At 53.6% G+C, this 57,671-nt stretch carries 45 protein-coding genes, 2 pseudogenes and 1 riboswitch (1 of these 48 running past the window's edge); of the genes and pseudogenes, 18 read left to right on the top strand and 29 right to left on the bottom strand.

Annotated elements, in window-relative coordinates; all coding sequences use genetic code 11:
- The 3 genes in view from oxlT to ABF757_RS01555 are tightly spaced (each overlapping or abutting the next) and all read left to right on the top strand, a layout consistent with a single transcriptional unit that may run on beyond the window.
- Positions 1 to 728 carry the 3' portion of an oxalate/formate MFS antiporter gene (oxlT, locus tag ABF757_RS01565; protein WP_415480652.1) on the top strand. Its footprint begins 496 nt before the window's first position, so only the last 728 of its 1,224 coding nucleotides appear in the window; the start codon falls outside the window, past its left edge; its stop codon occupies positions 726 to 728.
- Positions 721 to 1,677 (top strand): bile acid:sodium symporter family protein, encoded by a 957-nt coding sequence (locus tag ABF757_RS01560; RefSeq protein WP_415480651.1) that lies wholly within the window; start codon positions 721 to 723, stop codon positions 1,675 to 1,677. Before oxlT ends, ABF757_RS01560 begins: the two co-directional genes overlap by 8 nt.
- Positions 1,677 to 3,269, top strand: coding sequence for a gamma-glutamyltransferase family protein (locus ABF757_RS01555; RefSeq protein ID WP_415480650.1), 1,593 nt, complete (start codon positions 1,677 to 1,679; stop codon positions 3,267 to 3,269). Before ABF757_RS01560 ends, ABF757_RS01555 begins: the two co-directional genes overlap by 1 nt.
- A gap of 250 nt (positions 3,270 to 3,519) precedes the next feature.
- On the opposite strand, the pseudogene ABF757_RS01550 reads toward ABF757_RS01555, so the two are convergent.
- Positions 3,520 to 4,328: pseudogene (locus tag ABF757_RS01550) on the bottom strand (IS5 family transposase).
- A gap of 73 nt (positions 4,329 to 4,401) precedes the next feature.
- Complete coding sequence (locus tag ABF757_RS01545) at positions 4,402 to 5,166, bottom strand: class I SAM-dependent methyltransferase (RefSeq protein WP_415480649.1); 765 nt, start codon at positions 5,164 to 5,166, stop codon at positions 4,402 to 4,404.
- Positions 5,167 to 5,254: 88 nt separating this feature from the next.
- On the opposite strand from ABF757_RS01545, the gene ABF757_RS01540 reads away from it, so the two are divergent.
- From ABF757_RS01540 to ABF757_RS01525, 4 genes are all read left to right on the top strand, one after another.
- Positions 5,255 to 6,064 (top strand): helix-turn-helix transcriptional regulator, encoded by an 810-nt coding sequence (locus tag ABF757_RS01540; RefSeq protein WP_415480648.1) that lies wholly within the window; start codon positions 5,255 to 5,257, stop codon positions 6,062 to 6,064.
- An 89-nt stretch (positions 6,065 to 6,153) separates the two neighbouring features.
- Positions 6,154 to 6,300: a phosphoribosyl-AMP cyclohydrolase gene (locus ABF757_RS01535; RefSeq protein WP_415480647.1), complete on the top strand. Its 147-nt coding sequence runs from the start codon at positions 6,154 to 6,156 to the stop codon at positions 6,298 to 6,300.
- A complete protein-coding gene (locus tag ABF757_RS01530; RefSeq protein WP_415480646.1) occupies positions 6,257 to 6,544 on the top strand; it encodes a phosphoribosyl-AMP cyclohydrolase in 288 nt (95 codons plus the stop codon). The genes ABF757_RS01535 and ABF757_RS01530 overlap by 44 nt, the downstream gene beginning before the upstream one ends.
- On the top strand, positions 6,519 to 6,656 hold the full coding sequence (locus ABF757_RS01525; RefSeq protein ID WP_415480645.1) for a GTP-binding protein: 138 nt from the start codon (positions 6,519 to 6,521) through the stop codon (positions 6,654 to 6,656). Before ABF757_RS01530 ends, ABF757_RS01525 begins: the two co-directional genes overlap by 26 nt.
- A gap of 76 nt (positions 6,657 to 6,732) precedes the next feature.
- On the opposite strand, the gene ABF757_RS01520 is transcribed toward ABF757_RS01525, so the two are convergent.
- Genes ABF757_RS01520 through ABF757_RS01510 form a run of 3 tightly spaced genes read right to left on the bottom strand, consistent with a single transcriptional unit; the run spans position 6,733 to position 10,440 of the window.
- A complete protein-coding gene (locus tag ABF757_RS01520) occupies positions 6,733 to 8,001 on the bottom strand; it encodes a cytosine deaminase (RefSeq protein ID WP_415480644.1) in 1,269 nt (422 codons plus the stop codon).
- 17 nt (positions 8,002 to 8,018) lie between these two features.
- Entirely contained in the window at positions 8,019 to 9,362 is a 1,344-nt protein-coding gene (locus ABF757_RS01515) for a purine-cytosine permease family protein (RefSeq protein WP_415480643.1), read from the bottom strand.
- A 43-nt stretch (positions 9,363 to 9,405) separates the two neighbouring features.
- On the bottom strand, positions 9,406 to 10,440 hold the full coding sequence (locus ABF757_RS01510; protein ID WP_415480642.1) for an isopenicillin N synthase family dioxygenase: 1,035 nt from the start codon (positions 10,438 to 10,440) through the stop codon (positions 9,406 to 9,408).
- Positions 10,441 to 10,668: 228 nt separating this feature from the next.
- On the opposite strand from ABF757_RS01510, the gene ABF757_RS01505 reads away from it, so the two are divergent.
- The 4 genes from ABF757_RS01505 to ABF757_RS01490 all read left to right on the top strand — a co-directional run bounded on the left by ABF757_RS01505 (position 10,669) and on the right by ABF757_RS01490 (position 15,371).
- A complete protein-coding gene (locus tag ABF757_RS01505) occupies positions 10,669 to 12,003 on the top strand; it encodes an NAD(P)-dependent oxidoreductase (protein WP_415480641.1) in 1,335 nt (444 codons plus the stop codon).
- A gap of 6 nt (positions 12,004 to 12,009) precedes the next feature.
- The gene (preA, locus tag ABF757_RS01500) at positions 12,010 to 13,299 is read left to right on the top strand and encodes an NAD-dependent dihydropyrimidine dehydrogenase subunit PreA (RefSeq protein ID WP_415480640.1); all 1,290 of its coding nucleotides are present in this window, start codon (positions 12,010 to 12,012) and stop codon (positions 13,297 to 13,299) included.
- A gap of 14 nt (positions 13,300 to 13,313) precedes the next feature.
- Positions 13,314 to 14,609: a M20 family metallo-hydrolase gene (locus tag ABF757_RS01495; RefSeq protein ID WP_415480638.1), complete on the top strand. Its 1,296-nt coding sequence runs from the start codon at positions 13,314 to 13,316 to the stop codon at positions 14,607 to 14,609.
- 111 nt (positions 14,610 to 14,720) lie between these two features.
- Positions 14,721 to 15,371, top strand: a complete 651-nt coding sequence (locus tag ABF757_RS01490; RefSeq protein ID WP_415480637.1) for a TetR/AcrR family transcriptional regulator — start codon at positions 14,721 to 14,723, stop codon at positions 15,369 to 15,371.
- Here ABF757_RS01490 and ABF757_RS01485 read toward each other — a convergent pair.
- On the bottom strand, positions 15,334 to 16,770 hold the full coding sequence (locus ABF757_RS01485) for an NCS1 family nucleobase:cation symporter-1 (protein WP_415480636.1): 1,437 nt from the start codon (positions 16,768 to 16,770) through the stop codon (positions 15,334 to 15,336). The genes ABF757_RS01490 and ABF757_RS01485 overlap by 38 nt on opposite strands.
- Positions 16,771 to 16,910: 140 nt before the next feature.
- On the opposite strand from ABF757_RS01485, the gene hydA reads away from it, so the two are divergent.
- Positions 16,911 to 18,305 (top strand): dihydropyrimidinase, encoded by a 1,395-nt coding sequence (gene hydA / locus ABF757_RS01480; RefSeq protein ID WP_415480635.1) that lies wholly within the window; start codon positions 16,911 to 16,913, stop codon positions 18,303 to 18,305.
- Positions 18,306 to 18,457: 152 nt separating this feature from the next.
- On the opposite strand, the pseudogene ABF757_RS01475 reads toward hydA, so the two are convergent.
- Positions 18,458 to 18,945: pseudogene (locus ABF757_RS01475) on the bottom strand (transposase); the annotation flags it as partial.
- 271 nt (positions 18,946 to 19,216) lie between these two features.
- On the opposite strand from ABF757_RS01475, the gene ABF757_RS01470 reads away from it, so the two are divergent.
- A complete protein-coding gene (locus tag ABF757_RS01470; protein WP_415480634.1) occupies positions 19,217 to 20,416 on the top strand; it encodes an ion channel in 1,200 nt (399 codons plus the stop codon).
- Positions 20,417 to 20,579: 163 nt separating this feature from the next.
- On the opposite strand, the gene ABF757_RS01465 is transcribed toward ABF757_RS01470, so the two are convergent.
- The 8 genes from ABF757_RS01465 to urtA form a co-directional block, all read right to left on the bottom strand.
- Positions 20,580 to 21,005, bottom strand: coding sequence for a hypothetical protein (locus tag ABF757_RS01465; RefSeq protein ID WP_415480633.1), 426 nt, complete (start codon positions 21,003 to 21,005; stop codon positions 20,580 to 20,582).
- 48 nt (positions 21,006 to 21,053) lie between these two features.
- Positions 21,054 to 21,377, bottom strand: a complete 324-nt coding sequence (locus tag ABF757_RS01460) for an FmdB family zinc ribbon protein (RefSeq protein WP_415480632.1) — start codon at positions 21,375 to 21,377, stop codon at positions 21,054 to 21,056.
- An 11-nt stretch (positions 21,378 to 21,388) separates the two neighbouring features.
- Positions 21,389 to 22,618: a formamidase gene (gene fmdA, locus ABF757_RS01455; protein ID WP_415480631.1), complete on the bottom strand. Its 1,230-nt coding sequence runs from the start codon at positions 22,616 to 22,618 to the stop codon at positions 21,389 to 21,391.
- Positions 22,619 to 22,642: 24 nt separating this feature from the next.
- Positions 22,643 to 23,332 (bottom strand): urea ABC transporter ATP-binding subunit UrtE, encoded by a 690-nt coding sequence (gene urtE, locus ABF757_RS01450; protein ID WP_415480630.1) that lies wholly within the window; start codon positions 23,330 to 23,332, stop codon positions 22,643 to 22,645.
- A 13-nt stretch (positions 23,333 to 23,345) separates the two neighbouring features.
- Positions 23,346 to 24,092, bottom strand: a complete 747-nt coding sequence (gene urtD / locus ABF757_RS01445) for an urea ABC transporter ATP-binding protein UrtD (protein WP_415480629.1) — start codon at positions 24,090 to 24,092, stop codon at positions 23,346 to 23,348.
- On the bottom strand, positions 24,079 to 25,209 hold the full coding sequence (gene urtC, locus ABF757_RS01440; RefSeq protein ID WP_415480628.1) for an urea ABC transporter permease subunit UrtC: 1,131 nt from the start codon (positions 25,207 to 25,209) through the stop codon (positions 24,079 to 24,081). The genes urtD and urtC overlap by 14 nt, the downstream gene beginning before the upstream one ends.
- 9 nt (positions 25,210 to 25,218) lie before the next feature.
- Entirely contained in the window at positions 25,219 to 26,145 is a 927-nt protein-coding gene (urtB, locus tag ABF757_RS01435) for an urea ABC transporter permease subunit UrtB (RefSeq protein WP_415480626.1), read from the bottom strand.
- 68 nt (positions 26,146 to 26,213) lie between these two features.
- Positions 26,214 to 27,476 (bottom strand): urea ABC transporter substrate-binding protein, encoded by a 1,263-nt coding sequence (gene urtA / locus ABF757_RS01430; protein ID WP_415480625.1) that lies wholly within the window; start codon positions 27,474 to 27,476, stop codon positions 26,214 to 26,216.
- A 195-nt stretch (positions 27,477 to 27,671) separates the two neighbouring features.
- Here urtA and ABF757_RS01425 point away from each other — a divergent pair, with 195 nt between their 5' ends.
- Positions 27,672 to 31,103: a hybrid sensor histidine kinase/response regulator gene (locus ABF757_RS01425; RefSeq protein WP_415480624.1), complete on the top strand. Its 3,432-nt coding sequence runs from the start codon at positions 27,672 to 27,674 to the stop codon at positions 31,101 to 31,103.
- Positions 31,100 to 32,011 (top strand): response regulator, encoded by a 912-nt coding sequence (locus ABF757_RS01420; protein ID WP_415480622.1) that lies wholly within the window; start codon positions 31,100 to 31,102, stop codon positions 32,009 to 32,011. Before ABF757_RS01425 ends, ABF757_RS01420 begins: the two co-directional genes overlap by 4 nt.
- Before the next feature lie 53 nt (positions 32,012 to 32,064).
- Here the strand turns inward: ABF757_RS01420 and ABF757_RS01415 are convergent, their stop codons facing one another.
- The 5 genes from ABF757_RS01415 to ABF757_RS01395 all read right to left on the bottom strand — a co-directional run bounded on the left by ABF757_RS01415 (position 32,065) and on the right by ABF757_RS01395 (position 40,147).
- On the bottom strand, positions 32,065 to 33,267 hold the full coding sequence (locus tag ABF757_RS01415) for a porin (RefSeq protein ID WP_415480621.1): 1,203 nt from the start codon (positions 33,265 to 33,267) through the stop codon (positions 32,065 to 32,067).
- Between the two features lie 371 nt (positions 33,268 to 33,638).
- Positions 33,639 to 34,118, bottom strand: a complete 480-nt coding sequence (locus ABF757_RS01410; RefSeq protein WP_415480620.1) for a YaiI/YqxD family protein — start codon at positions 34,116 to 34,118, stop codon at positions 33,639 to 33,641.
- Positions 34,119 to 34,255: 137 nt separating this feature from the next.
- The gene (locus ABF757_RS01405; RefSeq protein WP_415480619.1) at positions 34,256 to 36,469 is read right to left on the bottom strand and encodes a TonB-dependent siderophore receptor; all 2,214 of its coding nucleotides are present in this window, start codon (positions 36,467 to 36,469) and stop codon (positions 34,256 to 34,258) included.
- Positions 36,470 to 36,739: 270 nt separating this feature from the next.
- Complete coding sequence (locus ABF757_RS01400; protein ID WP_415480618.1) at positions 36,740 to 37,534, bottom strand: AraC family transcriptional regulator; 795 nt, start codon at positions 37,532 to 37,534, stop codon at positions 36,740 to 36,742.
- A 192-nt stretch (positions 37,535 to 37,726) separates the two neighbouring features.
- The gene (locus tag ABF757_RS01395; RefSeq protein ID WP_415480617.1) at positions 37,727 to 40,147 is read right to left on the bottom strand and encodes a membrane-bound PQQ-dependent dehydrogenase, glucose/quinate/shikimate family; all 2,421 of its coding nucleotides are present in this window, start codon (positions 40,145 to 40,147) and stop codon (positions 37,727 to 37,729) included.
- A gap of 839 nt (positions 40,148 to 40,986) precedes the next feature.
- Here ABF757_RS01395 and ABF757_RS01390 point away from each other — a divergent pair.
- Together ABF757_RS01390 and ABF757_RS01385 are read left to right on the top strand one after the other, a co-directional pair.
- Entirely contained in the window at positions 40,987 to 43,776 is a 2,790-nt protein-coding gene (locus ABF757_RS01390; protein WP_415480616.1) for a bifunctional aconitate hydratase 2/2-methylisocitrate dehydratase, read from the top strand.
- A gap of 443 nt (positions 43,777 to 44,219) precedes the next feature.
- Positions 44,220 to 44,558, top strand: coding sequence for a YegP family protein (locus ABF757_RS01385; protein ID WP_025859747.1), 339 nt, complete (start codon positions 44,220 to 44,222; stop codon positions 44,556 to 44,558).
- Positions 44,559 to 44,626: 68 nt separating this feature from the next.
- On the opposite strand, the gene ABF757_RS01380 is transcribed toward ABF757_RS01385, so the two are convergent.
- The 4 genes from ABF757_RS01380 to ABF757_RS01365 all read right to left on the bottom strand — a co-directional run bounded on the left by ABF757_RS01380 (position 44,627) and on the right by ABF757_RS01365 (position 50,491).
- On the bottom strand, positions 44,627 to 45,439 hold the full coding sequence (locus tag ABF757_RS01380; protein ID WP_415480615.1) for a mechanosensitive ion channel family protein: 813 nt from the start codon (positions 45,437 to 45,439) through the stop codon (positions 44,627 to 44,629).
- A gap of 243 nt (positions 45,440 to 45,682) precedes the next feature.
- On the bottom strand, positions 45,683 to 46,225 hold the full coding sequence (gene sodC, locus ABF757_RS01375) for a superoxide dismutase[Cu-Zn] (RefSeq protein ID WP_415480614.1): 543 nt from the start codon (positions 46,223 to 46,225) through the stop codon (positions 45,683 to 45,685).
- A 432-nt stretch (positions 46,226 to 46,657) separates the two neighbouring features.
- Positions 46,658 to 48,097: a PepSY domain-containing protein gene (locus ABF757_RS01370; protein WP_415480613.1), complete on the bottom strand. Its 1,440-nt coding sequence runs from the start codon at positions 48,095 to 48,097 to the stop codon at positions 46,658 to 46,660.
- Between the two features lie 90 nt (positions 48,098 to 48,187).
- Entirely contained in the window at positions 48,188 to 50,491 is a 2,304-nt protein-coding gene (locus ABF757_RS01365) for a TonB-dependent receptor (RefSeq protein ID WP_415480612.1), read from the bottom strand.
- A gap of 38 nt (positions 50,492 to 50,529) precedes the next feature.
- Positions 50,530 to 50,737: riboswitch (cobalamin riboswitch) on the bottom strand.
- Positions 50,738 to 51,501: 764 nt separating this feature from the next.
- On the opposite strand from ABF757_RS01365, the gene ABF757_RS01360 reads away from it, so the two are divergent.
- Complete coding sequence (locus ABF757_RS01360) at positions 51,502 to 52,374, top strand: arginase family protein (protein WP_415480611.1); 873 nt, start codon at positions 51,502 to 51,504, stop codon at positions 52,372 to 52,374.
- Between the two features lie 46 nt (positions 52,375 to 52,420).
- Here ABF757_RS01360 and ABF757_RS01355 read toward each other — a convergent pair whose 3' ends face one another.
- The 5 genes from ABF757_RS01355 to ABF757_RS01335 form a co-directional block, all read right to left on the bottom strand.
- Complete coding sequence (locus ABF757_RS01355; protein WP_415480610.1) at positions 52,421 to 53,311, bottom strand: LysR family transcriptional regulator; 891 nt, start codon at positions 53,309 to 53,311, stop codon at positions 52,421 to 52,423.
- A 40-nt stretch (positions 53,312 to 53,351) separates the two neighbouring features.
- Positions 53,352 to 53,567 carry a hypervirulence associated TUDOR domain-containing protein gene (locus ABF757_RS01350; protein WP_415480609.1) on the bottom strand — a complete coding sequence of 72 codons (216 nt, stop codon included), beginning with the start codon at positions 53,565 to 53,567 and terminating at the stop codon, positions 53,352 to 53,354.
- Positions 53,568 to 53,629: 62 nt separating this feature from the next.
- Positions 53,630 to 54,295: an HPP family protein gene (locus ABF757_RS01345; protein ID WP_415480608.1), complete on the bottom strand. Its 666-nt coding sequence runs from the start codon at positions 54,293 to 54,295 to the stop codon at positions 53,630 to 53,632.
- 220 nt (positions 54,296 to 54,515) lie between these two features.
- On the bottom strand, positions 54,516 to 55,496 hold the full coding sequence (locus ABF757_RS01340; RefSeq protein ID WP_415480660.1) for an aldo/keto reductase: 981 nt from the start codon (positions 55,494 to 55,496) through the stop codon (positions 54,516 to 54,518).
- A 304-nt stretch (positions 55,497 to 55,800) separates the two neighbouring features.
- Positions 55,801 to 57,534, bottom strand: coding sequence for a GGDEF domain-containing protein (locus ABF757_RS01335; RefSeq protein WP_415480607.1), 1,734 nt, complete (start codon positions 57,532 to 57,534; stop codon positions 55,801 to 55,803).
- Positions 57,535 to 57,671: the final 137 nt, after the last annotated feature.

Raw genomic sequence — 57,671 nt, 5'->3', positions numbered from 1 at the left:
TGTTTGGCCTTGTCATGATTGCAGCCGGTCTTATAGCGGCTTTTTTTCTCAAGACACCACAGGTGGAGGCAGCGCAGGCCGAGCAGGGTACAGACAGCGCGGGCTATAAAACCTCATTTGTTGTTAAAACACCATTGTTCTGGTTAATGTTTTTTATGATGGCCACCATGGCTACTTCCGGCCTTATGGTTACCTCCCAGCTTGCACAGATTGCATCAGATTTTGGCGTGGCGCATCTGAGTATTCTGGGAATGGCGGCTCTTCCGCTGGCCATGACATTGGATCGTATTGCCAATGGCGTTACACGGCCTTTGTTCGGCTGGATTTCCGACCGGTTGGGGCGTGAGCAGACCATGGCTTTTGCCTTCACGCTGGAAGCCATTGCCCTGACCTGCTGGCTGGCATTGGCCAACCACCCGGTTGCCTTTGTGCTTCTGTCTGGCGTGGTGTTTCTCGGATGGGGTGAAATTTTTTCGCTTTTCCCTGCAACTCTGACAGACACATTTGGCACCCGTGATGCCTCACGTAATTACGGCCTGCTGTATATGGCCCAGGGCGTGGGTGCCATATTTGGTGGTCCGCTGGCCGCATGGCTGCACCAGAGCAGCGGTAACTGGCACCCGGTTTTTGCTCTGGCTATCGGCGGAGATCTGCTCACTGCTTTGCTGGCATTTGTCGTGCTGCGGCCCATGCGCCGTCGTTTTATGCAGAGCAGCCCCCATGCGTAAACTGGACCCTTTTTTAACTGCGCTTATCGGCGCGGTCGTGCTGGCAACCTTTCTGCCCTGCCACGGCTTTGCCACCACTGTTTTGGAATATGTGACTGATGCCTGCATCATGGTCATGTTCTTTATGCAGGGGCTCAAGCTGGAACGGCGCGCCATATTGGACAATATGCGCAACTGGCAGTTACAGGGGCTGGTGCTGGCCTGCACATTTACCCTGTTTCCCGCACTCGGTTTAGGCTTGCACGCTTTGGCGCCGGACCTTATGGAAAATAACCTGTGGCTGGGTGTGCTGTTTCTGTGCTGCTTGCCCTCCACAGTGCAGTCCTCAATTGCGTTGACATCCCTCGCTAATGGTAATGTTGCTGCATCAATCTGCGCAGCAACTCTTTCTAACATTGCAGGTATTTTTATAACGCCGGTTCTTGTTTCGTTTGTTCTGCACACGCATGGGGTTTGGTCCGCGCATGCCATTGTTGGTATTGCTGTGCAGCTTCTATTGCCTTTTGTAGCAGGGCAGCTCCTACAGCCTTTTCTGTACAAATGGGCCCATCGCAACAAAAAAATCATTTCTATTACAGATCGCTCTTCCATCATTCTTGTTGTTTACACTGCTTTTAGTCATGCTGTTGTGGAGGGAATATGGCTGCAACTCTCAGCGCGCAATATTGCCACTCTGATTGCCGTTGATACGGGGCTGCTTCTGGCGGTAATAGTAATAACTCTTCTTACAGGGAAACTATTCGGTTTTTCTTCAAAGGATGAAGTGTCCCTTATTCTCTGCGGATCTAAAAAATCACTCGCTTCAGGCGTGCCTATGGCCAATGTGCTGTTCCCAGCCTCTGCCGCTGGCTTTGTTATTCTGCCGCTCATTCTTTATCACCAGATACAGCTTTTTCTCTGCACACTTCTTGCCCGCCATTACCACAATAAACACCTTACGGACGTCTGATGCTCCATACATTCCATTCAACACGCGGTATGGTGACATCACCGCATCATCTGGCAAGTCAAGCAGGGCTTGATATTCTCAAAAAAGGCGGCACAGCCTTGGACGCTGTTGTGGCCACTGCCGCGACACTTTCTGCCGTTTACCCCCATATGACAGGTCTGGGGGGAGATTCCTTCTGGCTTATTTCCTACCCGGATGGACGTACCTGCGTTATAGACGCATGCGGCGCGGCGGCGGCGGACGCGTCTCTTCAGCTCTATCGCAGTGCTGGTCATGCCAGCATACCTTGGAGGGGTGGGCTGGCCGCTAACAGCATGGCCGGAGCCGTTTCTGGTTGGCAGGAAGCCCTGCACCAAAGTGCCAGACTTCAACCCAATTTGCCATTGCAAGACCTTCTGGCTGAGGCCATCCATTACGCGGAACGCGGTTATGCTGTATCAGATAGTGAGGCAACACTCTTACACGAAAAACAGGCGGAATTGTCAGAAAACCAAGATTTTATAGGGGCTTACACCAATGCTGACAGGCTGTTCACCCTTGGAGATATCCGCCGTAACCCCGCACTGGGTTGTACCTTAAGGTATCTGGCCGAGCACGGCCTGAACAGTTTTTATACCGGCCCCATGGTCAATACCTTGTGTGCAGATCTTGCCAAAGTGGGCAGCCCTCTGAACCAGCAGGATTTTTTACGTCATACGGCAACCCTGACAACACCATTACACACCACCATACGGGGCTGCACGCTCTACAACACCCCGCCACCCACACAGGGCGTTGCATCACTCGCCATTCTCAAGATTTTTGATCTGCTGAATGCTGTGGAACCCGAAAGCTTTGCTCATATTCATGGTCTGGTGGAAGCCACAAAAAAAGCTTTCCTGTTTCGCAACGCCCATGTTGGTGATCCTGCTTATATGAAGGTCTGCGCACAGTCTTTCCTTAATGACACGGCCCAGATCAGTGGCCTTGCGCAGGATATCGACATGCACAAGGCTATGCCATGGCCAGCCCCCTCGCAGCAGGGAGATACAACATGGATGGGAGCTATTGATTCGTCTGGTGTGGCGGTCAGCATGATTCAGAGTCTGTATTTTGAATTCGGCTCGGGCGTCTTTTTGCCAGAATCGGGAATACTATGGCAAAATAGAGGCTCATGTTTCAAGCTTTCGGATTCTGGTTGGAATGCTCTTCGGCCCGGCCGCAAGCCATTCCATACGCTCAATCCTGCGCTCGCGCGCTTTGATGATGGACGCACCATGGTATACGGCACCATGGGGGGAGAAGGGCAGCCACAAACTCAGGCCGCTATTTTCTCGCGCTATGCCCGTTATGGTGTCCCCCTGCAACAGGCTGTTACAGCCCCGCGCTGGCTTCTGGGTCGCACATGGGGGATGGAAAGTGTCTCCCTTAAAATGGAGAGCTCTTTCTCTCCAACCCTTGTGCAGGAGCTGCAAAATGCAGGTCATGAGGTAGAGATGGTTGCACCATTTTCTTCCATGATGGGGCATGCAGGGGCTCTGGTCAGGCATGGTAATGGCATGATCGAAGGTGCTTTTGATCCACGGAGCGATGGCTCTGTTGCTGCTTTTTAACGAGCAGGCACGGGGCTCGGCCCCATATAGATGGGCCCTTATGCCTCTCACCAACATAGTGCTACTGGCGGCTGCTCCCTGACCAGTTGGGGTGTCAGAGCCAGATCATGTACCCGTATGGTATACTTTGGTCTCCACGGTCGGCCAATCCCTTGATCCTTGCAGCCTCGGCTGTGGTCGGTCCCGGTTGTGCCGGCTCTGTTGCACAATTCACTCTATCGGCGTGACTGCACCGTTATAGAGTATTCCGTTACTGAACCGCATGTGTGAGTGGGGTTCCGAACGCTGTGAATCGGTTGAGGATAGCAACACGGATATGAACTTCGGTGACCTGGCGGTTGAAATCGCGTGCTGTCAGACGTTGGCCCAGCAGTTTGATGCAGTGCATCTTCGTCTCGACGCGGCTTCGTCGATGATAACCGCTCCACCGTCTCCAGAGAGCCCGTCCAAGATGTCTACAGGCCCGTAGAGCTTCGTTTCGGGCGATGGCTCCTGCTGATGTGGGACACCATGGCTTTGCGTTTTTTCGAGGAGGTATGACAGCCTGGGCGCCGCGGCCGGCAATGGTTTTTCATGGGATCTCCTCGTGTCAAATGCGCCATCAGCCGTGACGCTGGCGACGTCCTCCTCATCGGGGATCTGCTCCAGAAGCACCGGCAGAACCGGAGCATCGCCGACATCATTTTTCATGATCTCAACAGCCCTGATTTCCAGTGAGCCTTCGTCAACAGCAATATGAAGTTTGTGCGAGATCCTGTGCTCTGATGCCTCGTGTTTGCGGGTGTGCCATTCACCTTCTCCCTCAACCTTGATCCCGGTGCTGTCGATCAGAAGATGGAGCAGGCCGTTCGAGCTGCGATAGGGGATATCGACCGGCAGGGATTTCTGCCGGCGGTTCAGCGTCCTGAAATCCGGCTGATGCCCACGGCGCGCCGTCGGAAGGTCTTCCCAATTCATCGACGGGTCAAACCATACCGTTAGAGAACCACGCGCCTTCAGTGCTGCGTTGTAGGAGGGCCAGTTCGTCGTTCGGTAGCGCGTGGATTTCGGCTTGCTCATGCCAATCAGCTAACAAACTGGATTCAAACAGGGAATCCTTGGTCGGTATTTGCGCAATAAAGCCGCTCCTCGCTCATGTTTTGCTCCATGTCACGATTGAGATAGGGAAATAGAAATGGATCCCGTTTGAATCTTGCCATGCTCCCATGCCCAGACGATCCTGACCGCCTGCGATATCCTCTGCAAACATTGCTTGAAGAGCAGTCCAGTCCTCTGGAGCGACCTGATCCTCTAGATGAGACTCAAGGCGATATTGATGTATCATAGCAGGCGACAGCCCCGCTTTATTTCCGAGGGACAGTAACTGGTCCAGTGTCAGCGCACTTGTATGTGAGGGATCGCGGAGTGTTTCTGCCCGATCATATCCTGCCTGACATTCGGGTGCCGGGGTTGCATCAATCACAATAAGCCGGCCATCGGGGCGACAGACGCGTACCATTTCTGCCAGAACTTTTGCTGGGTCCTGCATGTGGTGAAAACTGTAGCGTGTCACAACCCGGTCGAAATTGTCCGCTGGAAATGGTAAATGCAGAGCATTGCCAATATGATACGCCACTGTCACGCCCATGTTGTCTGCACGCAGACGGGCCTGTTCGATCATGGCGGGTGTCAGGTCGATGCCCGTGACGTGTGCACCAATACGGGCCAGTTCACAGGCGACAATTCCCGGGCCGCAAGCAACATCAAGTACTTTCATGTCTTTACTTACTGCGCAGGCAGCAAGTGTTTGTGCCATACTTTCATTTTCCGCGTGGATGGCCAGCTCAGAAAATGGTTTTGCCCAGCGTGTAAACTGGGCAACGATCTGAGCATCATGTGGTGTGTGTGAGGCAGACATCTTTATTCCTTTCCTTGTCCATTCAGGGTAAGGAAAGGGCAGGTGGCCGTCTAACGCCATGCGGCCATAAATAAGCGAATATCGGCCAATGAAAAATCTCACAGCCAGAGAAACACAAACTATTCTTGTCGAGAACAGGCTGGATGGTCCGGGGAAGCCCGGCTTTGCATATCGCAACCCGTCTTCCGCCATATTTTACGACTGGCATGCCCATCCGTGCCACCAGATTACCTATGCAAGACGTGGCACGACACAGATTGAAGGTCCAGACGGTCATCATCTGCTGCCCACAGCACATGCTATATGGATTCCGGCAGAAACACGCCACCGGACCATGATCCGTGATCTGGATGGCGTTTCCGTCTTTTTTGATCCTGCATATTTTCCGCATGCTAGCCCGGACCATATCCAGACATTTCCTATAACGACAATGTTGCAGGAGATGCTGCTTTACACCCTGCGCTGGCAATCAGGATCAGCGGAGCAAGGCCCGATTGCTCAGAGTTTTTTCCATACTCTAGGCTTGCTCTGCATGGAGCAGATGCAGGTGAAAACAGCCCGGCTTTTCACTCTGCCGCGAGCCACGCATCCGTCTATCATGCGCGCTATGCAAGCGGCCCTTGTCAGCCCCGGTCAGGCAAATCTGCCTCTGATGCTGCATCATGCAGGAATGTCAGAACGCAGCTTTCGTCGCCATTTTAATGAGGAAACCGGCATGACATGGCAGGACTGGATCACACAGGCTCGTCTCTTTCACGCTGCGACCCTACTAGCCGAAGGGCAACGTGTAACAGATGTCGCGGCCAGTGTCGGCTACACATCTCTTAGTGCATTTGCAAAAGCTTTTACCGGCCTGATGGGCATGTCACCGGCTCGCTTTCGGGGCTTGCAAGCGTAAATAGGAGCGGCTGTTTCAGTCAGGTTCCTGTGCTAAATTCTCTATTTCAGCCATATCTCGACGTTTGGGACGATGTCCCGCTGGTGGGCATGATGAATCTCGAGGTTGTTGCCCACAGGCTTGAAAACCACGAGACCCATTACTGGACCCGGAGCCGCCAGTGCCTGTGGCGCAAGGGCGCTACGAGCGGGTTTGCCTATCGGCAACGAGCAGCATGCGGTCTGGCTGCTCGTTAGCACGGCTGGTTCCGGGGCGAACTACCATGTGGGGTATCGTAGCTGTTTTTACGGGTGTGTCGATTTCTCTGCTGATGAAGGCATTCCGGCGTCACCGGATGAGCTCGTCTTTTACGAGACGCACAAGACCTTCGATCCGGTTGCTGCCTATGGCGATACCCGAACCCAACGCGGTTCTGAAGGAAAAACGACCATCGGCATGAGCGAGGTCAATATCGATGCCAATCTGGTATACGGGGGATAGTAACCTGTCGTGTACTGGTGAAAAACTAGTTGGAATGACCAATGGCTGTATCTGCTATACAGTGCGAGATGCCCTGCGGCAGGAAGTGCGGCGGCTCGTCTTACAGGAGTGAAACGGAATGTGCTGGCATGATTCCAGCACATTCCTGAAACTTCGGAGGCAGGTTTACTCTATACTCAGTTGTTCCATTATACATCCGAAAGATCGAACAGCTTTTCTTCCGTAAGGTAGAGATGGCTCAGGCGGGGCTCTGTGCGAGAGAGTATGCGGCCATGACGCAGGACGTACAGACGGGCAGGGCGCAGACGGATTGCATCTATAGCTGAGCGCGCTTGCAAAACTACAAGGTTAGCTGGGTTTCCGGGGGCGAGGCCGTAGTCTGGCAGGTTAAGAATGCGGGCGGCGGTCTGCGTGACACCGTTGAAACAGTCATGCAGGCCCTGTTCATCCGTCATCTGGCCGACATGGACAGCCATGGAAGCGACTTCGAGCATATCGTGGCTGCCCAGACGGTACCATGGGTCCATGACGCAATCATGACCCAGAGCGACGGGAACGCCTGCGCGGAGCAGTTCGGGCAGACGGGTCATGCCGCGGCGCTTGGGGTAGGTGTCGTAGCGGCCCTGCAGGGTAATGTTGATCAGTGGATTAGCCACGGCTCCCATGCCTGCTTCGGCAATCAGGCTTATCAGCTTGTCGGCATAGGCATTGTCCATGGAGTGCATGGAGGTTAAGTGCGAGGCCGTAACACGACCCTGTAGCCTGAAGCGCACAGTGGCAGCCGCCAGAGTTTCGACATGGCGGGAAGATGGGTCATCGGTTTCGTCGCAATGCATGTCAACGGGTAGGCCCCTGTCCGCGGCAAGGCGCATCAGCTCGTCGATTGATGCTGCTCCATCCTGCATCGTGCGCTCGTAATGCGGAATACCCCCAACAAGGTCAACACCCATGTCCAGTGCGCGCACGAGCAACTCGCGCGCGTTGGGCATGCGTAAAAAGCCATCTTGCGGAAAGGCAACAAGCTGGATGGTCATCCAGGGTTTCATATCTTCGCGCAGGCGTAGTAGCGCGCGTACTGCGGTCAGATTTGGGTCGCTGATATCGACATGGCTGCGGATAGCCAGCGTGCCTTGTGTGATAGCCATTTCGCACAGTTTTCGTGCGCGCTGGTAAATATTCTCTTCTGTCAGGAGTGTTTTCGTTTCCTTCCAAATTTGTATGCCTTCCAGCAGGGTGCCGCTGGCGTTGTGTCGCACCAGACCTGAGGTGAGGGTAGAATCAAGGTGGAAATGGCTATCCACGAAAGGCGGGCAGACAAGGTGTCCGTCCAGATCAAGCACCTGTGCGGCATCGCCGGTAAAGCCCTTACCAACGGAAACGAATTTTCCATCATGAATGGCAATGTCCGCTGGTGTGCTGTCAGGCAGGGTGGCGTTGCGCAGCAGGAGGTCAATCATGGCTGTATCCTGTTGTTTCAGTTCTGCCGGGCAGCAGCACGGCGGCGGAGTATGCAGATCTGCAGGCCCCCGGCGAGGAAGAAGCCGACAAGATAACCGATGTCAGCCCCCTTCAGCATGGTAGCGATTGGGCCAGTGTAAAGAGGTGTGGAGGAAAATAGCGAGATTGTCAGTGTGGTTACGGCCACAAATACCGTTGCGCTGCTTGTCCAGCCTGGGAGCGCGTTGCTGCGCTCGGCCTTGATGTTGGCCGGGCGGCAGTACCAGTCTGCCAGCACAATGCCGCACCATGGCGCGATCCAGTAAAGGGCGAGCAGCAGGTAGTTTTCATACAGGGAGACAAAACGCCCTTCGCCCATGACAGCCAGCACATAGCCCAGACCCGCTGTTACTACAGCGCTAAGCATGCGATTGACATGAATGCCTGCGGAAATAAGCGCATAGGCGGCGGTGTTATCATTGGCTGCGTTGATGGCGACGGAAGAAAAAGCGACAGCCGCCAGTGCCAGCGGGGCGAGTGGGCCAGACCATGCCTGCAAGGCGTGAATCAGGGCATCGGGCGAGGGGTCCTGAATAGCAGCCCCGGTCAGCAGGCCGAACATTTCCATAATGAAAGAGGACAGGAACGTGCCGAGGAATGTCAGCCAGAAGATACGTTTTGCCGGCGTGGCGGGTGGGACATAGCGCGTATAGTCGGACGCATAGGCCGCCCACGCCATGTTGAAGCTACTGACAGCGCCCAGCCCGACCATAATATCTGCGAAAGCGGCGCTGCTGGTGGCCCCTGTGCCGGAAGGGGTAGCAGAATGTGTGACCGCGATCACCCCTACAATGGCGAACGCTCCCATGAGAACCCAGCCGAGATATTTCTCGATAGTCTGCACAAAATCATGCCCGCCCATGCTGGCCAGCAACTGGATAAAGGCAAGAACCCCAAGGGCAAGCCAGAAAGGAGCGGGGATGCCCACCATCCTGAGCAGGAGGATGAAAGCCAGTGCGGATGGCACGTTGTTGACCGCATCCCACCCGACGCAGTTGGCCCAGTTAATGAAGGCGGGCAGCCTTTTGCCTGTTTTGCCAAATGAAAAGCGAGAGGCTTCCATTTGTGGCAGGCCTGTTTTCGGTCCCATGACGGCGCAGAGCGCCACTGGAAGGGACCCCATGATATTGCCTAGTAGCAGCACCATAATACCCGTCCAGCCCGTCAGGCCGAGACTGACGACCAGAATACCGATCACCCATGCCGAAGGAGCGAGGTTAGGGGCAAAATGGCTCCAGAAAACCCGATCTGCTTTCATGGTCTGCAAATCGGGGGAAACGCTTTGAAGAACGGCCGCGCTGCTTGTTGCTTCGACTTTCATGCCAAGGAGTTCCTTCGGGGAAAGGGCGCTGGATGGGGGCGTATCAGTCTTCGTTCTGTCGGTAGCTATAGGTTTCATCAAAACGCGAAAGAATATATGCGCCTGCGCCTATGGCGGGAAACAGAGGGGGATGTGCCTCGTCAACACAGGAAGCCAGAGGGCTGATGAGGGTATCGTAATCCGGTCCGAAGAAAAGCGGCATGGAGTAACGCTCTTTTCCGGACTGGTTGATAACGCGGTGCAAGGTGGAGCAGAACAGGTTGTTGGTCCAGCGGGCCATCATATCGCCGACATTAATCACGAAGGTGTCGGGAATGGGGGGAGCTGCGATCCATTCCTTGTTGGCATTGAGCACCTGAAGGGCAGATTCTCCGTTCTGGTGGAGAATGGTAAAGCACTCGTAATCAGAATGTGCACCGATTCCAATCTGCTTTTCATCAATAGCACCAGCCTGCGGCGGGTAGCGTAGGATACGCATATGTGCCAGCGGTTTGTGTATGAACTGCTCGAAATGGTTTTCTTCCAGATCAAGGGCGAGAGCAAAAGTACGGAAAATAACATGCCCCAGCCTGATCAGGGCGGCATGGCAGGTCATGACCGTATTTCTGAAATCTTTGGGCTCGTCAGGCCAGAGATTTGGGCCGTAGAGAGATTTTCCGGCCAGCACGTCAGGGTCACTGGCGGGAATGTCGCAGGATAGGTCAAAGGCTTCGTGTAGATCGCCTAGTGATTCCGGGTTTGTGTTTTCTTCCAGTAGCGGGCCGTAGCCGCGATGGTTGGCCGAGTTGCGGATATGGATACGGTTTTTTTCCGCAAGGGGTAGGGCAAAAAACTGGCGGCTGCGTTCATAGCAGTCTGACAGGGTTTGCTGGGGCACACCATGGTTGCGGACATAGAAAAAGCCTACTTCGGTGCAGGCCTTTCTGACAGCGCGGCCGACAGCGTGGCGTTTTTGAGGGTCAGGCAGAAACATGTCGGCCAAGTCAATGACAGGAATCTGCTCAAAGGCGACCTGTTTGACGTCCAGCCCTGCCTTGCCGACGGGGCGCAGGCCATTGCCGGTTTTTACCATAACCATCCGGGGTTGTTCCTCCTGGTGGGATTGAGGCGTCCTGTGCCGCTCCGTGCAGGCAGCATACTGTTGCATATTTCGGATTCGCAATATTTTTCTGACCATCCAGACAAATTCTGTGGGTTGGTCTCACGTTTGCGTATGAAAGCTGACTATATGGTCAGAAAAATATTGCGCATGTCGGTTTGATGGTCATACCATTGCGAAATCAAAATATCATGAGGTGCCGACAACATGCTGCAACAGGATATTGCCAGTGGTAGGCTTGATCATGAAGAACTGCAGAGCAATTTCGCTCAGGCTTCTCCACCCCTTGCGCCGATGCAGGCCGTTGTGGAGTCGGAACGGTGTTTTTATTGCCATGATGCGCCCTGTATTCAGGCATGCCCGACATCCATTGATATTCCGCGCTTCATAAACGCGATTGGTAATGGCAATCCGGGTGGGGCTGCCCGTATTATTCTGGAGGCCAATATTCTGGGGGGCTCCTGCGCGCGCGTTTGTCCAACGGAAATCCTGTGTGAACAGAAATGCGTGCATAACCTGCTGGAAAATGGCCGACCGGTGCGGATTGGCGCGTTGCAGGAATATGCTACGGACTGGCAGATGGCTCAGGGCAGTCAGCCTTTTACCCGTGCCGAGCCGACAGGTCGACGGGTGGCGGTTGTAGGGGCTGGGCCAGCCGGGCTGGCCTGCGCGCACCGGCTGGCTTTGCATGGGCATGATGTGAGCATATTTGACAGCCACGGGCACCCCGGTGGACTCAACCAGTACGGGGTAGCCGCCTATAAGATGGCCGATGATTTTGCAGCACGCGAGGTTGCGTTTCTGCTGTCGATCGGTGGCATTGTCTTCGAGGGCGGAAAAAGTCTCGGCATTGATTTTACGTTGGATACGCTGCGTCAGGATTATGATGCAGTGTTTCTGGCGTTTGGTCTGGGCAAGAGCCGTTCAGTTGGAATTGAGGGGGAAGATCTACCCGGCGTAATGGATGCGCTTGCGTTTATTGAGCAGATCCGCACGCAAGTGTTGTCGGATATTCCCGTAGGACGGCGCGTGATCGTGATCGGCGGTGGTAACACTGCGGTCGATGCAGCGGTGCAGGCACGCAGGCTGGGGGCGGATAATGTTACATTGGCTTACCGCCGGGGGCCGGAACAGATGTCCGCCACGCTGGCCGAGCGCGAATGGGCACAGACCAATGGCGTGAGCGTGCGTTTCTGGTCGTCTCCGGTAAAGATCATGCACGAAGATGGTGTTCTGAGCGGTGTGGCATTTGATCACGCACCGCTGGGGCAGCATGATCAGGCTCCACGACGAGAGGTTATTCCGGCCGATATGGTGCTGACTGCCGTAGGGCAACTCATGGACCCCGGCATGGTCTCTGCGATGCCTGTAACCATGCGTAACGGACGTATTGTTGTGGATGATCAATACAGAACAAGCCTGCCGGGTGTTTATGCAGGAGGGGACTGTACGGAGGGTATGGACCTGACCGTGGCTGCGGTGCGCGATGGCCGTGATGCGGCACAGGCCATTCATGCCGCCTTTGGTCAGGATCAGGAGTAGAAAAACATGGCTGATCTGAAAACTGAATTTGCAGGTATCCGTTCTCCCAATCCGTTCTGGCTGGCTTCCGCGCCACCAACGGACAAAGCCTATAACGTCAAGCGGGCGTTTGAGGCAGGGTGGGGCGGCGTTGTATGGAAAACCCTGGGAGAGGACCCACCGGTGGTCAATGTCAGTTCCCGTTATGGTGGGCTGCACCATCATGGCCGGAAAATGATCGGGTTTAACAATATCGAACTGATTTCAGATCGGCCACTTGCGGTCAACATCGCCGAGATCAAGGCAGTCAAAGCCGCATATCCTGACAGGGCGGTGGTGGTCAGCCTTATGGTACCGTGCGAGGAACAAAGCTGGCGCGCCATACTGCCTATTGTGGAAGAAACCGGGGCCGATGGCATCGAGCTGAACTTTGGCTGTCCTCACGGCATGTCAGAACGCAATATGGGGTCGGCGGTAGGGCAGGTGCCCGAGTATGTGGAAATGGTGACGCGCTGGTGCAAGCAGTTTACCCGCATGCCGGTTATTGTGAAGCTCACTCCTAATGTAACGGATATTCTCATGCCTGCGCGCGCCGCCTTACGTGGCGGGGCGGATGCCGTTTCCCTTATCAACACGGTGCAGTCCATTATTGGGGTCGATCTAGACCAGATGGCGCCTATGCCGGTTGTGGATGGTATGGGCACGCATGGTGGCTATTGTGGCCCGGCCGTCAAGCCTATTGCCTTGCGTATGGTGGGGGAAATCGCGCGGGACCCCGGGCTGGCCCACCTACCTATTTCTGGCATGGGTGGTATTGAAACATGGCGCGACGCAGCGGAATTTCTGGCTATGGGGGCCTCTGCCCTGCAGGTCTGCACGGCGGCCATGCATTACGGCTTTCGTATCGTGCAAGACATGATAGACGGTTTGTCCGCGTGGATGGATGAAAAGGGCTATCAGGATATCCGTGCACTGAGCGGGCGGGCGGTGCGCAATTATGTGCCATGGAACACGCTTAACCTGAAGTTCAGAACCATAGCACATATCGATCAGGAACGCTGCGTGGGCTGCGGACTGTGCCATATCGCCTGCGAGGACACCTCACATCAGGCTATTGCTGTTGGTGGCGTGTCCGGTGCGCGCCGGTACGATGTCATTGAGAGTGAATGCGTTGGGTGCAATCTGTGTGCTCATGTCTGCCCTGTTGCGGAGTGCATCACCATGCAGCCGCAACCAGTCGATGGGCATGTGACATGGCGTGAATACGAACACAGTGCAGAGCGCCTGGCAGGCTGCTCAGTAGCTCACGGCGTATGAGGGGAGAGGTGAACATGACACAACAGGACAGGACCGTGCAGGGGGCGGCCCCCCGTGGGCAGGGTGATAATTTGCGGGTGGACGGTGCCGCCCTGTGGCGCGATCTGATGGACAGTGCGCGTTTTGGAGCCACCCCCAAGGGCGGGATACGTCGTCTGGCTCTGACGGAAGAGGACAGGCAGGTCAGGGAGTGGTTTGTCAGTGCTTGCGAGGCGCTGGGCTGCGCGGTTTCATATGACTCCATGGGCAATATTTTTGCCCGTAGGCCGGGGCAGGATAATACCCTGCCGCCGCTTGCCATGGGCAGCCATCTTGATACGCAACCCACAGGGGGACGTTTCGATGGTATTCTGGGCGTGCTGGGTGGGCTTGCGGTGCTGCGCTCCCTACACATGGCCGGGCATGTAACCCACCACCCGGTGGAGCTTGTCTGCTGGACGAACGAGGAAGGCTCCCGGTTCTCACCCCCCATGATGTGTTCGGGCGTGTTCGCTGGGGTTTTTACCGAGCACGAGGTTCTGGAAAAGCAGGATCGTGCTGGCCAGCGCTTTGGCGATGCCCTGCAGGCCATTGGCTACAAAGGGGCGGAGCCGTGTGGCCAACACCCTTTGACAGCGTATTTTGAACTTCATATCGAGCAAGGCCCCATTCTGGAAGCGGAAGGCCATACCATCGGGATTGTGCGCGGTATTCAGGGCGCGCGGTGGTACGAGGTTACGCTCAGGGGCAGGGAGGCGCATGCGGGCTCCACGCCCATGCCTATGAGGCACGATGCTCTTGTGGCTGCGGCAGGCATGGTTCTGGCTGTCAGACATGTGGCGATGCAGCATGCGCCTTTGGCAGTTGGTACGGTCGGCCTTGTTGAGAACCGCCCGAATAGCAGTAACGTTGTGCCGGGAGAGGTCTTTTTCACGATCGATATCCGTCACCCTGAAGATGCAGTCGTGGTCGACATGGAAAAAGCCTTGATGGGTGATCTGGAGCGCCTAGCGGCGGAAAACGGGGTGCTGCTGGACGTGAAGCGTATATGGGATGCACCCGCCGTACCTTTCGATCCAGCCTGCATAGAAATTGTGGCGCGCGCGGCGGACCAGCTTGGTTATTCTGCTCGTGAGATAGTGTCTGGCCCCGGCCATGATGCGGGTTACATCGCTCGTGTAGCGCCAACCGCCATGATTTTCGTGCCCTGCAAGGACGGCTTGAGCCATAATGAAGAAGAAAGCATTCTTGAGGAGGATGCCGAAAAAGGTGCCAATGTGCTGTTATCAGCCCTGTTGGCGGCGGATGCTCATTTCAGTCGTGGTGCCTGATTACGCCTGAGTGGCGGGAATAAAACATACCGGCTGGTCTTTTGCGTGTGGGTGGCTGTGCTATAGCCGTAAAGGTGGTGCAACCTCCATGTGAAAGACTGCCCCGGCGATATGACCAAACAGAAAAAACCATCAGAAGAACCGGGTGTTCCGCGGCGCAATAATTCAAAACAGATATTGGATGCAGCGGAAAAGGTATTTTCTGTCCATGGGCTATCTGGTACGCGGATAGAAGATATCGCCCGTGCCTGTGGGCTGCCTAAGGCGAATGTCCTTTATTATTTCAGCACCAAGGAAAAACTTTATAAGGCAACGCTGGAGCGTGTGCTTGGGCACTGGCTCGCCAATGCCGAATTGCACCTCTCGGCGGAACAGGACCCTGCAGAGGGGTTGAGACAGTACGTGCTCTCAAAAATGGCATTTTCGCAAAAGCACCCTGCTGCATCGCGCCTGTTCATGCATGAATTACTCGCAGGGGGGCGGCATGTGCGGGGGTTCCTTAAAACAACCATGCGCGAGCATGTTGCCAACCGTGTCACAGTTTTTAAGATATGGCAGGAAAAAGGTCTGATCCAGATTGCCGATCCGGTGCATTTCCTGTTTTTGCTCTGGGCGATGACACAGTCTTATGCTGATATGCAGGTTCAGTACGCTACCTTGCTCGGGCGTCCGCGTCTGACGCAGGCTGATTTTGAAACCGGCACAGAGGCGATATTGCAACTGGTCAATGCCGCCTGCCTGCAAAAGCGGGATGGGAACTGAGCAGCAGATAGAGCAGGACAGACACGCCTAGGCCTGTGAGTTCGGACAGGCTGGCCAGAACTGGCCATACAGGAGCGAAGATCAGCATAATACTTACGGCTGTTCCACCGGCCAGTGCTATGAGCGCGCGTGGGTTGATGCCGTGGGAATACCAGTAAATATCCTGAGGGCGGGCGCTGTAGAGAGCCTGTATGTCGACCTGCTTATTGCGGATGATGTGATAATCCGCAATGACAATCCCGGCGAGCGGGCAAATGAACGCCCCCAGTATGTCCAGTGTCAGGTGAATAAGTTCGGGGCGCGCATAAAGGTTCCACGGCGTAATACCTATGGCGGCTGTGGCGGCCAGCAGGCCCCCTTTGCGCCAGGATAGTGCTTGTGGGGCAAGGCTGGAAAAATCAAAAGCGGCAGAGACGAAATTGGCGGTAATGTTGATGCCAGCCGTAGCAATGACGAATGTTATAATGCCGATAACAGAAGCAGTCGTGTTGTCGAGGCGTGCAATGGTCTCGACCGGGTCTGTCAGTAACTGCCCGAAAACCGGGAGTGTCAGGCTGATACTGCTCAGGCTGAGTAGGGAAAAGGCAAGGAAATTCAGCGGAAGCCCAAGGAAATTGCCTTTTCGTACAGCATCGGGGCTGGAAGTGTAGCGTGCAAAATCACCAAAATTGAGAACGATCGGCGAAAAATACGCCACGACCATTGTGACGATATCCAGCATGCCACCAAGAGATGAAGCAGTTTTTGTAACCGGTAAGCGTGCAGGAAAATGCCAGCTAGTTCGGGACAAAAGCCATAGGACCAGAACAATCATCATTCCATAAATTGCAGGACCAGCCCAGTCTATGAAACGGCGTACGGCGTTCATGCCGTTCCAGAATATGGTGATCTGTAGCCCCCAGACAGCAAGAAATGCCACCCAGCCTATCAGTGACAGCCCGGCAAAACCGTGCAGACTGGCATTGGCAAGTGGGCTGAAAGCGGGATGGAGGGCTATGACCAGAATGACGAGCGCGTTTGAGGCAAGCCATGTCTGGATACCGTACCAGCCAATGGCGATGCAGCCCCTGATCATGGCGGGTATGGCAGCGCCATAAACCCCAAATGCCATTCGGGCCACGACGGGAAAAGGTGCGCCCGAGACCATACTGGGGCCAGCAATGAGGTTGCAGCCTAATTGAACGATGATAATGGCCACCATCATGGCGGCCAGAATATGTGTAACCGGCAGGCCGATCATAAGAAAACTGCCGATTGTGACATAACCTGCAACACTGTGGATGTTTGACATCCACAAAAACAGATAGTCTTTCCAGCCCCATGTCCGCCGGACCGAGGGTGATAGGTCGTCATTTGTCAGGGCTGGGTCATTCTGATCCGCAGTTGTGCTGTCAAACATTGTCCTTGTCCCATCGATTCCTGCTGACAAAGAGTATTGACCATTTAGTCAGATAAACAATACGATATCGATATAAAATAAAGGATACAACAGGATCAGGCAGCCGTTTGAGCTGTAGGTGCAGGGAAGAGGGGGCGCATATGTTACATATTCGCGGTGGAACGGTTGTGACAGCGGAACGCAGCATGCGGGCTGATGTTCTGTGTGGAGCCGATGGGCGGATAGATTATGTGGGCGACCCGTTGGATACACCAGCAGGGTATGCGGTCCTTGATGCCGGAGGGCTGCTGGTCATGCCCGGAGGCATAGACCCGCATACCCATATGGAAATGCCTTTCATGGGAACCGTTGCCAGCGACGACTTTTTTACGGGCACGGCGGCAGGGCTTGCGGGCGGCACCACCAGTATTCTGGATTTTGTCATACCAGATAGAGGGGAATCGCTTCTGGCTGCGTGGCGGTCATGGCGGGAGAAAGCGGCCAAGGCCTGTGCTGATTATGGGTTTCATGTCGCGATCACACACTGGAGCGAACAGGTTGGCGAGGAAATGCGCATTCTGGTCGAGGAGTGTGGTGTCAGTTCGTTCAAGCATTTCATGGCCTATAAAAATGCCTTGATGGTGGAGGATGAAGACTTCTTGCGCTCTCTTAAGCGTGCGGCCGAGCTGGGGGCATTGTGCACCGTCCACGCTGAAAATGGCGATGCCGTTGCCTATATGCAGCAGCAACTCCGGGATCAGGGGCGTATGGGGCCAGATGCGCATCCCTTGTCGCGGCCTGCTGAGGTAGAGGGCGAGGCAACGGGCCGAGCCATCATGCTGGCGGAACTCGTTGGTGCGCCCATTTATGTCGTGCATGTTTCTACCCGGCAGGCAACCGAGGCTATCGCTCAGGCCCGCCTGCGGGGGCAGACGGTTTATGGTGAGGTTTTGCCCCAGCATCTTGTTTTTGATGACAGTGTCTATGACTGCAAGGACTGGCTGAAAGCCGCACAACATGTCATGAGCCCTCCTTTTCGGCCGCGCGCGCATCAAGGGGCGTTGTGGGGCGGGTTGATGTCAGGGCAACTCCAGACAACAGCCACAGATCATTGCTGCTTTTGTGCCGGGCAGAAAGAGGCAGGACGTGACGACTTTACCCGTATTCCTAACGGAACACCGGGCGTGGAAGATCGCATGAGCGTGTTATGGCACTATGGTGTGGAAACAGGGCGGCTTAGTCCTGAACAGTTTGTGGCTCTGACCTCCACAAATGCTGCACGTATTTTCGGTCTGTATCCGCGTAAAGGAACTATCGTTCCCGGTGCGGACGCAGATCTGGTCTTGTGGGATCGTCATATGGAAAGGAAAATTTCCGCGAGCACCCACCATCAGAATGTGGATTATAATCTTTACGAAGGTATGAACCTGCGCGGGGCGGCCCGTACAACCATCGCCAATAGCCGTATTGTCTGGCACGAGGGCGATTTGAGAGCGGTAAAGGGGAAGGGGCGGTATCTCCCGCGTAAAATTTTTACGCGTTCAGCTCTTGGTTAGGGCCAGAGTCTATAACTTATGATGCTGAGCGGAGAGTGTGATTCACAGGTTTGCCATGACCGCGTGAAGCTGTTTGCAATCTTCGCACTGGTGCGTGTGATAGCCGTTCTGCTGCTTTCCGTAACGATGTGCTTGGTCCGACAGTGGGCCAGTGTTTTATCCAGCAGGCCTTCGTGCAGTCTGGCGCTATCACTGGTAGCCGCCTCTGTCGTCTTCCATTTGCAGATCAACCTGAACTTCCGGTCGATGGAGATGTGCAATTTATAGCCAAAGAACGGTATGGTGATAGGCGTGGACGGCATCGCCCCGTCCTCCTGACACTTTGCTTTCGTGAACTTCAGCGTCCATCGCGCATGCCTGTCCTTGTGGGATAGCTTTGTGGGCTTGTCGTCCAGTCCTGTGGTATTTGCCCTTCACGCAAATCCGTCTTCTCCGCGTTCGTATTGCGCTGCTTTGGGGCCGCGACGAGGGTAGCACCCAGTTTCAGACCTGACATCGGTAGGTAACCCACGTTCCGCAGGGTTGCGCCTTAGCGATTGAACAGACCATCGATCGCACCCGTCTGTGTGAGACGCTCGGCGGAACAGCCAGTCCGTTTTGGCGCATCCGGCAAGTGATCTGAAAGCCTCAGACCAAAGAAGCCAGCCTGCCTCATCATCCATCTTCCTCAATCAATGAAGGAGAAATGCAATCACGGGAAAGCCTCAAAACAGAACCCTCTAGGTTCAACTGGTTTGTAAGATACTTGCCATCCTATCTACTATACCGCATAAAAACTGAGTGATTTTCTGTGGTGGGTGCAGAAAAATGACTACCTTCTATGTGAGTAGATTAAGGCGAGGTTAAAATGTCTTTCTTATTCAATCCCTCACATAGCGATGCGCATCAAGCGCAAGGTGAATGTCCTTAATATGCGAATTTTTAAAAATATAAAATTCTTTAATTACTTACCAATTAAAAGTCCCTTGCTAAGGGCTTTAATTGCATCTTTGCTATTATTTCATGATTCTTATTTAATAGTTAAGCCATTTTTATTAAAAAGTTTCAGGAATTTTATTTCTGAAGGAAACCAAAATTATTCATGGCATGATGCCATTATTTTTATGGGATTGCTGGATATTCCGCGGTTTTTTATGGGGATAGTATTATTTTTAATATCATTTATAATATTGTTCAGAACAAGACTGGCGTGGTTTTCATCTGTTTCGATACTTTTTTGTGTGTCTTTTATAGATTATTTTATAAGCAAAACACACTCAACAGATTTACTTTATTTAATTGGCACAATAATATATTTATTATTTGTTTGGAGGGATTTTTATAAACACAACTTGGGGACAATTAGTTTATTTTCTTTATTAAGTATCGTGTCTCTATTAGTGTATGGTTCTCTAGGCGTTCTCTATCTAGGGGATCAATTTTCACCGCATATTCTAAATATATACGAAGCAGTGTATTTTGTTATTGTATGTATGTCGACTGTTGGTTTCGGGGATATTGTTCCAGTCAGTGACAATGCAAGAATTTTTACTGTAACTGTAATTATATTCGGGATTACAATTTTTGCAGCGTCGGTTGCATCCATTGCGGGCACTATGGTTAGGAATAATGTTAAAAAAATCCTTCAGGGAAAGATGGCAAAAGTGACAAGAAATAACCACTGCATAGTAATTGGTGCATCATATTTCGCGCAGGGTGTGTGTCGAAAATTTGTAGAATCCGGAATTGTTATAACAGCTGTTTGCCGAGTAGGAGAGAAAGGTTTTTTCACCGAAAAAATGGATGTTATTGAGGGTGACCCAAGTTCTATTGATACGTTAAGTGAGGCAGGAGCAAAGCAAGCAAAATATATTATATCACTGATGGAAAATGACTCTGATAATGCTTTTGTCTTGTTGGCTGCCAAAGAGGTTGGTGGAGAAAATACTAAAATCATATCTCTAGTGAATGATGATCATAATGTTAACAAAATAAAAATAATAAAACCAGATGGTATCCTGTCATTGCAGCAGCTGGGTAGTGAGATATTGATGCAGGCCATCAGTGGTGAAACTGACAATAATTCTATTGTAAACATATTTCTCAAAACGCAAAATGCAGAGGGTAATTGATTTATCCATCATAAACGATGATGATTTAATAATACTAATTTCATGATCAATAGTTGTGTTTCTGATGAGGGCAAAAAGAGACTGTCCCACATTGATTGTGCATGCTTGTAAGGCATCCACGAGGCTCCAAAAAGGGGAGGAGGGTTCTTACACCCTCCAGATCTTACTGTCCTTGTACGCGGCAGCCTCGAGTGTGTTCGGCTGCTTGAATGTGCCTTAGCTGTGCGTGCAGGTGGTCTCGTTGAGCACTACGCTGTGGGGCAGTATTGAGCGCACTTGTCTGTTCGGATGATCCAGCAATACCGAATATTTTCACGGGAGAGAAGGTTACCTGTCCGAAGTTATTGCCGCCCTTGGTAGGCAAAGGCGCTTCATCGGCTAAACGGTCTTCTTCTCCCAGCGCTGCGATCTGGTCGGAGGTTTTTACGTCCTCTCCAAGTAGATGGCGGCAATCGAGAGTGTCATAATCCACTGAAACCTCGAGAACCTTGTTCTGTTCCGGGAGCGGATGACACCCAGCAACCAACAGTGCCAGACACAGGTATGGCCATAGTGTCTTTTTCCAGTTCAGGCGCGCGTAAGGTTTCATTGCCTCGTTCCTTATGTGTGGCCGATACGGGCCTGAGCATGGGGCAGGTTAGTGGCTTATCATCCACGGTAGTTTAGAGGGAAACACCTTTGCCGCCGGAACGCTTTGTGCTGTCAGGGGTGTTTTTTGGCGACAGCACCCACAGTTTGGACCATGTCGCCCTGAGACCTTTCGAGGCTCATGGGATGCGCGTTCATTCGTAGCGAAAGCATTGCGCCGGGCCTGTGGCATCATGGCCAGCGCAGGTAGCGTTATCATCCGTTGTGACACCTTGCCGCAGGAGGGACACTCCTGCGGCGTGGCGAACTGCTCCATGCCCCGCATAAGCGAGAACGAACCGCAGTCCGGGCATTCGTAATCATACAGTGGCATGTGCAATCCTTTTACAGATCGGCTGACATGGGCACATCAGTGCCGGGTGCGATGCCGCCTTTGGGGCCATCCGCGCCGGGGTTGATGTCAAAGTCAAAGATTTCCGTCGGTATCCACAATGTGGCGCAGGAGTTGGGAATATCCACGACCCCGCTGACGTGTCCCTGCACGGGTGCTGAACCCAGCAGGCTGTAAACCTGAGCCCCCGTATAGCCGAATTTCTTGAGGTATTCGATCGCATTCAGGCAGGCCTGACGATAGGCTACGTTGAAGTCTAGGTAATGCTGCTGACCTGTTTCATCTACCGAAATACCTTCGAATATCAGATGGTCATTGTAGACAGGCCGGATCGGGCTGGGTTTAAAAATCGGATTTTTGATTCCGTATTTTGCCATGCCATCCTTGATGAGATTGACACGAAGATGCGCCCAGCCGGGCATTTCAATCGCGCCGCAGAAAGTAATTTCACCATCCCCCTGGCTGAAATGCAGGTCGCCCATGGAAAGACCTGCTCCGTTGACATAAACGGGAAAAAACACCCGTGCGCCGCGTGTCAGGTCCTTGATATCGCAATTGCCACCATGCTCACGCGGAGGAACTGTGCGAGCACCGGTTGCGGCAGCATCAGCCCGGGCTTCACCTTTCAGGCGGCCCATATGGGCTGTGGGCACATGGGGCGGGTTTGCCAGAGGCGGTACGCGGGTCGGGTTGGTGGCAATCAGCCCGGTTTCACGCCGGTTCCATGTTTCCAGCAGATCGGGAGAGGGTAGGGTACCTATCAGACCGGGATGAAGCTGCCCGGCAAAACGCACCCCCGGCACATGCCGTGACTGAGTGAACAGGCCATCAAAATCCCAGATGGATTTGCGGGCTTCAGGAAAATGGTCGGTCAGAAAGCCGCCACCATTTGTTTTTGAGAAAAACCCGTTAAAACCCCATGGATTTTCTTTCAGTGTTCCAATATCCAGCAGGTCAACCACCAGCAGGTCGCCCGGTTCAGCCCCTTCCACACCAATAGGGCCGCTGAGGAAATGCACGATGCTGAGATCAACATCACGCACATCATCAGCGCAGTCGTTGTTTTTAATGAAACCGCCAGTCCAGTCATAACATTCAAGAATGAAGTCATCGCCCGGTTTGACCGTTGCAACCATTGGCAGGTCAGGATGCCAGCGGTTATGAACATTTTCGTTCTCATAGGCGGATTGAGACAGGTCAACCTTTACGAGTGTTTCAGGCATTGTCATGTCCTTATGGTTTACGGTTCAAACGGAAAGGAAGCGGGCTATGCGGTCTTCATCCACATTGGCGCGGCTATCCTCATGGACAATCTGTCCATTTTCGATCACCAGAACCCTGTCCGCGATATCCAGCGCGAAGCTGAGCACCTGCTCGGCCACAAGAATGGTCAGACCCATTTCATCGCGGATGCGCCGTAGCGTGCGGGCAAGTTCAAGAATGATCGATGGCTGGATGCCCTCAGTCGGTTCATCCAGCAAAAGCACTTTGGGGCCGGTTGCCAGAGCGCGGGCAATGGCAAGCTGCTGCTGCTGCCCGCCTGACAGGTTGCCTCCCCGGCGTGTACGCATTTCCTTCAGAACTGGGAAAAGCGTATACAGGTTCTCGGGAACGGTTTTCCCACCCCGCACAAACAGGCCGGTTTCAATATTTTCCTGCACGGTCATGGCTGAAAACACCATGCGGCCCTGCGGCACAAAAGCCAGTCCGGCGGCTACGCGCTGGTAACTGGGAAGATTTGTGATTTCCTGCCCATCCAGCGCGATATGACCGGAGCGCACGGGAACCATCCCGATGAGTGATTTCATGAGCGTGGTTTTGCCCATGCCGTTACGCCCCATGATGGCGACAATCTCGCCCGGGCGCAGAGTCATATCCACCCCGTGCAATACCTCGCTCTCGCCGTAGCAGACCCGGAGCTGAGAGATTTCGAGCATTGCGTTGTCTTTTTCAGTGGCCAAGGTACACCTCGATAACGCGCGGATCGTTCTTGACATACTCCATGGAGCCTTCAGATAGGATACGGCCCTGATGCAAAACCGTGACTTGATGGGCAATTTCCTCAACAAACCCCATGTCGTGTTCAATCACGATAACCGATCGCGTCCGGATAATGTCTTTCAGCAATGCTGCTGTTTTGACACGTTCGCTTACGGTCATGCCGGCCACAGGTTCATCAAGCATCAGTAGTGCAGGGTCCTGAATGAGCAGCATGCCCAGTTCCAGCCACTGTTTCTGCCCATGGCTGAGGTCTTCAGCACGGCGGTCAAGTTGGTCGTCCAGAAAAATGGTGTGGGCAACTTCATTGACCCGCTCCACCACTGCCGTATCCCGGCGGAAGAGCAGAGACCCCATAATACCCCGCCCTTTGGGGTAGGAAATTTCCAGATTTTCGAACACCGTCAGGTCTTCGTAAATCGAGGGGTTCTGAAACTTGCGGCCGACACCTGCACGCACAATCTCATGTTCTTTCAGGCGTGTTAGTTCCGTGCCCTTGAAACGGATGGAGCCAGAAGTGGCACGAGTACGCCCACAGATCAGATCCAGAACGGTAGTTTTGCCTGCTCCGTTCGGCCCGATTATGACCCGCAGCTCGCCCTCACGAACGGAGAAGGATAGGTCGTTGACTGCCCTGAACCCATCGAAGGAAACCGTGAGGTCTGTGACGGACAGAAGAGGTTCATTACCCGTTTGCATGATCGGCCTCCCTGCCAGCGTGAACCGGTGCTTTGGATGACGAACCAAGCAGGCGGCTGACATAAGGGTCGAGATAGGTGCGGTAGAGGCTGGCAAGCCCGCCAGGCAGCACCACAACAATGAAGACAAACAATGCCCCCATGGCGAACATCCAGACCTGCGGCATGGTTTCTGAAAAGCTCGTGCGCGCCCAGTTTACCAGCAGGGTGCCGTATATGGCGCCCAGAAGGGATGTGCGGCCACCTACGGCGCAGTAAATAACCATTTCGATGGATGGCACGATCCCGACAAAACTGGGGGACATGAAACCCACCTGAAGGGTAAACATGGCACCACCAATCCCCGCCATGGCAGCCGCAAAGCAGAAAACGAAGGTTTTGAAACTGGCGACGTCATAGCCTGAGAACCGCACCCGGTCTTCGCGTTCACGCATCGCCACCAGAATACGCCCTAGCTTGCTGCACCGGATGAAATGCGCGCCTCCCAGACAAACCAGCAGCAGGGCAATGGTGACAAAATACAGGATAAGCTTGGCGTGATCGGTGCGAATATCCCAGCCGTTAAGTGTGCGCAGGTCGGTAATACCGTTGACCCCCCCCGTATACCCCTGTTGCCCGATGATGAGGATCGTCAGGATTGAGGCAATGGCCTGTGTGATGATGGCGAAATACGTTCCCCCAACCCGGCGCTTGAACATGGACAGGCCGATGATGAGTGCGAGCAGCATAGGCACGGCTGCGACCGCCACAATCGAAAATGCAAGGCTATGGAATGGCTGCCAGAACCACGGCAACGTTGTGATCTGATTCCAGTCCATGAAGTCGGGAATGCCCGGTGTGGACTGGATCTTGGTTGCTTCAGGTGTGGAGGCCTGCAGTTTGAGGAACATGGCCATGCAGTAACCGCCAAGGCCAAAGAAAATACCCTGTCCCAAGCTGAGAATACCCGCATCGCCCCAGCACAGGACCAGCCCGAGTGCCACGAAAGCATAGGTCAGGTATTTCCCAACAAGGTTGAGCCTGAACGGTTCAAGCACCAAAGGTAGGATAACGGCCAGAATGGCTACGAGAACCAGAACAAAGAGCGCGGTTTTCCTGTCACGCAATAACGATTTCATGATCTTTCCTCACCGCCGCACTTTGAGAACGAACAGACCCTGCGGGCGGAGCATCAGAATGATGACAACGCTCAGCAGCACGATGACCTGCGCCATGGAACCGCTCAGGAAAAACTCCAGAATTGAACGGGTCTGTGAAATACTGAAGGCCGAAGCAATGGTGCCTGTTAGGCTTTGTGCTCCGCCAAATGCCACGACCAGAAACGTATCCACGATATAGAGTTGACCGGCCGTGGGGCTGGTGGAGCCAATCATGGTAAAGGCGGCCCCGGCTACCCCTGCAATGCCGCAACCCAGACCAAAGGTCATGCGGTCAACCCGCTCGGTATTGATACCCACCGCACCAGCCATGGCACGGTTTTGCATGACCGCACGCACCTGCTTGCCCCAGCCGGAACGGAACAGGAGGAGATACACCCCGGCCGTAATAACCAGCGTCATGCCCATGACAATTATGCCGTTGATGGGAATTTCGATACTGTCAGACAGGTGGGCGGATCCCATCATCCATTCCGGCAGGTTCACACCCACTTCACGCGCACCAAAAATGGAGCGGTACGCTTGCTGGAGCATGAGGCTGATGCCCCATGTAGCCAGCAATGTGTCCAGTGGACGCTTGTAAAGAAACCGGATCAGCGACCACTCCAGCGCCATGCCCAGCAGGCCCGGCACAATGAATGAAACAATGATTGCGACAAAGAAATACAGGCTGAACAATCCCGGCATATATGCACTGAACAGCCGGGAGCATTCATAAGTCATGTAGGCTCCGAGGATCATGAACTCCCCATGGGCCATGTTGATGACACCCATCTGCCCGAAAATGATCGCCAGCCCCAGCGCCATCAGCAGATAGACGGAAAACATGATCAATCCGGCAAAACCCTGCATGACCAGGATGGAGCCAAGATCGCTGAATGAATAGCCCATCAGCATGGAACGCGATCTCCCGATGGCGAAAGAACAGGAATTTTTCTCATGATGTCAGATCAGTCGCGCCAGTCTTACTGGTAGCCAACGGGGAAGGGGTTGGGCTCCATCAGATCCGGTGTCTGGTAAATCACGTTGAACTGGCCATCGGTGCGGGCTTGACCCACAAGAGTGCGGCTCCACAGATGGTGGTTGGGGTGAATACGCACATACCCTTCGGGGGCGTTTTTGAATTCCACGCCGGGTGAGGCGTCTATCACCTTGTTGATGTCGAAACTGCCTGCTTTTTCAACGGTCAGTTTCCATAGCCAAGGCCCCAGATAGGCGGCCTGTGTAACATCTCCGATCACGCTGTTTTCGCCCCACATTTTCTTGAATGCGGCAACAAATTCCTTGTTGGCGGGGTTATCAAGGCTCTGGAAATATTTCATGCAGGCATAAGCCCCGGCGATGTTTTCTCCCCCAATACCGAGAATTTCATCTTCGGTCACGGAAATGGTCATCAGGGTTTGCTTGCTCAGGTCGATACCGGCCGCCTTGAGCTGTTTGTAAAAGGCGACATTGGAACCGCCGACAATGATGGCGTAAATCACATCGGGCTTGTGCAGTTTGATCTTGTTAATGACGGAATTGAACTGGGTATGACCGAGGGGGAAGTATTCCTCACCAATAACCTTGGAATCCTTCAGGTGGCCTTCGATATGTTTGCGCGCAATTTTGTTGGCTGTGCGCGGCCAGATATAGTCCGACCCCAGAAGGTAATAGGTTTTGGCTTTCTTTTCGCGGCTGACCCAGTCCAGACCGGCGAGAATCTGCTGAGTTGCTTCCTGCCCGGTGTAAATGACGTTGCGTGACTGCTCCAGCCCTTCGTAAAAAGTGGGATAATATAGCATGCCATTGTACTGCTCGAATACGGGCAGAACGGCCTTGCGCGAGGCAGATGTCCAGCAACCGAAAACGGCAGCACATTTGTCGTTTTCAAGCAGTTTCCGGGCTTTTTCCGCAAAAGTAGGCCAGTCGGACGCACCATCTTCCTGCACCACCTTGATCTGGCGACCCAGCACCCCACCCGATGCGTTGATCTGGGCAATGGCGAGTTTTTCGGCTTCGACCGAACCCGTTTCGCTGATAGCCATGGTGCCGGTAATGGAATGCAGGATACCAACTGTTACCGTATCATCGGTAACGGCAAGGCCTGTGGTGTTGACCGCGGATGTGGCTGGCGCGGCCTGCGCAAAGCGTGGCAGGCCAGCCATGACCGGAAGTGCCGCTAGGCCTTTGAGAATCTGGCGGCGATTTGATTGGATACCGAAAATACCTGTCTTTTTCTCTACCATGTCGCACCTGTCTTTCCTGTGGCGGCAGAGCATGTCCGCTACCTGATGCGCACAGAATTCCAGTTACGAGGTCGAAACTGTTATACGTCGAACGACGTACCCGCCTGCATAGCCTCGCTCGGTCGATGTATGCTATTGCGGAAACGAAACAAAAATGACACACTTCCATTCCATCACGAAAGCGGCATATAGAGCATGCGCCAACGTATCCTTCCGATCCGCCGGGATTATAACCGCTGGGTCGGCAACGAGATGCTGGAAGACTATGCCCTGCGCTTTACCGCGCGCAAGGCCAGGCGCTGGTCCTCCCTTACGGTTGCAAACACGGCCTTTGGCGGTGTTTCCTTCCTTGCACTCGAGCTGATCGGCGGCGTCACAACGGTCCATTACGGCTTTGCAAATGCCGCAGTGGCGCTGGGGCTGACCTGTGTGCTGATTTTTCTGACTGCCCTGCCGATATCGTTTTACGCGACACGGGGAGGAGTGGATATTGACCTGCTGACACGTGGGTCCGGGTTTGGCTATGTCGGCTCCACCATTACATCGCTGGTCTATGCCTCGTTTACATTCATCTTTTTTGCCATTGAAGGTGCCATTCTAGCCAAGATTTTGCTGGCGTGCTTCGGCATTCCGCTCTGGTTTGGCTATATCATCGCCACCGTGCTGGTAGTGCCGATCGTGGCTAATGGCATACGCTTTATCAGCCAGTTTCACCTCTGGACTCTGCCTCTTTGGCTGGGCCTGCAGATTCTACCTTTTGTTTTTCTGGCGCGCTCAGGCAATGGCCACGCATTGGTAATGGAATGGACCCGCTTTGGGGGGCTTGATGGCACTCCGGGGCTTAGTCTCATGGCCGTTGGAGCGGCGGCTTCCGTTATGTTCTCTGTCGTGGCTCAGATTGGCGAACAGGTAGATTATCTGCGCTTTCTGCCGCCGCCCGCTACATCGGGCATGACCAGTCGGGCGCGCTGGTGGCTGGCGCTCTTGTTTGGCGGAGCGGGATGGATTGTATTTGGCGGAGGTAAAATTCTGGCGGGCTCGTTTCTGGCATGGCTGGTGCTGCATGTGGGCGGCACACCGGCAGATGCAGTGCAGCCTACCGTTATGTATCTGCTGGCTTTTTCCAATGTGACCACATACCCGACGCTGGCTCTGGTACTATCTGCGTGCTTTGTCATGGTCTCGCAGATCAAGATCAACATCACCAACGCCTATGCGGGGTCGATCGCATGGTCGAATTTTTTTTCGCGCCTTACACATAGCCATCCGGGGCGGGTTGTATGGGTGCTGTTCAATGTCACTATCGCTCTGGTGTTGATGGAAGAGGGTATTCACCAGACCATCACCTTTACGCTGATTGCCTATTCCTGCATTGCCGCCTCATGGATTGGCGCTCTGGTAGCGGATCTGACCGTTAACAAGCCTTTGGGTTTCAGCCCGGCGAATACCGAATTCCGTCGTGCCTATCTGTATGACATCAACCCCGTTGGTGTAGGCAGCATGACACTGGGGCTCATCACATCCGCCTTGGCCTATGGGGGCATTCTTGGGCCACTGGCGCAGGCATTTGCACCATTTCTCGCGCTACTGATGGCTTATGTCAGCGCGCCACTGATCGCCTGGGCCACAGGGGGACGATATTATCTGGCGCGCAGGCCTATCAGCCTGAAGACCAATGGTACCTACAGCCTTAAATGCGTGATTTGCGAACATAAATTCGAGCGGGAAGACATGGCCCTGTGCCCTGCTTACGCTGGCCCGATCTGTTCATTGTGCTGCACGCTTGATGCCCGGTGTCACGATAGCTGCAAACCACAGGAGGCCCGTGCGGGCTACCAGCTTTCGTTTATCAGCCGCCGGATTTTGAGCTGGCTCGTGCCCGCGGGAGTGGATGAAGGACCATACCGCTCTGTACTGCGTTATTTCAGCCTGTTTACACTCATGGGTGGGGGCATAGGGCTGGTTTTGCTGATCATCTATGATGAGGTCGTTCGTGTCGCTGATGAACGTGCGCAGGATGTAGCCAATGTATTCTGGCTGGCTTTTCTGCTGCTGCTATGTGCTGCGGGAATCATGACATGGTTTGTGGTGCTGGCCCTGCAAAGCCGGCGCGTTTCCGAGGATGAAAGCCGCCGGCAGACCCGATTGCTGATGAATGAAATCAGAGCGCATCGCCGCACTGACATTCAACTCCAGCGTGCAAAGGAGCGGGCTGAAGCGGCAAATCTGGCCAAAAGCCGGTTTATTGTCGGTGTCAGCCACGAGGTGCGCACACCGCTTAACGCAATCATGGGGTATGCCCATCTGCTGGAGCACAATCTGATTTCTCCCGAACGCAGGCTGGGTGGCCTGCGCGCCATACAGCGCGGTGCGGAACATCTGACCGGCCTGATAGAAGGCCTGCTGGATATTTCTAAAATCGAAGCTGGGCGGATCGAGCTGTACCGAGAGGAATTGCAACTCCCCGACTTTCTGGATCAGCTAGTCAGCATGTTCCGCCTCCAGACCGAGGCCAAAGGGATTGGCTTTGAATGTACTATTCCATCTGATCTGCCGCATCTGGTCTACACGGATGCGCGACGCCTGCGGCAGATTCTGATCAATCTCCTGTCCAATGCGGTCAAGTTTACCCAGCATGGCTCTGTTAGGCTGACAGTGCTATGGCAGGCCGAAATTGCTGAATTCATGATAGAGGATACAGGCATAGGCATTCCACCAGATGACCTCTCGCGTATTTTTGAGCCGTTCCAGCGGGGGCAGGGGGCTGCTGCCGCCATACCGGGAATAGGACTGGGCCTGACTATAACCCAGCTTCTGGTTCAGATTATGGGGGGGGAGCTTTCAGTTTCCAGCACACCGGGGCTGGGGAGCTGCTTCAAGGTTCGGTTGATGCTTTCACAAGCGCCACAGACCTGCCAGCCTGCTCCGGTCGTTGAGCATATCAGCGGTTATCGTGGTGGCCGTCTGACCGCTATGGTGGTGGATGATGACCCAGTACATCGCGACATGCTTCGTGACATGCTCGAGCCGCTTGGTTTTCTGATTTATACCGCCACAGATGCACAGGATTGCCTGAATTTCTCCAACCTGCTTACGGTAAATCTGTTTTTGCTCGATGTCTCTATGCCCGGTATGGACGGGTTTACACTGGCCAGACAGTTACGTGCAGGTGGAGCTGACAAAGCCACTATTCTGATTGTGTCTGCCAGTACACACGACCTGATCAGTCGTCCCACGACAGATGACAGCTATAACGCCATGCTCAGCAAACCGGTTCATGTGCCCACATTGCTGGAACTGATTGGCCGGACAATGACCATAGAATGGACTATGCACGATCTGCAGGTTGCGGAGCGGACCACGCCTGAGCTTTCTTCTTCGCAGGGCGGCCTGGAGCAAACACCATCAGGGTTCAGCACTCATGCCGTAATTCCTCTGAATGCGGAACAGATTTCCGAGCTCCAGCGCCTGGGTGAGCTGGGTTATATCGAAGGTATCCGCCAGACACTTGCACGGATAGAGGCCGAACAGCCTGATACGCGAGACAGTATTGAACCCCTTCGAGCCATGATTGCGGCTTCACGGATCGACACTTTTCTGCTCAGCTTGCGGAACATAGCGCAATGAATACGAACCAGATCATTCTTGTTATTGATGATTCTCCTGACTCGCTAGGAATGATAAACGAGGCACTGAGTGCTAGCGGCTATTCGGTACTGGTTGCCCTATCGGCTGAAACCGCTTTTACCATCATGAACACAATCCGGCCGGATCTGATTTTGCTTGATGCCATTATGCCGGGCATGGATGGGTTTGAAACCTGTACTATCCTCAAGCGTACGCCGGGCCTGAGTGATATTCCGATCATTTTCATGACCGGGCTTAGTCAGCCAGAATATATTGTCAAAGCACTGACAACCGGCGGCGTTGATTATGTGCAAAAACCCGTTATTCCATCGGAGGTTTTAGCTCGTATTCGTGTCCATATTGGAAACGCGCATAAAACACAAAGTGCGCGTGAGGCGCTCGATCATGCCGGAAGGCACCTGTTGGCGCTGGATATGCGCGGGCGCCTGCTTTGGGCAACGCCCAAGGCTGCAAGCCTGCTTAATCACGATATGAAAGAGGGAGAAAGCATTCTTCCCCCTGAGGCAGAAAGCTGGGTGTTAACCTGTGCTCGGCGCAATACCCCAGCGGGGGCGCGCCGCAGCTTTGATTTTCCTCATGCGGAAACCACAAGTCTAGAGCTTACCTATATGGGCCAGACCCGACCCGGGGAATATCTGCTAAGGCTGACGGCAATCCAGCATAAACGCGAAGAGTTCATTCTGCGTGAACGCCTGAGCCTGACCATGCGTGAAGCCGAGGTGTTGCTCTGGCTGGGGAGAGGTAAGACAAACCGCGATATAGCCGAGATTCTTTCCATAAGCCCACGTACCATCAACAAACATTTGGAGCAGGTTTACACTAAAATCGGGGTTGAAAATCGTGCTTCTGCTACGGCTGTCGTCATGAACGCTTTGCAGGATTCCTAATATTATACCGTTTCTATGGAGCGGGCATGTAAACCTGCTCCATAGCATGTGGTTTAGTACTGGAACTGAACCCCTGCCAGAAAGCCGTCTGAGGCTTTGGTGGATGGTGAATTGTAATGAACATAATCAAGTGTGATTACGGAGTTATGCCCATCTATCACATAGTTTGAACCGGCTTCAAACTGTGTGGTTTTACCATTATTGGTGGCGGCATAGTGATATGGCTTGAACTGCTGATAGCGTATGACCGGCTGAAACCGCCCCCACCCCAGCGTGTAGGGGATCAGATACGCAGTATCCAGCATGAAGGCAGTGCCAGCCTGAATGCCTCCTACATTGGCATCATTGGCCGCCCCGTGCCAGCCTGAGGCAACGTCCTGCACGCCGTCGGTATGATACTGATAATATGCGCCTTCAAGTGTATAGGTGCCGGATTTTCCATTTTTTCCAATACGTTTTTCAAAAAGTCCGTCCACGTTCCATGCTTTGTAATCACCACGGTTCTGAGCGGTGCCTACACCATCCACCTGATACTGCCCAACCAGAGCAATGGCCAGAATATCGTGCTGGCCGTAATAGGTGCTGGCGGTGTAGTACGCGGGTGAATCCTCAGGGTCGAGAAAGTTATACTCGGCTCTGGCGGCAAAGAGCGGGTGATTTCCACCATTTGATGCGCTATCGTAACGATTGTGGCCGCGGAAAATACCGGCAACATACCGGAAATGATTATGTGCAAGGCGGCCCCAGATGTTGATCCCGTCATCACGGCCTGACCATACCCCAGGGTATTGCGCTACTACGCCGGGATAAAGGTAGCTGTTCAGGTAATACGGCCCGTCAAGATTGGAACGGTCGCTTGGTGTCAGCATCCGGCCGACCCAGATATTGATTGCGGAGCTGGGTTCAAATTGAAAAATACCATCGAGAAGGTTCCAGTTATTTCCAGCAAGACGTTCAACATTGACCGTCGCCTTGATATGTTTGTTCAGTTGTGCGCCCATATACAGACGGAAGTTATCGAGCGATACCGAGTTTGAATCCCGAGCATTGCTGATATTATGGCTTTGATAGCTCGCACGTGCACCAAAGCCGATACTGAATGAGCGGTCATTACCAAGAGAAATAACTGCATTGGCGTGTGCCTTGGGTGCCGCGGCAATGGTTACACCGCAAACTACGGCGCCTGTAACCATACAGGCCATTGCCTGATCCAGACAGGAATAGATCCTGCGTTTTTTCTTTTCGTATACACTCATGTCCGACTCCTTTCCCATACGGCAACCGGCAGGAACACCCGGACAGATTGCCGTCCCGTTGGTTTCGAAGTCGGATCGTTATGAATTTTTCATTAATCTGGTATGGGGTAAATGGCGTACATGCCGCTTTCTGCTTCCAATGCAAAAGTAAGCCTGATTATTTTTCAAACACATTTAGAATCGGAATTTATGTTTTTATTTCTACTATTTTTTTGCTTTATGAATGAAAAAAGGTTGGCGATACATGTCTTCTGAACCAGCATCATGCGTATCAGAAGACATGCAAGCATTCATGCCTGACAGTCAATCAGGTGTCGCGCTGGTGCATATGTTTATCGGCCAGATGGTGATATGCCCTCTTTCTAAAGGTATCACCGGATAATCTGTGTAGGTTTATGCGGCGGCAGCTTGCGGGTCTTTACCACAAGCGTGTCGAGTTCCGACAGAAAGCGGGAACGATCGGCTTTTCCAAAGGCGGAACTGCCCGAGGTTATGACGCCTGCAGCACGCAGGTCTGTCATAAGATTACGAGTGGCCAATGCCATTCCGATTGCATCGGAATCCAGCCTTCGCCCTTTGGGTTCTAGCACGAAAGCCCCTTTTTCGATGCAGCGCGCTGCTAGAGGGATGTCAGAGGTAATGACAATATCCCGATCCTGAACGCGTTCGGCTATCCAGTCATCGGCTACATCAGCCCCGGCTTCGACGACTACACGCTCAATCAGCGGGGAAGGGGGCACGGCAATCATGCGATTGGAGACAACATAAACATGCAGGCTATACCGGCCGGCAACCCGGTAGACTTCGTCTTTTACAGGGCAGGCATCTGAGTCAATAAATATCCGTATCATGCGACAAGATTGGCGTAATTCTTGTTCTGGTGCAATCAGCGGCGAGGGTATTTTCTGGAAAGAGAGGGCGCTCCATCCTTTTGCAGCCGAAAAATAAATGGCTGAATGATGGAGCGCACAGGAATGGAGAGAGAAATTTACCAGCTATAACCTATGCTGGCCTGAGCATTACGGCGTTCGCCGTAGTAGCAGTATTCTCCATCCGAGCCATAAGCAAAGCAGTTGGCAATGTAATTCTTGTCAAAGAGGTTACGAACACTTGCCGATGCTTTCCATCCACGGAGAGACGGCGAGAGGTTGGTCATGTCGTAACTGATCGACCCGTCGAACAGGGCATATTGCGGAAGCCACACGCTGCCATATGTTGCCTCGCCACCATAAGCCTTGGCCGAGTAACGCATGCCTCCGCCAAAACCGAGGCCCTTCAGTTTCCCTGAAGGCATTGTGTAAAAAGCGAACACAGAGGCATTACCTTTGCCCGACTGAATAAGGGGCATGCCTGTTGAGTCATCCTTGATATTCTGGACGCTTACGGCGGCTGTCAGCATAAGATTACGAAACGGCTCAGCATGGGCTTCAAACTCGAAGCCATCCGAATGAACCAGTCCGCTTTGAACATTGTAACCGGTATTGGCAACAGAAACGAGAACATTGCTCTGTTCGATATGAAAAGCAGCGGCTGTAAGAAGAACGGATGTGCCTGGGATCTGATATTTAACACCCCCTTCAAGCTGTTTGCCGATAGAAGGATGCGCCTGCTGCAAGGTTACGCCGCCATCGTTTGAAACACTGCCAGACTGGGGCTGAAAAGACGTTGAGTAGCTGATATAGGGAGCGAGGCCAAAATCGAAATGATACAGGCCCGATGCGCGCCATGTTATCTGGCTTGCGCTCTGCCGTGTATCGGATTGCTCAATGGATTCAATCTGATGCGACCGGTACCAGTCGTTACGAATACTGCCGTTGAGGATAAAACGCTTCCAGCGAATTTCATCCTGACCATACACGCCAATCTGGTGAGGACGGGTAACATAGCTTAGAGCCGGTGTTAGGGCAGGAATGGCCATGTAGTAGTCTGGGTGCAGCACATCCAGATCCGGTGCATCTCCATAGGCTTCGTCATCGTTCGCTCTTTGCTGCATGTAGTCAAAGCCGAACATCAGTGTATGGCGTACAGGGCCGGTGCGAAGCTGGCCTTTGATCTGGCTGTCGAAGGCCAGATTATAGGTATGTTCACGCGTGCCATAGGCGGAGCGGGAGAGCATTGTGCCGCTGCTGCCGTCATCACTGTCGTAGTAACCGTTATTATACACGCTACGATAGACGGTCTTAATATCGTCATACCGTCCGCGAGAGCTGAAGCTCCAGTCTTTGTTGAAGCGATGGTTAAAAATATAGGTAATCGCACCCTGTCTACGATTGAACTTTTCGAAAGAGGCATCGCCGTCATAAAAATTACGCGGCAGATAGCCATATGAGGCGGGCTTGAGAGAACCAACCAAGGGAACACCCCCGTAGGAACCATTTTCCGGGTCATACTGGTAGTTGCCAAGCAAGGTTAGAGTGGTTGGCCCATCGCCACCGAATGTAAAAGAAGGGCTGATACTGAAACGGCGGCTACCAGTCTGGCTGAGTTGGGTGTGCTGGCCATTCACCGTGCCGTAAATCCGATAGCGAACAAGCCCGTCATCAGTTGCAAACCCACCCACATCGGCATCGACACGGTAGAGATCGAACATGCCACCGGTTGTATTCACGCTGCCATATGAGCGCTGGTCAGTTGGCAGTTTGCTGGACAGAGCTGTTAAACCGCCCGGGCTGGACTGACCGTAAAGGGCAGAGGCGGGGCCTTTAAGGAGTTCTACACGAGCAAGACGTGAGGTATCGGTCTGGGCAACAGCAAAGCCGGTTGGACTATCCTGAAGCTTTAGCCCATCAAGGAAAGTCGGCACGGTAAAACCACGCAGGTCAAACAGGTCATAGCGGGTGCCTTCTCCACCGCGTGTATCTGCGGTAATGCCCGCAGCGTAACGCACCGCCTGATTGAGTGTGAGCACACCCCGCACATCCATTTCGTTGCGGGTAATGACCGTGACTGACTGCGCCGTTTCAACGAGAGGGGTGTTGGTCTTGGTGGCGGAAGAGGCAATGGTCGAGGTGTTATGCCCCCGTACCTCTATCTGTTCCGCCTGAACAACTGAAGCCTTGGAAGGGGCGGAGGTAGCATGACTGGATGCAGCCGCCGCAGCCTCCTGTGGCTTGTCAGCTTTTTTTGTCTGATCGGCTGCGAAAGCTGCATCATTCAAAGCGAGGGTGATAAGGGCCGTATAAACAATGCTGCTGCGCTGCATACCTAACTCATTTCGCGACCAGTCTCTCCTGTTTTGCAGGAGAAAGTGATCGGCATTGATATTGCGAATAAGACTTAATTGCGCAGTTAGCCGCGTTTGGAACGCTTATCAAGCGACGAAACTCTCTCTGGCCCGAACGCCAGTATATTCTGCCTGATCGCCAACATTTGTGGCGGATGCAGGGGCCCAAACGAGCTGAATCGTCGCGGTCAGTTAATTTTTCAGGAGAAAGGCAGGACGTGCACGTCTTATTAAAGCGTGACGTAAGTCTTACTCGCGGGGGAGAGGCAGCGTGCCTGAGCGCAGCGCGCTGGGAGCAACGCCAAAGGTTTTGTGGAACATGGTGCTGAAGCTGCCAGCATTCTCATAGCCGAGGTCAAAAGCCACCTGTGCAACGGACTGGCCCGCCGTGATACGGGACGCGGCTTCAATTACCCGCACCCTGCGCCGCCATGTGGCAAATCCCATTCCCATTTCCAGTTGAAACAGGCGGGTAAAAGTGCGCCGGGCCATGCCGGCCTCGCGGGCCCAGTAGTCGATATCGTGGCTGTCACCTGGGGTGGCGGTAATAGCCTCGCATACCCGCCGCAACCGGTGGTCTTTTGGCAGCAACACGCGCTCGGCAATGCGCGGTGCCCGCCTGATTTCATCAATGAGAAGCCGAGCGATCGCTGACATCCGCTCGTCCATGATGAAGTCGTATTTCATGGTAACGATCTCATCCACCAAGCCCCGAAGGAGCGAAGAGGCATCAAACATTTTGGGGGGAAGATCGGTCTTGGTCAGGTCTGGTTCGACATACACCACCTGAAACATCAGGTCGGTGCGGCAGCTTGCCTGATGGAGCGTGTTGGCCGGAAGCCACAGACATTGCCCCGGAGAGAGCACAAAGCTGCTGTCACGCGTGCTGACCGTCACGGTTCCGGCCAAAAATAGGGAGAGTTGGCCCCGGTCGTGTGTGTGAAAGCCATCTACGAAGCCACCGACATAGCAATCCGCAAAGCCTACGACAGGCGGCGAATGGCCCGGAAGATCGGCACTACGCTTCATGATGGGGTCATCCACTCCGTTTTCTTTTTGTAAAAATTATCTGAAAAGATAGAAAACGGCGATATCTTTTCAGGCATCAGTTAGCCTCATCATGTTCCTTCCTCTGTCGTGTAGAGTATGATGGACATGGCTGGCTATCAAAATGGCTACTGGCTGCCTGATTTTACCATAAGGAAGGCGGGTACCCTGTGGTTCCCGCTCGTTTATTTACTCTTTGGTGGGCAGATCAAAGGCAATGACGTCATCCGCGACATCAGGCGAGTGGCTGGCGCCGCCGACTGAAATCACGACATATTCCTTGCCTGTTTTAGGCGATTTGTAGACTAGCGGTGCGGCAACAGCACCAGCGGGCAGGGGGGCTTTCCACAGTTCCTTGCCGTTCATACTGTCCAGCGCGCGCAGGTAGTAATCCTGTGTGCCAGCAAAGAACAGCAGCCCGGAAGCCGTGCTTGTCGGGCCACCCAGAGTGGGCATGCCCATCGGCATGGGCAGATGGCTTTTGATGCCCATTGGGCCAAGCTGCTCGGCTGTTCCCATCGGCACCTGCCAAAGGAGTTTTTTGGTGCGCAGGTCGATAGCACTCATGGTGCCAAATGGCGGGGTGTTGCAAGGCACCTGCAAGGGCGATTGCAGGATGTCGATCCGCACACCGGAATAAGGGCCAGCAATCTGCGGGCGGAGCGTGCCCATGAAGCCCGGCACTTCGTCGGTTGAAATCTTGTAATGCTTGGCGTCTTCATGGTTCACCAGCATCATGCGCAGGGGCATACGCATATCATTGACGAACAGGATGTCGTTTGCCTCGTCAATTGATATGCCACCCCAGTTCATGCCACCCAGCAGGCTGGGCCACTCGATGTAGGGCTTCTCGCCGGGGGGTGTGAAGGGGCCTTCGTAAACCGAGTTCTTGAACATGATACGGCAATAGAGCTGGTCAAAGGTGCTGACACCCCACATCGCCTGTTCGGACAGAGGATCAGCCCCGATAGTGGGCATACCGACCGAGAACGGCTGTGTTGGGGAAAGATGCTCGCCCTGTGCAGCAGGTGTGGTCGGAACGGCGCGTTCTTCCACCGGTGTTACGAACTCACCATTCCGACGGTCGATAACAAAGATATGGCCGGTCTTGGTGGTCTGGATCAGCGATGGAACCTTCTCGCCTTTCTCATTGGTAACGTCATAGAGCACCGGCTGGGACGGCAGATCGAAATCCCATACGTCGTGATGGATGAGCTGACGCACCCACTTGGTTTTGCCGGTGGTGGCATCAACCGCGACAACAGCCGCGCCGAACCTGTTTTTCACCTCGTCACGATCACCACCCCAATAGTCGGGCGGGCCATTGCCGGTGGGCAGGTAAACCTGATTCAGAGCTTTGTCATAGGTCGGAATAGCCCAGACATTCGGTGTTTCCAGCGTAAAGGGGGTATTGGCATCAGGCGGGACAGCATTATCGGGATTGCCAACATCCCATGCCCAGGCCAGAGCACCGGTGCGCACATCATAGGCCCGAACCACCCCTGAGGGCTCACCATGCACGATATCGCGTACCCAGCCGCCAATGACTGCCAGATGCCCCATGACAACAGGCAGCGCTGTCGGGTGGTAGCGCTTGCTGTTTTCTGTCGGCCCCATGTTTTGCATCAGATCAACAAAGCCGTTGTTGCCAAAGCCCGGGCAGAGGGCACCAGTATGGGCATCGAGCGCGAACAGGCGGGCATCAACAGCGGAGACCAGAATACGCTGGGCACAGGGTTGATCCGCTGCAGCCTGCCGGTCTTCAATCGTCAGGCTCTCATCGGCCGTGATGTCATGATAACCTACCCCACGGCAGGAGACATGCTCCTGAGTGTGGGCGTGCGGATCAAAGCGCCAGATTTCTTTACCGCTATCAGCGTCAATCGCCGCGACAACATTCTCCGGTGTGCACGTATATAATGTCGTGCCGACCTGCATCGGGGTGTTTTCGTCAACCCCGGCTCCCGGCCCCTTGGTGCGGCGGCCGGTGTGATACACCCATGCAACCTTCAGGTTCGCAACATTCTGGGGCGTGATCTGGGTATAGGGAATGTAACGGGTGCCGTTTATGTTGCGCCCGTAAAACTGCCAGTCATCCGGCTGTGGGGGAACAATGGAGGCCACACGCGGCTTGCCCAGCCCAGGCCCCTCAATACCGCCATGGGGCGAGAACATTGCGACAACCGCCACAACGACACCGGCCAGAAGAGCAACGCCGCCACCAGCGCTAGCCCGTCTTGCGGTAGAGGGCATGTCTGGCTGTGTCGCAACTGTTAGTAGGCTAAGCATGAGCAGAATTGCAGGCACCATCAGGCGTGGTAGCAGAGGCCAGAAAGCCAGTGCCGGAGCATCATAAAGCGCCCAGCCCACGGTCGCGATAAAGATCAGGAGGGAGAGGGAAAGAGCCCATGCCGCCCTGTTTCTGAGCAAAAAAAGCGCAGCCAGAACCACATAGCCAGCGCCAGCCAGAAAATAGTAAAGCGAACCGCCCAGCCGCATAAGCTTAAAGCCGCCAAAGAGAAGAGCAAGACCAACGGCCAGACTGATTAACGCAAAAGCAATCAGGCTCCCGCTGGCAGCCCAAGATCGATGAGTTGATGTGATGTTCATTCCTGTTGTTCCACAATTGGGGATTCCGCGCTTCGAGCGGTGTTTGCATCATGGCGGGCAGTTCTGCGGATGGATGTTCCGCTTGGCGTCCGTTTTAACGCAGAGCGTTTCAGAACTGTCATGCCGGGCCTCATAGGCAGAGTGCTGGTTCCGGCCTGATGGTTCTATTGATGGGCGCTTAATTGCGTTCGAATAAGATCATCATCGCCTCCCTACAGGGAGTGAGAGCAATCATAAGCGCTTGAAACATAGCATCAGTCGGAAAGCGAAGTACTGCACAGATCAAAACCAGCGGGGTCGGGGGAGGTGATTCTATCTTGTAATAACACATTGCGATACCCCTGAACTGCTTCGGGGTAATGACAAGCCTTGTCGGCCATACACATAAGGTCAAAGGGGAGCGTGCCAGCGGGCTTAGCCCATCATAGCGGGCTCATACTGTCTCGGGGCCAAAAACTCAGCCAAACCGGCGATTATGGGGCCTGACCCTGCTATGTTTCTGGGCTGTCGGGAAGACGGCTTTCCCCTTCTTATCTGAAGCATACAAACCAAGTTCAGTGCCGGAAAATTGAAATGACAAACGCCGTGCCAGCGTGCAGATCAGAAAAGCCCGGTGGGGTATAAATCAGTAACTTGCATATCGCATGATTAATGAGCGTGCACGTTGCTGTATTTTAGCGGTCAACGCTGGATTAAAAGGGCTGTTTTGCTCAAATGCCGTATCTTGTCAGTCAACAGATGTTGGCGTAACTGATGGCGGCAAGAGCCTTTAAGTTAACAATAGCCGGTTTGCGTGGCCGCGCTTCAGGTCCATACACCTCAAAGACGTTGGGATTGCGATGAACGCCTATTCAGATTACCTGAGCGAAATCAAGGACAGAGCAAACCAGGGGCTCGCTCCCAAGCCAATCGACGATGGTGCACTCGTTAGTGACATTATTGCATTGATTGAGGACGCAGGGAACGAGCAACGGGCAGATGCCCTCAAGTTCTTTATTTACAACACATTGCCCGGCACCACGAGTGCAGCAGATGTTAAAGCGGCCTTTCTGAAAAAGATCGTGCTGGGTGAAACGGTTGTCCCGGAAATTACCCCTGCTTTTGCGCTTGAGCTGCTGTCGCACATGAAGGGTGGCCCATCGGTCCGGGTTTTGCTTGATATCGCTCTAGGTGAAGAGAGCCCCATCGCCCGTCAGGCAGGCGAAGTGCTGAAAACTCAGGTTTTCCTGTACGATGCTGATATGTTCCGGCTGCGCGATGCCTTCAAAGCGGGCAATCCCATCGCTGAGGACGTGCTCAAGAGCTATGCCAAGGCTGAATTTTTTACCAAGCTTCCCGATGTTGAAGACGAAATCAAGGTCGTAACCTTTATCGCGGCTGAGGGCGATATTTCCACCGATCTTCTGTCTCCCGGGAATCAGGCGCATTCACGTTCGGATCGCGAACTGCACGGCCAGTGCATGATTTCTCCCGCAGCGCAGCAGGAAATTGTTGCCTTGCAGAAACAGCACCCAGACAAACGGGTGATGATGATTGCCGAGAAAGGCACCATGGGTGTCGGCTCGTCTCGTATGTCCGGTGTGAACAACGTGGCGCTCTGGACCGGCAAGCAGGCCAGCCCCTATGTTCCTTTCGTCAACTTTGCCCCGATTGTTGCTGGCACCAACGGCATTTCGCCCATTTTTGCCACAACTGTTGACGTGACCGGCGGTATCGGGATCAACCTGAAAAACTGGGTCAGAAAAACCGATAAGGACGGCAAGCCTGTTCTGGATAACGATGGCAATCCCATCTTGGAACAGAAATACTCTGTTGCCACTGGCACTGTTTTAACAATTGATGTGAAAAACAAGCAGCTGCGTGATGAAGCCGGGAAAGAACTGGTCGATATTGCCGCTGCATTCACACCCCAGAAACTGGAGTTCATGAAAGCCGGTAGCTCTTACGCTATTGTTTTCGGCAAGAAACTCCAGACATTTGCCGCGCAAACGCTGGGTGTCGAACCGGTTACGGTTTTTGCCTCCAATAAAGAAATTGCGATCGAAGGGCAGGGGCTGACCGCGGTTGAAAAAATCTTCAACCGTAATGCAGTTGGCGTTACTCCGGGCAAGATCCTGCATGCAGGTTCTGATGTTCGGGTGAAGGTGAATATCGTCGGCTCACAAGATACCACCGGCCTGATGACCGCGCAGGAACTTGAGGCAATGGCGGCTACCGTCATTTCCCCTCTGGTCGATGGCGCGTATCAGTCTGGCTGTCACACAGCCTCCGTCTGGGACAAAAAAGCTCAGGCGAATATCCCCAAGCTCATGAAGTTCATGAACGATTTCGGCCTCATCACGGCGCGTGATCCCAAAGGGGTCTATCACGCGATGACCGACGTCATTCATAAAGTGCTGAATGACATCACTGTCGATGACTGGGCTATCATTATCGGTGGTGACAGTCATACCCGTATGTCCAAAGGGGTGGCTTTCGGTGCTGACTCAGGCACGGTTGCTCTGGCGCTGGCTACGGGTGAAGCAACCATGCCAATTCCACAGTCTGTGAAAGTGACCTTCAAGGGCACGATGCAGCCGCACATGGACTTCCGTGACGTTGTGCACGCGACCCAGGCGCAGATGCTCAAACAATGTGGCGATAACGTCTTTCAGGGCCGCATTATTGAAGTTCATATTGGCACCCTGCTTGCCGATCAGGCCTTTACGTTCACGGACTGGACAGCGGAGATGAAGGCCAAGGCCTCCATCTGTATCTCGCAGGATGAGACGCTGATAGAGTCACTGGAAATCGCCAAGTCGCGCATTCAGATCATGATCGACAAGGGCATGGAAAATGCCGCAGGCACGCTCAAGGGGCTGATCACCAAAGCGGATAAGCGCATTGCTGAGATCCGTTCGGGCGAAAAGCCGGCCCTTGCTCCCGATGCCAATGCAAAATACTTTGCCGAAGTCGTGGTTGATCTTGACGTCATCAATGAGCCGATGATTGCAGACCCCGATGTGAATAATCCGGATGTGTCCAAACGCTACACCCACGACACCATCCGCCCGATTTCGTACTATGACGGCACCAAGAAAGTTGACCTTGGTTTTGTGGGTTCGTGCATGGTGCATAAAGGCGATATGAAAATCGTCGCGCAGATGCTTAAAAATCTGGAAAAAGCACGCGGCAAGGTAGAGTTCAAGGCACCACTGGTTGTTGCAGCACCAACCTACAACATCATTGATGAACTCAAAGCCGAGGGCGATTGGGAAATTCTCGAACGCTATTCCGGTTTTGAATTCAGCGACCTGCTGCCGAAGGCCAATGCACGGACTGAATACGAAAACGTCCTTTATCTGGAACGTCCGGGCTGCAACCTGTGCATGGGCAATCAGGAAAAGGCAGAGAAGGGAGACACCGTTCTCGCTACTTCCACCCGCCTCTTCCAGGGGCGCGTCGTAGAAGACTCAAGCGATAAAAAGGGTGAGTCCCTTCTGGCCTCTACCCCGGTCGTGGTGTTGTCGGCCATTCTTGGCCGTATGCCTAGCACTGAAGAATATATGGCCGCCGTCGAAGGTATTGATCTGACCAAATTCGCTCCGCCGAAAGTTGCTCCGATTGATGCCCAGTCCGTGCATTACTAAGCTGGTTTCTTGCCAGATAGGTTTTTCTTATCTGGCAGGTCTGCTTTCTGTGCAAAACGCGAAAAAAACACCCTTTTAAAGCCTGATTAAATGCTTTTGGGTGCGTGACGTTTCTGACTGATACTCTGCCACTCTTGCCCTCGGGCAGAGTGGCATTTTTTATGTTATGCCTGCATAACCATACTTTATAGGGCATCCGCTATGTGGGCTCTCTGCTGCACTCTTGCAGTGCAGCAGCTGCTGATATGCCAATAGCCGTAAGCGTATCATATTTTGCACTATATATTTAAAAGCGGTACAATGACCCGTGGCAGATTGTTCTTCTTGTATTCACAATTATCCTTGATAATGCGGGCTATGCTTTTGCATAGAGCATAAAAGGGAACGAATACCCTGTGTTGAATGTTCTGTAATTTTCTCACCACTATGGAAGGAAAATAGGAATGGCTGCTCACTTCGAAATATACAAGGACAAGGCCGGAGAATACCGTTTCCATCTGAAAGCGGCCAATGGCGAGATCATTCTTGTCAGTGAGGGGTACAAGCAGCACGCCAGCGCTGTCCATGGCATAGAGTCAGTCAGGAAGAATGCTGTTGATGACAAACGCTACGAGCGCAAGGTGTCAGCATCCGGTAAGCCGTATTTCAACCTGAAAGCTGCGAATGGCGAGGTGATCGGCACAAGCCAGCTCTATGCCAGCGACCAGACATGCGAACACGGTATTGAAGCGGTTAAAAAAACGGCACCAGAGGCGTCTGTTCACGATCTGAGTGCCGGATAGTCGTAAGAAGCCAAAGGTAAATACAGCCAAGGTGCCTTACAAACAGGCCCCTTGGCTGTGTTTGATGGTTATGCGGCTGCGCGAGTGCTTACGCCCAGACGGAAACCCTCCTGCTTAAGCGCCTTAATGGCGGCTTCGGCATATTTTCCAGTCAGGGACGTGACGTTCCCGGGGGCGCACCAGAAGCTGAGAGAAACCTGAATATTGGCCGGTTGCGGCAGAAACGAAACGCTGGGGGCCGGATTATTCAGCACAAGCGGTTCGCTCTGGAGTAGTGCTAGAAGCAGCGTCCGGGCCTTGTCAGTATCGTCATTATAATCAATCAGCAGGCTGACAGAAGCAAGGCGCTTGTCTTCCTGTGACGTGTTGACGACGATATTGTTGGAAAGGTTTCCGTTGGGCACATAAATAATTTCATTGGTGGAGCCCCGCAGCACGGTGCGGAACATTTCAATGGATTCCACTGTGCCGGTACTTCCGCCCGAAGTAATGGAATCCCCCACCTTGAAGGGGCGGAAGAGCAGAATCAGAACGCCACCGGCAAAGTTAGCGAGGCTACCCTGCAATGCCATGCCCACAGCCAGACCTGCGGCACCCAATACGGCAACGAATGAAGTGGTGGCAATACCGACCATCGAGGCCACACTGATCAGCAGCAGCGCCTTGAGGAAAAGCCCGACAACGCTGAGCAGAAAGCCTCTGAGTGTAGGTTCGATATGGCTTGCTGCCATCATCTGGCCAAGGCCACGGTTGACCATGTTAATGATGGCCCAGCCCGCCAGCAGCACGATAATGGCCAGCACAAGCTGACTGGCATAGCTCATAATGGCTGGTACCCAGCCGTTAAACTGCGCCCAGAGTGAATTAACCTGATGTTCCATGGATATCCCTGAAAGTTAATGAGGCAATGACCTCACCTAATATAGAGCAAAATCTGTGGTATTTCTCGGGCATGCCTCTTGCCGGATGCAGGAAGTGATACCAGCCCTGTAGCGCTTCGAGCGGGAAGCCCGCGTTATCTCCCCTGAAGCTCGGCAATTTCTACGGCTGCCACATCTTTCGCTGGCCTCAGCCTGAAGGCGGATGAGGCCAGCTTTATAAGCATGGAAGCCGCCATCAGGCCTTTATTTGGCCAGAACCGCGCAGGCAACGCGATCTCCAGCGCCGCCAATAGGCTGGGTCTGGTAGTCATCGGGTTTGGCGTGGATCACGAGGGACGAGCCATCTGCATCCAGCAGGGCAGGGCGCCCACCATTACCGTTGACGGAAACGAGGGGCGAATACAGTTCTACCGTCACGCTACCATCTGTTGCGACATAGATGTTCGGCAGGTCGCCTGAATCGTTGGCATCGGCGTTCAGCAGACCATGCACTGGCTTGGTTACGCCATGTGGGTGGATATGCCCGCCAGCACTTTTGAAGCTGGGTGGCGTGCAATCGCCCTTTTCATGAAAATGCACGCCATGCCAGCCGGGCGTAAGGCCGGTTGCAGCAATGCGCAGGATAACACCTTTGGGCGCCTCGGTAATTTCTACCGTGCCATGCGTTGCACCGTCGCTGCCTTTGATGTCGCCCGTGAGCTTATCTGCCGCCCAAGCAGATGCCGGTAAAGCGAGCAGCCCAAGACTGAGAGCGGCGAACCGGTTTTTCCACGAATTCCTTATCATTTTCATCTCTTTCAATGTAGCGTGGGATAGTGGAGAGGCCAAGCCCCGTGTTCTTTCAAATGCGACCCTGTTGCACATGTTACCTGCTGGCTTAACATTTTCCAGACCCTGATGTTCCTCAATCAAGGAATATTGTGTGGAACCTCTCTCACAAGAGTTCAGGTGACCCGGCATGGCGGCTTGCGGAAGTCGTTAAAATCAGTCGTTCAGGCTATCTATCTGTGCCTTTAGGGAAGGGATGGGAAGTTGGAGCAGAAAGGCGCATTTCGGTATTTTTTGATTTTGGAACAATCGTAATACTGATAACCGGTCTGTTTTGTGGGGCGGTAAACGTCACACTGCGACTGAAACACGGCTACCGGCTTTAGGATACGCACTGGAGGAGGATAAGGCTCCAGCAGCGGAACAGGACTAAAGCAGAAAGCGGGCTGCTCAGGATGAACGCGTCTTGCGCCAGAGCAGAATAAAGCGTCGAATTCCGATCACCATCCCTGCTAGATACAGAACAAACACACCGCTCAGGAGCGGAAATACCACCCATAACCGGGCAGAGGCCGTTCTGAGCCAAGGCAGAAAATTGATGTCATGTGGGCCGTATACGAACCAGCGTGAATATCTGGCGGGAGTATCGAAAGCCGCCTGCACTGCGCCTGTCTGGGCATCCACATAAAAGAGCACGCCATTATCCGCAGTAAGACGAATGACAGGAAAATGGCGCGGATGCGTTGAACGGTTGAAATAATATGAATCAGGTGTGGTAAGTAGACGGGCAGATTGGCCTAGTGTGCTGGTTTCCAGTGGTGTGGGGGTTAGATTGTCATCCAGACGTTCACGGTGCCCCTTGCCATCAGTAACAGCCAGAAAGATGCGCCCATCCAGAAACACACCGCGTATATCTATCCAGCCCGTTGTTCTATAAGCCGCAATGCGCTCCAGAAGAAGCTGGAGTTCAGAACCACTAATGCTGCCCGTAACATGCACGGGATCCAGCCTGTCCTTATCGCTTGCAAACAGGCCTGCGGGGGTCATGGTCAGAAAGCCTGTCGTGATCCACGATAATGCGAGGATACCAAACAGCATGCCGAAAAAATGGTGCCCCAGATGCCAGCGCCGATAAGCGGAAAACGGCCAGCGGCGTCTCAGGCACAGACAACCGATAAACAGGCCGGTTACTGTTAAAAAAATGCCAGCACCCGATAAAACAATGACCACTGTTTTCCAGACCGGTGGGTGACGCCGCAGAACAGCCGGGTAAAGCCAGTGAGGAATAGCCCCCACCCACGCCCATGCACGTGATACTTTGTCGGTTGCCTGTACAACATCACCTGTTACGGGCGAGACATACACGACAAGCCGCGCAGGGCCGGGAAAGCGGAAGCGTTCAAAACCCTGCTGGTGGGCTGGGGTATCCAGAACCCATTGGTCATCCGTTGTTATGCCATCAAACACAGGCGCGTTTTGCACACCCAACAGGGCGGCATAGGCCTGTGCGCTAATACTGGCTTCCTGAAAAGGAATACTGCTTGTCTGCCCCGTTCGCAGATCGACAGCGAATGGTGTGCCTGTCACTGGAAACAGTGTGAGCACCGGTTCGGCTCCCACCATCCCAAGCCGAAAGGACTGGAACCGTGAACCCGGTTCCATGAGTGATGGAACCATGGGCAAGGAGGGGGGCAGCAGCAGAGGCGCATGCCCCACCAGTTCAGTGCCCGCAATCGGGGTTGGCCATGGCCGCCATAACATCACTATGCCGGACAGGCACCATGAGAGCATCAACACCCCCATGAGCAGACCAAGCCAGCGGTGGATCAGATATAGGGTCCGCAGGCATTTTTTGCGCATGGAGATAGGCCGGGGGGAAAGCGTGGTCATAACCTGTTTTCCCCTAGGGAATCAGCGCCTTTGCTGCATCTCAAGCATGCGGCAAAGACTACCATCATATCCGGTTCAGGATGATGGTCGTTAGAAACCAGCCTGAACACTGATAGAGAAAGAACGTGGCGCGCCCAGCAACACCTGATTGGAGTAGCTCGTATCCGCCCACTGGATAAAGTATTTGTTGCCAATATTATCTATGCGCCCGTACACGGTTACCCCTTTGTAGGCATGCCATGCCGCAAAGACATTAACGGTCGCATATTGCTTGAGTGTAAGCGTATTGGCGTAATCCCCCTTGCGGGCAGAGACATAGCGAACGCCCGCACCAAGGTCGAGCGGAAGATCCTGCACCCGCGACCAGACCGCCCAAGCATTGGCCGTAACCGCAGGCACATTAGGCACCTCGTTACCTGAGGCATCAACCGAAGCACTGGGATGAAATGAACCATAGCGGGAATAGGTGTAGGCCACATTACCCGAAAAGCTCCAGTGGCGGTTGAGCGCAAGATCGCCCTGCCACTCCAGCCCGCGCGATGTCTGCACACCTGCAGTAGCTACGGTATCAAGGCCCGTAGCAACCAGCATACGGGTGCGCCGGATATCGTACAGCGCCAGTGTGGTTGTTACACGTCCGCCCCATGCAGTGGCCTTAATGCCGATTTCGCCCTGACGCGAATGGCTCAGCCGTGTGAATTGGCCACTATTGACCAGAAAAATATTGGAGCCCGGGGGGTCTTCTCCTGTCGTATAGATGCCATACACGCTGATGTTTTTTGTAATGTCAAAAACCGGACCAATGCGGAAATTGTTGGGGTTGTAATTTCCCTTGAAACTTGTTGAGGCGTTGTAACTACCGTTCTGGTTATAGTTCTGCCGGTCAAGCGATAGCCAGTCGTAACGGAATCCACCGACCAAACGCAGGTTGTCGCGAATACTCAGTACATCTTCAAGAAACAACCCGGCCTGCACCATCGTGGTCGGGGATTTTCTATAGGGGTATTCTCCTGCAAAATTTCCCAAAGCGGTTTGTTCGGGGTTGGCGAGAGAAACACTGTCCGCGTAATCCGCATCGGGAAAACCCCGATTGCGGATGAAGCGCAGGTAATAGGCATCTCCTCCGAGCGTAAAGCGGTTTTTCATGCCCAAAATCGTGGAATCAAAACGGGCATACAGGCTATCTCCAACCTGATGCTGGCTCTGGAACACGTAAAACCTGTCTCGTGCGATCCGCCCAGGTGTAATGGCGTTGCCGTTTGCATCCACACTGCCAGCACCATTGATATAGCTCAGGCTTTCGGCATTGTTCCAAAGCCGTTTGGAATAGATAAAGTAACTGCTGTTGTGAATGAGAAGGGAAGGCGTAACCTGCCATTGCAGGTGGAGTGTTGGCGTGGCATTGACCGAACTGGCCTGAGCATTGCGCACGTTATAATACTGCCACATGGAAGACTTGGTTATGCCCAGCCCCTTTGTGGAGCTTAACAGACCGCCTACGCCCCCCCCTGTCTGGGAAAGATCAACCAGTGGCGTGCCATAATAGGTGGACAAGCGATCAGTCAGATAGTCCATGCTCAGGCGGGCACTGAATTTTTCGCTCGGCTTCCACAAAATGGTGGTGGTAAAGTCGTTCGAGTGAGGGTCTGCTCCTTTGACATAACCATCGGACGATGTGCGGCTGAAATCGGTGCGGATAGCCAGTGTTTTCGTAATGGGGATGGAGCCACCTATCCCGGCATTCCATGTGTTGAAACTGCCGTAGGAAACCAGCGCATTGGCGTGGGCCGCATCAAGGGCCGGGTCACGTGTGCGCATATCTTCCGTACCACCCACGGCCCCCTGACCATAAAGAACGGAAGCCGGCCCTTTTAAAATCTGTACGCTTTCCAGATTAAAACTGTTCTGAGGGCGGTTCACCATCGTGGTTGGGCCAAAATAGATCCCATCACGCAGAACCAGAATCTGGTTGCCGGTGAAGCCGCGCATCATCAACTGGCTCGGGCTCCCAGGCGACCCGCCCGAGGTCACGCCGGGGGCGCTATCGGCAGCATCTTCCGCCTGTGCATAGCCACGCTGCATCATCAGATCATGAGAGATGACATTGATTGTAGCCGGTGAATGCTGGATAGACAGGCCCAGTTTACCCCCAATGGCCGGCACCATCTTGAGCATGGGCGTTTTGCCGTAAGTCGTGACTTCTTCTGGCTCTCCCCGCCACAAGGTCGTATTTTTTTTATGGACCGGAGGCTTTGCCTTTTTTTCCTGTGCGGACGCGGCACAGACAGGCGAAAAAGAACTGGCGCCAATAAGGATCAGGCCAAGGACAGAAGATACGGCACGCACGGCTGGTTGCTCCGACAGAACGTCACCACGATGGAAACGATGGAGCATCGTCTCGCCCCCGACACACCCCGTTCGGCAGCTTCGTCCGTGACTTGCACGCCATGGCAGGTCTCCTGGCTTGCCGGTCTTCAGCATGCCGGAGCCTTCCCGTGCTCTTTGCAGAGACAGCAGTGGCGCATGTTCCGGCAGCCTCACGGCTTACAGTTGCGGGGGCAGCACCGGCCTGTAACCGGTTTCCCTCTTAGCTTCCTGTATGACTTGCATACAACAAGAACCATGACAGGCGCATGCTAAACAGGAAAAGATCGAACCCTGTCAATAGAAATATTGTGTAAATATGTTTTGCAACATCTGTTATCCCGATAACCGGGAAAAACCTGCTTCGCGATACCTTTTCTACCCGACCAGACGGGATAGAGCACGAAACGTGTCGCATGTTTCGCCACAAGCCAGTGTGGCAAGGCTGCAAAGCTTCTGCAACAGACAACCATGACCAGCACAATGTCGATCGTCTTGATCTGCTTTTGCTGCCGGGCCGCAATCTCTTAGGGGTGAAGGCACTGGGGGTAAATATCCAGACTCTCCACTGGCACGGGTATGTCATCAGGATTGCACCTCCAAGTTGCAGGGGCACACTCCATTTTGCATGCGCAGGAGATGATCAATGTGATGCAAAAGGTGGAGGAGCGCATTCCAACCGAAAGGCTCTGGGTTAACCCGGATGGCCAAAACATTTATATAAGCTGTCTGTCCTGCGGTTATCGGGCACGGTCTTTTCTATTGCCGAGCATTCAAGAGAGAGCTGTTTGCATTCTCTAGAATAAGAATGTGTGCGATACTATAGGTTATTCAGTAAAGATGATTGTGAAATATTTTCATTAATATATATATCTTTCAATTACCATTCACTCATGAAATATTATCAGAACAAAGGCGCTGGAATGCGAATACTGACAGTAAGCCTTATCATGTTCAGGACATTGCGCTCAGGGTTTTTCAACTGCGGTGTCTTCTTGAAAAGATAGTCAAACATTCTTTATTATTTTGAGAGATATCCCGTGTCGAAGCAGGACAGCAGCACACTTCGCCTTGTTTTTCCGCAATGGCAGGGTGGTGACAATCCGCCTTATTATCTTGGAGCCAGACTGCTGGCATGGCTGGCTCCTCCCGCTAAGGGGCCTGTAGAAGAAGTGCCAGTCGATGTTCCAACGGATACACCGCTGCTGCTAGAAAATGACATGTGTGGCCGGAGTGTTCTTGTAAAACAGATCCATAATGCCCAGCACATCATAGAACGGCATAATCCCGCATCCATTGCCGTTCTTGGTGGAGACTGCCTTGTGTCTTTGGTTCCGTTCGCATGGTTGGCCGAAAAATACGGCGAAAAGCTCGGCATCCTCTGGATCGACACACATCCGGATGTGCAGACACCTGCGCAGTATAAAAATGCGCATGCTCATGTGCTGGGAGCCCTGACGGGCCATGGCGATCAAGACCTGACCAGTGCTATAAAAAAGCCAGTAGGCGCAAAAAATATCATGATTGCGGGTATTCACGATCCATTACCCTATGAGGCCGAGTTTATTGCAGAACACGGGATACACACCTGTTCACCGCAACTGGTTCGTGATGGTGCTCAACCCGTTATGCAATGGCTCAATCAGAGTGGGATAGACGTGCTGGCCATTCATCTCGATCTGGATGTTCTGGATCCTCATAATTTTCGTTCGGTATTGTTTGCAAAGCCGGGCCGAGGCAAGCATGATTTTGGAGATGTCGCCGAAGGAAAACTGAATATTCCTGATGTCCTTAAACTTGTTAAGGCAGTCATGACGGAAAAGCAGGTTGTCGGCATGACAATTGCTGAACATCTACCATGGGACGCGCTGAATCTTCAGGAAATGATGAAACAGCTTCCGTTGCTCGGCTAACCCCACCGGCCTACCTATGAAGGCTCACGTATGAACCTTCATGGAGCTATTTCATTTTCATGTCTTCAATGAAAAGGGATAGGGGCATGGCATGTTGTGCATGCCGTGGATAAAAAAGATGAAAACCCACATGGGTCAGGGAGAATTTTTCCAGTACAGGAATGAGTTCTCCTGTCTGAATATAGGGTTGAGCAACAATTTTTGGGATATAGGCAAGGCCTATGCCATCAAGACAGGCATCACGCGTGGCAAAAACCGTGTTGCAGATAAATTGTCCAGTCGGCTGAAATTTAAAGTTTTTCCCATTCTGTCTGAAGCGCCAGCTATAAATTTTTCCATGCGTCGGCAGCCGAATGCCAATACAGTTGTGCTCGGCAAGGGCGCTCGGTTTTTTTGGCAAAGCGTGCGTTTTAAAATAGGCAGGGGAACCGATAACGGTAAATTCGATATCAGGTGATATGGGAACAGACGCCATCCCATGTGTTACCATTTCTCCGAGCCTTACGCCCGCATCGAAGGATTCATCAACAATATCGACCAGTCGCAGGTCGGTAGAGACTTCGATTGTGATCTCAGGGTATTTTTTCAGAAATTCAGCAATCCGAGGCCGCAGAAAAAACGACAAGGATTCTTCGGTTACAGTCAGGCGTAGCGTGCCTCTGGGGGATTTTCGGAACTCATCCAGGCTGGATAGCCTGTTCTCGATTTCATCGAACAGGGGACGAATGGTTTGTAAAAGATATTCCCCCGCACTGGTCGGAACAACACGCCGGGTTGTTCTGGTCAGGAGTGTCACACCAAGCCGTTCTTCCAGCAACCGCATTGTATGGCTCAGGGCTGATGGCGTAACACCTCTACGGGCTGCGGCGCGTGTAAAGCTCCTTTCCTGTGCAACAGCAAGAAAGGAAAGGAGTTCGTTGAAATTCTCGCGCGACATTCTGGAGGATACCCAGCTTTCGAATGTGTAAAAAAAGGGATTATGGAAGTTTGGTCAGGGCTGAGCCTTTATGAAAGGCAATATGACTGGTTTTCAGGCTTTCTATTTCATACTGCGGAGTTTGTGGTGTTGCATGATGCTGATACCCATTCACCAGAAATGGCGCAGTGTGTATTTTTCTGATCCGTCCACTCACGCGCCCGGCTTCAGAGTTCCACGCAACGATATCCCCGATCCCGAAAATCTGTGATGACATGGTTAATCCCGTTTGTAACCGAAAGGAAAAATCACTGTGCAGGAGGGGCTAAGCGCGTATTATTAGCTCTTGGTCATGGGTTTGCCTGCGGGCGTTGCCAGCCTTGCCATCGCAGCCTGTTCGGCAAGGTTGATGAGCATTTCGAGATCACGCTCCTCGACATCCAGAGTGTCGGGCATTTGCCGGAAGGCGGTGTGAATATCGTCGCGCGTGAAATGCCCTTTGAGCGCCACAGGCAGGCTTAAAGGGCCCGGAACATGCGGATAACGGTGCCCCGTTGCACGGTGATAAAGGATGGCCACACCCGTGAGAGCAATCGAATTAAGCGCAACGGGAAGGAAAGGAAAAACAAGGCCCATCGCCAGACCATGGGCTGCAGGATGCAGCAATGTTGCCGTCAGTGCTGAAGCGCCCCCGGGGGGATGCAGCGAGCGGGTTATGGACATAGCCATAATGGCAAGGCACACAGACAGGCCGCAGGCAAAGGGGAGCGGCACACCGGGAATAAGCGAAACGCCGACACCAACCATGGCGGAAAGCGTATTGCCAAGAATGATAGCCCTTGGGGTTGCAAGCGGGCTGGCGGGAACGGCAAACGCCAGCACGGCCGATGCTCCCATAGGAGCGACAATAGCAATCCCATCGAAATCCGAAACTGCCGCGCCGAGAAGATAGGCAATGGCGATGCCAAATAACGCGCCGATAGCCGCACGGAGAGACAACGTCATCAGCAGGAACCCTTTTGTGGCATGTCGGGTTTCTGTATCATGAAAGCGCTACGCGAGGCGATGCTGTTTCCGTGGGCCATAAAGATAGCCCCCCCCTTTCTCGAGCTTGTGGCGAAAGATGCCATGAGAGGTGAGGGGCTCTGGTCTGTAGGTCATGGCGGATATGTGTAGATGGCGTCATGTAGCGTGGCAGACACCATTCACGCACGCGCTACATTTTTTAACGGTTGGGCGGTGCCATGAATTCAGGACCGACAGGATCGGGGATGGTGTTTTTTAGAATCCGGTCGATTTCAGCCCGGTCCTCATCAGGCAGATGCCAGCCGAACACGTCAGAAACCCCTTCGATCTGTGCGGGTTTTCTTGCCCCCCATAGTGCGATGAACGGCCCCTGATCAAGAACCCAGCGAATAGCCAGCACCATAACCGATTTACCGTTCTTTTCGGCCAGCGAGCGGAGTTGCGCTACGGCCTCAAGGTAATACTGGAAACGAGGGGGCTGGAATTTCGGATCGGCACTGCGCAGGTCGGTAGAAGGGAAGGTTGTCTGAGGCGTCATTTTACCCGCAAGCAACCCCCGGCAAAGCGGGCCATACCCAAGCCCAACCAGACCATGCTTGACCATATAGGGCAGGATATCCTGTTCGATACCGCGTTCGAACAGGTTGTATGGAGGCTGCACAACGGCAAGCGGTGCATGCTGGCGGAAAACTTCCATCTGTGCCACGGAGTAGTTTGATACGCCCAGCGTTCTGATCTTACCTTCCTTGACCAGTTCGCTCAGTGTGGCGGCTGTCTCGGCAATGGGGGTAGCATCATCCGGCCAATGCACCTGATAGATGTCAATGTAATCCGTTTTTAGCCGGAGCAGGGATTCTTCAATTTCCTGCCGGATACGCGCTGGCCTGCTGTCACGAAACGGCTTGTCATCTTTCCAGTTAAGACCAACCTTGGTGGCAATCAGAATCTTGTCGCGCCGCCCTTCCAGTGCTCTGCCAATGACTTCTTCTGAATGGCCGAAACCGTAAACAGGAGCGGTATCGATAAGGTTGATGCCCTCATCAAGCGCTCGGTGAATGGTACGCACCGCGTTATCGTCATCCGGTCCGCCCCACATCCAGCCGCCAATTGCCCAGGTGCCGAGCGCCACGCGTGATGCAGGCAGATCCAGCCCAGGAATGGTGATGGTGTTCTGTGAGATCATGGGAGTCTCCTTACGCAGTTCAGATCGTGCGTTCTTCGGTAAAACTGGCAATCACACCCCGGTGGGGCGGTGCCGCGTTCTGGCTGCCCGCAACTCAACTCCATTGTGAGGAGAGGTAAGGCCGCGTGCTGATCAGCACCAGAACGGTTCACGCATCATGGCGTGTAGGGGCAGTATAAAGTCAGACCAGACATTAGCAACACTTTGCCAGGCACTTACCCGGCTCGACCTTGCGACGTGGTAGACATTAAGACGGTATCAGAGCAGCCCAAGGCCTACCATGCATAAGGGTATGATGAGGCTATACCGCCCCATCCGCAATGTCCTGTTCCGCCAAGCGTACGCAATTGCGGCCTGCCTGTTTGGCAGCATAGAGAGCGACATCAGCCTTGGCCATGAACTGCCTCCATGTGAGGTTTTTATTAGCCGCTACGCCAAAGCTCGAGGTTACGGATATTTTTTCACCCGTGGCGGCAAGCATGAAAATATCCTCAACCCCTTTGCGTAACCGATGTGCAAGGGCTGTTGCCGTTTCCTGATCCTGTGCTCGTATCAGGACGGCAAACTCTTCCCCACCGATGCGCCCGACCAGATCATCAGAGCGGACATGTGCCATCAGGGCATTTGCGACCATGATAAGCACCTGATCACCCGTGGCATGGCCATATCGGTCGTTGATCGATTTGAAATGGTCGATATCAAGAAGGATAAGAAAGGCATTGCGGTCTGACCCTGTGGTTTCCAGCCAGGGTTCACCGAGCATCTGAAAGGCCCGCCTGTTGAGGAGGCCGGTCAGTTCGTCTGTTTCGGCCTGATGCCTCAAACGCTGGGTGTCCGCATCCCACTCCCGCAATTTGAGGTCGAGAAGTGCCACGGCCTCGAACAAGGGATTTAATTCGGGGCTTCCATGATGTGTGAGCGGGAACTGCACAGGTTCGCGGTGGGCCAGATTAACCACCGCCTCACTGGCAACTAGTAGAGGCTGCAGCACGCGTTGATGCACGAGCAGTACTCCGCCCGCAATCAGGCTAATGACACAAAGCATGATGGTGCCCACCACCCATGCCAGCCCCCATGCCTGCTGCTCTTTCTGCTTATAATCAGCCAGAAGGGAGTCGAGATAGGCTGTGCGCCAGACCTCCAGCGGCTTGAGCGCTTGAACATAGCGGTCAGAAAAGGCGGCAGCCGAGATTGAATAAGCGCTGCCATGCGTGCCCTCGGCCACAAAACGGGCGACCAGAAGTTCACCATTTTTCACCAGCGATGCTTCAGCTTCCGCCCGGAGCGATACGGGAAAAGGGCTGCGGTCATTCAGATCAGGGCTGAGAGACAGCAATTGCCGTTGCATCTTGATACGCCCGTTCAGCCGCTCTCCGTTCGCAATATTGGATTCAGGCATAGGGATGTTGGCAATCAGGGGGGCAATGATACTTGAACCCAGTCGCCCGGCATCATCACGCAGGGCGCACAGGATCAACGCATGCTGGACGGGGCCAGCCAGTTCCGGGTCTGAGTGAATAAGTTCGGCGGCTTTGCTCATTACGACAGCCTGATAGGCATCGTAAGTTGCAAAAAGGGCCTCGGTCGCACGTTGCACGCTCTCATAGCGCACGGGTGTTTCGGCCGCCGCCAACTCAACCAGAGCACGAGCCTGCACCAGATGGCGCATGATATCGTTATAGGGAACGGTCGCAACGATTGTGGCCGCTTGGTTAAGGGCGCGATCCGTCTCGGCACGGGCGGTGTTCAGTCTGGCGCGTGCTGTCTCGATCTGCCCTACTTCTCCAGCCATCAGCACGTTGGATGGCGCGCGTTCGGCAGTGATCCGGCTGGCCGTGTCCAGCACCTGTCGGAGCTCTTCCAGCCCAACCACGGCATGACGTGCCTGAAAGAGTAGCTGGCTGACATGGAGCAGAATGATACCCGCCAGAACCGTGGACAAAAAAACGGCAGCCAGTGCACCAATCCATAATTGCCTGCTCACCCCCAAACGGTAAGAAGACTGAGATTTTTTAACATGAGCTGGTGCTGTCAATTTGCGTCTTTCAATCCATAAAACCGGCTGGCTTTGATAAACTCTGCTCCGTTGCCCCGCCACCGCTGCACTGACAGGATTATAGAATGGTGCCATTTACGCCATCCTTACCCGTCTTGCAGCCCCCAACCTGCCTG

Source organism: Acetobacter papayae (assembly GCF_047721125.1).
GTDB lineage: Bacteria > Pseudomonadota > Alphaproteobacteria > Acetobacterales > Acetobacteraceae > Acetobacter > Acetobacter papayae.
Note: the sequence above shows the minus strand (reverse complement) of the source record. Positions and strands in the feature narration are given on the sequence as shown.

Coding starts and splice junctions, on each gene's coding strand:
- ABF757_RS01560 (WP_415480651.1), top strand. CDS start 721: ATGCGTAAACTGGACCCTTTTTTAACTGCGCTTATCGGCGCGGTCGTG.
- ABF757_RS01555 (WP_415480650.1), top strand. CDS start 1,677: ATGCTCCATACATTCCATTCAACACGCGGTATGGTGACATCACCGCAT.
- ABF757_RS01545 (WP_415480649.1), bottom strand. CDS start 5,166: ATGTCTGCCTCACACACACCACATGATGCTCAGATCGTTGCCCAGTTT.
- ABF757_RS01540 (WP_415480648.1), top strand. CDS start 5,255: ATGAAAAATCTCACAGCCAGAGAAACACAAACTATTCTTGTCGAGAAC.
- ABF757_RS01535 (WP_415480647.1), top strand. CDS start 6,154: ATGATGAATCTCGAGGTTGTTGCCCACAGGCTTGAAAACCACGAGACC.
- ABF757_RS01525 (WP_415480645.1), top strand. CDS start 6,519: ATGCCAATCTGGTATACGGGGGATAGTAACCTGTCGTGTACTGGTGAA.
- ABF757_RS01520 (WP_415480644.1), bottom strand. CDS start 8,001: ATGATTGACCTCCTGCTGCGCAACGCCACCCTGCCTGACAGCACACCA.
- ABF757_RS01515 (WP_415480643.1), bottom strand. CDS start 9,362: ATGAAAGTCGAAGCAACAAGCAGCGCGGCCGTTCTTCAAAGCGTTTCC.
- ABF757_RS01510 (WP_415480642.1), bottom strand. CDS start 10,440: ATGGTTATGGTAAAAACCGGCAATGGCCTGCGCCCCGTCGGCAAGGCA.
- ABF757_RS01505 (WP_415480641.1), top strand. CDS start 10,669: ATGCTGCAACAGGATATTGCCAGTGGTAGGCTTGATCATGAAGAACTG.
- preA (WP_415480640.1), top strand. CDS start 12,010: ATGGCTGATCTGAAAACTGAATTTGCAGGTATCCGTTCTCCCAATCCG.
- ABF757_RS01495 (WP_415480638.1), top strand. CDS start 13,314: ATGACACAACAGGACAGGACCGTGCAGGGGGCGGCCCCCCGTGGGCAG.
- ABF757_RS01490 (WP_415480637.1), top strand. CDS start 14,721: ATGACCAAACAGAAAAAACCATCAGAAGAACCGGGTGTTCCGCGGCGC.
- ABF757_RS01485 (WP_415480636.1), bottom strand. CDS start 16,770: ATGTTTGACAGCACAACTGCGGATCAGAATGACCCAGCCCTGACAAAT.
- hydA (WP_415480635.1), top strand. CDS start 16,911: ATGTTACATATTCGCGGTGGAACGGTTGTGACAGCGGAACGCAGCATG.
- ABF757_RS01470 (WP_415480634.1), top strand. CDS start 19,217: ATGCGAATTTTTAAAAATATAAAATTCTTTAATTACTTACCAATTAAA.
- ABF757_RS01465 (WP_415480633.1), bottom strand. CDS start 21,005: ATGAAACCTTACGCGCGCCTGAACTGGAAAAAGACACTATGGCCATAC.
- ABF757_RS01460 (WP_415480632.1), bottom strand. CDS start 21,377: ATGCCACTGTATGATTACGAATGCCCGGACTGCGGTTCGTTCTCGCTT.
- fmdA (WP_415480631.1), bottom strand. CDS start 22,618: ATGCCTGAAACACTCGTAAAGGTTGACCTGTCTCAATCCGCCTATGAG.
- urtE (WP_415480630.1), bottom strand. CDS start 23,332: ATGCTCGAAATCTCTCAGCTCCGGGTCTGCTACGGCGAGAGCGAGGTA.
- urtD (WP_415480629.1), bottom strand. CDS start 24,092: ATGCAAACGGGTAATGAACCTCTTCTGTCCGTCACAGACCTCACGGTT.
- urtC (WP_415480628.1), bottom strand. CDS start 25,209: ATGAAATCGTTATTGCGTGACAGGAAAACCGCGCTCTTTGTTCTGGTT.
- urtB (WP_415480626.1), bottom strand. CDS start 26,145: ATGCTGATGGGCTATTCATTCAGCGATCTTGGCTCCATCCTGGTCATG.
- urtA (WP_415480625.1), bottom strand. CDS start 27,476: ATGGTAGAGAAAAAGACAGGTATTTTCGGTATCCAATCAAATCGCCGC.
- ABF757_RS01425 (WP_415480624.1), top strand. CDS start 27,672: ATGCGCCAACGTATCCTTCCGATCCGCCGGGATTATAACCGCTGGGTC.
- ABF757_RS01420 (WP_415480622.1), top strand. CDS start 31,100: ATGAATACGAACCAGATCATTCTTGTTATTGATGATTCTCCTGACTCG.
- ABF757_RS01415 (WP_415480621.1), bottom strand. CDS start 33,267: ATGAGTGTATACGAAAAGAAAAAACGCAGGATCTATTCCTGTCTGGAT.
- ABF757_RS01410 (WP_415480620.1), bottom strand. CDS start 34,118: ATGATACGGATATTTATTGACTCAGATGCCTGCCCTGTAAAAGACGAA.
- ABF757_RS01405 (WP_415480619.1), bottom strand. CDS start 36,469: ATGCAGCGCAGCAGCATTGTTTATACGGCCCTTATCACCCTCGCTTTG.
- ABF757_RS01395 (WP_415480617.1), bottom strand. CDS start 40,147: ATGAACATCACATCAACTCATCGATCTTGGGCTGCCAGCGGGAGCCTG.
- ABF757_RS01390 (WP_415480616.1), top strand. CDS start 40,987: ATGAACGCCTATTCAGATTACCTGAGCGAAATCAAGGACAGAGCAAAC.
- ABF757_RS01385 (WP_025859747.1), top strand. CDS start 44,220: ATGGCTGCTCACTTCGAAATATACAAGGACAAGGCCGGAGAATACCGT.
- ABF757_RS01380 (WP_415480615.1), bottom strand. CDS start 45,439: ATGGAACATCAGGTTAATTCACTCTGGGCGCAGTTTAACGGCTGGGTA.
- sodC (WP_415480614.1), bottom strand. CDS start 46,225: ATGATAAGGAATTCGTGGAAAAACCGGTTCGCCGCTCTCAGTCTTGGG.
- ABF757_RS01370 (WP_415480613.1), bottom strand. CDS start 48,097: ATGACCACGCTTTCCCCCCGGCCTATCTCCATGCGCAAAAAATGCCTG.
- ABF757_RS01365 (WP_415480612.1), bottom strand. CDS start 50,491: ATGCTCCATCGTTTCCATCGTGGTGACGTTCTGTCGGAGCAACCAGCC.
- ABF757_RS01355 (WP_415480610.1), bottom strand. CDS start 53,311: ATGTCGCGCGAGAATTTCAACGAACTCCTTTCCTTTCTTGCTGTTGCA.
- ABF757_RS01350 (WP_415480609.1), bottom strand. CDS start 53,567: ATGTCATCACAGATTTTCGGGATCGGGGATATCGTTGCGTGGAACTCT.
- ABF757_RS01345 (WP_415480608.1), bottom strand. CDS start 54,295: ATGACGTTGTCTCTCCGTGCGGCTATCGGCGCGTTATTTGGCATCGCC.